Genomic DNA, 41,074 nt, shown 5'->3' on the forward strand with positions numbered 1-41,074 from the left:
CGGTACCGGTGCGCACTTGCGAGACGATGCGCACCAGGCTCTCGTTCATGTCTTTCAATGCTTGCAGCAATTGGCCGGTTTCATCCTTGCTGGCAACAACGATGTTGCCGGTCAGGTCGCCTGCGGCTACCTTCTCCGCTAGACCAACGGCTTCGTTCAACGGACGTGTGATGCTCCGCGTGGCTAGGAAGCCAAACAAGATGCTCAACAGCACGGCGGCGATCGACAAGCCGATCAACATTTGCTTGGCGCGTGCTGCTTCGGCATGCGCTTCTTCACCCGCCTTATGCATCAGGGTGCTCTGAATCTCGATCATCTTGTCGAGATTCTCCATGTAGAGAAGTTGCGCCGGACGCAATTCGTCGAACATGATTTGTGCCGCTTCCTCTGTACGACCATCCTGCACGGCTGCAATGAAGCGATCTTTCAAAGGCAGAAACTTCGCTCGCGACTCCAGCAAGGCATTCATGTAGGTACGCGCCTGAGGATTGGCAATCGTCTTGTCGAGCGCCTCGAGTGTTGAACTGATGATGCCCGACAATCGATTGACGTTATCAAGTTCAGCCTGTATCTGTTTTTTGTTAGTCATGAGCAACGCGTTGCGCGTGCTCCGTGCGGTTTCGTTCAGCGAATCCTTGATCGTATGCGCCTGAACCGTCTTGGGGTATCGGTTATCAATGAGCATCGAAATGCCGTCATCCAGCAAAGCAATACGAGTAAAGGCGATTACAGCAAGCGCAACTAGAATGGCAACGACACAACCGAAGCTGAGTGCCAATCGGTGACCGATTTTGAGATTTTTCATGATGCCTGGGCGGTGAAGAAGATGTGAAGGTAAACGTAAATGTTAAAAAAAACTTTACCCCGCGAAACACTTTTTTTGTAATTCTTACCTAAGAGAAACTAGGTTATGCATCGTAGGCGGGGCCACCCCATATAAACATCCCATGGATATGGGATGTTTAATCGATATACGCCTAACGTGTCAGATCGCATGCAGGGATTAGTCGATCATGGTTTTCACGTTATGCTTGCATCCTTGCTTCTTCCATAGAAATCTTCCCCCTTCATGTATCAGTTGGCCCACCTCGTTTCGAACGAGATAGAAATCAAGAAAAGCCGCTTCATCGGCCAACTGTATCCCGTCACCTCACGTGCGCAAGCGATGGCGCAACTAGCCGCGTTGCGTGCTGCACATCCTGGTGCCGTGCATTTTTGCTGGGTGCTGATCTGTGATGGTGATTCGGGGCTTGACGATGACGGTGAACCATCGGGCACGGCGGCGCGGCCGATGTACAACGTACTCGTGCACAAGCAGCTGTTCAATGTACTGGCAGTGGTGGTGCGCTACTGGGGCGGCATCAAGCTCGGCGCTGGCGGACTGACACGCGCTTACGGGCAAGCGATTTCGGAAGCCAGCAAGGAAGCGGTGCTCTTTCCCGTAGAGCCGATGTGCGAACGGCAATTGATCGTGCCATTTGCCGATGAATCGACCTTGCGTCACTACGTCGAGCGAGAAGGTGCGGAGATCGTGCAGGCGGATTATGCCGATGCCGTGCGCCTGACGATCAGAATCAAGGTCAGTCGCGTCACGGCATTTTGCGAAGAGGCGAACGATCTGCTGCGCGGCGGCTTGCAGATCGTCGAGTAATGAATAACGAGGAAGGCCTGAACAGGCATGTCCTCATCAAATCATTTCAAGCGGTTCCGGGCCATCCGGTGGTGGGAAAGCGGCATCGAGTTCGTCCAGATCTTCCTGCGTCAACACGAGATCGAGCGCCGCGCGATTTTCGCGTACATGCTCGACGGAAGAGGCTTTCGGAATCGCAATCACACCTTCCTGTCGCAGCACCCATGCCAAGGCGACCTGCGCAGGTGTCGCATAGTGTCGATCGGCGATGTCCTGCAATTCCGGATAATGCGCAAGGCTGCCCTGCTCGATCGGCGAATAGGCCATCAGCGGCAACTTGCGCTTCTGCGCCTGAGGCAATAAATCGAATTCGATGCCACGCCGCGTCAGGTTGTACAGCACCTGATTGGTGGCAATCGCCTCGCCCCCGGCTGCACGATCGATTTCCTGCATGTCGCGTACATCCATATTGCTGACGCCCCAGTGCTTGATCTTGCCCGCATCCTGCAATTGCTCGAAGGCAGCGATCGTCTCGGCAAACGGCGTACGGCCGCGCCAGTGCAATAAATACAGATCGATGCAATCGGTACCCAGACGACGCAAGCTGCGTTCGCAAGCGGCGATCGTGCCGTTGCGCGAGGCATTGCTCGGCAATACCTTGCTGACGAGGAAGACGTCGTCGCGTCGTCCCTTGATCGCTTCACCGACCAGTTCTTCCGATAAACCGTCGCCATACATCTCGGCCGTATCGACCAATGTCATGCCGAGATCGAGTCCCTCACGCAGCGTGGCAATCTCGGCCGCACGACGACTTGGATGATCGCCCATGTACCAGGTGCCCTGACCAAGAACGGGAACGGATACACCCGAAGGCAGTTTGGTGGTGCGCATGATGTCCTTTCTTGTAACATGCCCGCAACCGATTGCGGACAGGAGGGTCGCGCGGCAATCTGCAAAATAAGGCATGCCTTACAATACGGCACGGCCCCGCGACCGCGGATGTCCGATTATACGTAATTGCACTTTTGCTCACGCTCGACCGTTCGTCATGACTTCCGCTCCTCTTTCCGCACCGCGTGTGCCTGATTCCGGCACCCTGCATACCTGTCATCCCGGCGACATGGAATGGCTGCCCTGGGCCATGCCCGGCGCCTATTTCAAACTGTTGCATGCCGATGCGGCAAGCGGCCGCTTCACGTTGATGATCAAGTTCGAACCCGGTGCGCAGGCACCGATCCATCGGCATATCGGCGCCGTCGAAGGCTACATGCTGGAAGGCGGCTTTCATTACCGCGACGACCCCGAGCATCCCTTCAATGCCGGCACCTATCTGTGGGAAAGCGATGGTGCCGTGCACCAACCAGTCAGCCCGAACGGCGCCATGATGTTCGCGATTTTCCACGGCCCGGTAGAAGGGCTGGACGAAGGCGGGAACCTGACCGGCCGTGTCGGCTGGAAATGGCACGTCGACAAATGGAATGCCGCCGGCAACAACTATGTGCCGACCAATCTGGATGCCACTGCACCAAGCGAATCGCGCTGAATGTGCTGAAGCAATACATGCCAAAACATTGCAGCGACGCCGCTATAATGCGGCCATCAATGCGCCTCGAACAACCGCACCACGCCCGCTGCCTGCAATGGCCATTCGCGTCGGCTGCCCTTATTGACTGAGCAATGCGCCGCCTCTCTTCGGAAAAATATCGTCTGCTTGGCTGGATCTGCGGCTTGCTGATCATCGGCTTCCTGACCACCATCACCGGCAGCTACATCGTTTCGCGCGATACGATCCGCCAGAACGTCGTCGAGCAATCGCTGCCACTGACCAGCGACAACATCTATTCCGAAATCCAAAAAGACCTGCTGCGCCCCGCCTTCATCTCTTCCCTGATGTCCAGCGATACTTTCCTGCGCGACTGGATTCTGAACGGCGAAGCCGAACAGACACAGATCGTGCGCTATCTGAAGGAGGTCAAACAGAAGTACGGGATGATTACCGCCTTCCTCGTTTCCGATCGCACGCATCACTACTACTACGCCGATGGCATGCTCAAAACTGTCGATCCGAATGAACATCGCGACGTCTGGTATTTCCGCGTACGCGAGATGAAGAACGAGTACGAGATCAATGTCGATATCGACATGGCCAATCGTGACGCAATGACCATCTTCCTCAATCATCGTGTACTCGACTATCGTGGCAATTTCATCGGTGCGGCTGGTGTCGGCTTGACGCTGGATACCATGGCCGAGTTTCTCGACAGCTATCAAACGCGCTTTCATCGTACCGTCTACTTTATTGACCGCGAAGGTCAGATCATGTTGTCGGGTAGAGCGATGCGCAATGTACGCGGACACATCGGCGACCTGCCGGGCATTTCTGCCGTCGCACGCGACATTCTGAACCACGACGTCAAGCCAACCAGCCTCGAATACACACGCAACGGTGAAACCGTGCTGCTGAGTTCGCGGTTCATTCCCGAACTCGACTGGTATCTGCTGGTCGAGCAAACCATTGCCGAAGATGTCCAACCCGTGCGTCGCATGCTGGCTATCAGTATCGCCATCAGTGCCATCGTCTCGATTCTGATCCTGGTTCTCACGCTGTTCGCCGTGAATCGCTATCAGACGCGCTTGCAGCAAATCGCCGGCACCGATGCGCTGACGGGTTTGTTGAACCGCCAGGCATTCGAACTCGTGTTTCGCCAAGCGGTACTGGATAGCGAGCGTCGCAGCACGCCGATGTGCGCCATTCTGTTCGACATCGATTTCTTCAAGACCGTCAACGACAATCATGGTCATCTGGTCGGCGACCACGTGCTGCAGCAGATCGCCGAACTGGCACGCAAAGCCCTGCGCGAAAGCGATATCATCACGCGTTGGGGGGGCGAGGAATTCCTGATCCTGCTCAAGGACTGTCCGCTCGAACAGGCACATACGCTGGCTGAAAAACTGCGGCAGACAATTGCCGCACATCGTTTCGTCGTCGATGGCCAGCCAGTTTCAGTCAGCATCAGCCTCGGCGTAACGCAATACAGTGCGCGCGAACAGCTGCAAACCTTCTTCGCACGTGCCGACAAGGCACTGTATGAAGCCAAGCGAGAAGGTCGCAACCGCGTCAATGTTTCGCTCAACACCCACAAGCAAAACGACGCATAACGTCGACTAGGAAGCCCTGCAGACCAAACAGCGATACACTTGATTCTTTGGGCACAGCCCTGCCGATTGCCATGTCTACCTACCCCGCCGCCACGCCCGCTGCGGCGCTCTCTGCCGAAGAGATCGCCCGTTTCGAACGCGATGGTTTCCTTGTCTTCCGCGCCATGCTGGACCCGGCAGCCTGCACGCACATGCTGGAAGTCGCGTCGCGTCAGTTGCAACAAGCTGTACCACCACTCGAGTATGAAGCAGAGCTAGGCTACGAAGGCGCGCCCGCCTCACTCGAGGCCGAAGGCGGCAAAACGGTGCGCCGCCTGCGTGGCGCCTACGATCGGGATGATTGCTTTCGTGAATGGGCTGAGGATCCACGCATCGTCGATAAGGTACGTCAACTCGTGAACGAGCCCGTGTGCCTGACGCTCGCGCATCACAACTGTGTGATGACCAAACATCCCCGTTACGGCACCGCCACAGGCTGGCATCGTGACATTCGCTACTGGTCGTTTACGCACCCCGACTTGGTGTGTGTGTGGCTGGCATTGGGCGAAGAAACCAGCGCCAATGGTGGTTTACGCTTCATCCCTGGCTCGCATCGGCTGGCCATACCCCGTGAGCAACTCGACGACCTGCTCTTCCTGCGGCCGGATCACCCAGCCAATGCCAAACTGTTCGCACAAGGCGTGCCAGTCCAATTGCAGCAAGGCGATGTGGTGTTCTTTCACAGCCACCTGTTCCACGCTGCCGGCGTCAATACGTCGAACGTCGTGAAAACCTCGGTGGCATTCGTGTACCACGGCTGCAGCAACCAACCGGTCGCGGGAACACGCTCGGCAGCATTGGCGGACATACGACTGTCGGATTGAGTTGGAATTTAAACCTAGGTGATCGGACAACTCACACGTTAAGCCGGGATGACGAAATTTCACATATCCAGTCACGTTTTACCAAGGCTGGCGCATCCAACGCCAGCCTTTCCTGACTAAAACCAACTCACCACAAGGAGTGAATTCAGCATCAGTCCTTGGGCGTGCTCGATGGCTTACGCGCCGACTCCGGCAAGGCTTTCTGTGTTGCATCATGATCATCGCGATGCACTTCTTCCACCCCAGGCATGCCACGGCGATCGGTGTCGATTTGACCGCTTTCGATATCGGCGTGCGCCTGTCGAATGTCATCGCGCGGACCGCTTTTCTGGCTATCGAAGGATTCATCATGTTCATGCGGCAGACGTGGCGAGGAGTCATGACTGTCCCCGCGGCTACTTACTCCTTGCCGATCATCATGTCGTTTCGTGGTGGAAACCTGCGTTTCAGGCATGGTGGTTTGCTGGTTTGCGGCATTCTTTTCTTTTGCGCTCATTGCGTCCTCCTGAATGAATAGGGCAAGAGGTTTTCACTCCTGCATAAAGAATAGAACCGCCATACCCGCATTAAATTCCCCCCCATTTGCCACACCTGCGGGATAAGGTGAGATGCCGCACAAAGCTGCGATGTCACGAAACCTTCACACTTGCCGCGACGAAGTCTGTTAAGATGCGGCCTGAACTTTGGGGAGTAGCCGTTTCCTGTCCCCCAGGAAAATCTGTATCAACACATTTGGCCCACATGGCCATGGTGCAGATGGTCGAAAGACTTGGCGAGACCATGGATCAAATTGCGACCGGAAGTGGCCGGGGTCGCCGTTTGATCCTGGTATTCGTCATCCGGCCCGGAAAGTTATTCACCATGGAAGCATTTCTCGTTTCAACCGGCGTCGTTGCCCTCGCAGAAATCGGCGACAAGACCCAACTCCTCGCGTTTCTCCTCGCCGCAAAATTTCGCAAGCCCTTGCCCATCGTTGCCGCCATTCTGGCCGCCACGCTGTTCAATCACGCCTTTGCGGCAGCCATTGGCACCTGGCTGACCAGCATGCTGGGGCCGGAAACCATGCGCTGGATACTGGGCATTTCCTTCATCGCGATGGCGGGGTGGATCCTGATTCCCGACAAGATCGATGAAAACGAAGATGAAAAATTCGCGAAATTCGGCGTTTTCCTGACGACCTTCATCGCCTTCTTCCTCGCCGAAATGGGCGACAAGACGCAGATCGCCACCGTAGCGCTAGCGGCAAAATTCGATTCCTTCCTGTGGGTCGTAGCAGGTACCACTTTCGGCATGATGCTGGCGAATGCACCTGCCGTGTATCTGGGTGATCGCATTGCCGGCAAGATGCCGGTCAAGCTGGTACATCGCATCGCTGCAGCGATCTTTGCGATTCTGGGCGTAGCGACGCTGCTCGGCGCCGGTGCACGTTTCGGCTTCTAAGCCGAATTCCCAAGTTTACTTTCCAGGCTAGGCTGCTTAGATCAGCCTAGCCATTTGGTCCCAAAGCTTTGATGCAACACAGGCCGCGCCGGCAACGGACGCGACCTGGGCGCATGTCAACTGCATCCGCAATCATGCTCAGAGTTGCAAACGCGCCCTTGCCGCCGCGTATTCCCGCTTGAAACGCTCGACAATATCGGCCACCGGCTCGATGGCATCGATTAATCCCACGCCCTGCCCCGCGCCCCAGATATCGCGCCATGCCTTGGCACCCGTGTTGCCGCCCGAACCGAAATCGAGTTTCGACTTGTCCGCGCTCGGCAGATTGTCGGGATCGAGCCCCGCATTGAGAATTGACTGGCGCAGGTAATTACCGTGCACGCCGGTGAACAGATTGCTGTAGATCACATCGGCCGCCGCTGCATCGAGCAAACCCTGCCGATAGGCATCACCGATATTCGCTTCCGGTGTCGCCAGCCAGCGCGAGCCGATGTAGGCCAGGTCCGCACCCATTGCCTGCACTGCAAGAATTGCATCGCCACTGGCAATCGCGCCTGAAAGAATCAGTGGGCCGTCGTAGCGCTTGCGCACTTCGCCGACCAGCGCGAACGGCGACAGCGTACCTGCATGGCCGCCTGCGCCGGCTGCAACCAGAATCAGGCCATCCACACCGGCTTCCAGCGCCTTCTCCGCATGCCGCAACGAGATCACATCATGCAGCACGATACCGCCATAACTATGAATCGCATCCAGCATTTCAGTAGGCGGTGCGCGCAAGGAAGAGATGATGATTGGCACACGGTGACGCACACAGACTTCCACATCATGCGCAAGGCGCGCATTCGACTGATGCACGATCTGGTTCACCGCAATCGGCCCGACGGCCGCATCAGGATGCGCTGCGCGATGAGCAGCCAGCTCGGTCTGGATATACGTCAGCCAGGTATCGAGCATCTCGGCCGGACGTGCATTAAGCGCGGGAAAGGAACCGACGATGCCCGCCTTGCATTGCGCCAGCACGAGTTGCGGGCCGCTGGCGATGAACATCGGCGCTGCAATCACGGGCAGCGCCAGATTTTGTAAAGCAGCAGGAAGGGGTCGCGACATCAATGGTCTCCTCGGCGCGTTGTCAATCGTCACGCCGGGACAACATCGACGGTGACGATGGTTACAGGAAGCGGTCGAGCATCTTGCGGCTCGGTTTATCCAGCTTGTGCAGATCGCGAATCAAGTATTGCACACCATGCGCGTCGGCGATCAGCAGCGAGACATCGCCGATGCGACGAATGTCTTCTTCGCCCTTTAGGATCAGAGTCGCATCGCCTCGATCGGTGGCGACCTGCCAGGTGCTCGGCGTGGCGAATGCCGACACGTGCTTGATGCGGCTGATTTCCGGCAGGAATTCGCGACTGGCGAGTTCTTCGCGAATCAGTTGCTGCGCGTCGAGCGAGACTTCTTCCAGCCGTTCGAGCCAGACCAGCTCATGCCCTTCGGCACCAACCAGTGCGATGCCTTCTTCGGGGGCGGCAATCGGGAAAGCGCGTACCGGCACCACGCCTTCGTGCACCTGTCCGTCGATCTCGCAAATGAGTTTGCCGAATGCATCACGGCGCAAGATGAACGGCATCATGCTTCGTCTCCTTTGGGAATGCCGAGCATTTCTGCTTCGGCAGCCTGACGCTGTTGCGCCTGATACAGCGTGTAGTACGCGCCCTGACGTTCGAGCAGTTCGTCATGCGAACCGATTTCGACGATATGGCCGCGATCCATGACGACGATGCGATCGGCACGGCGCAAGGTGGACAAGCGGTGCGCAATCGCGATCGTGGTACGGCCCTTGACGAGATTGTCGAGCGCTTTCTGGATTTCGCGTTCGGTGGTGGTATCCACTGCCGACGTCGCTTCGTCCATGATCAGGATGTGCGGATTGATCAGCAGCGCACGCGCAATCGAAATACGCTGGCGCTCGCCGCCCGACAAGGTTTGCCCGCGTTCACCTACCATCGAATCGTAACCATGTGGCAAACGCAGGATGAATTCATGCGCATTTGCCGCACGCGCCGCCGCGATGATTTCGGTACGCGTCGCATCCGGCTTGCCATAGGCGATGTTGTCGGCAATCGTGCCGAAGAACAGGAATGGCTCCTGCAGCACGAGACCGATATTGCGACGATATTCAGGAATAGAAATGGCGCGAATATCGACGCCATCGACCATGATGCTGCCCTGCGAAATATCGTAGAAGCGGCAGATCAGATTGACCAGCGTACTCTTGCCCGAACCGCTGTGGCCGACCAAGCCGATCATTTCGCCCGGTTTGATATCGAGATCAAGACCGCGAATCACTGCACGATTGCCATAACGGAAACCGATATCGCGAATCGTGATGCGTCCTTCGACCTTTTTCATTGGCACCGGATTCGCCGGCTCCGGCACCGACGAGACGTGGTCGAGAATATCGAAAATGCGCTTGGCGCCGGTCGCTGCTTTTTGCGTGACGGAAACGATCCGGCTCATCGAATCGAGACGCGTATAGAACCGGCTGATGTAGGCAAGAAACGCCGTCAGGACACCGACCGTGATGCTGCCACGCGAGACTTGCCAAATGCCGAATGCCCAGACCACCAGCAAACCGATTTCGGTCAGGAAGGTGACAGTCGGTGTGAACAGCGACCACACTTTGTTGACACGGTCATTGACCAGCAGGTTGTGCTGGTTCGCATCTCGGAAACGCGCGGCTTCGCGCTTTTCCTGCGCGAACGCCTTGACCACGCGAATACCCGGAATCGTATCAGCCAGCACGTTGGTCACTTGCGACCAGATGCGATCGATTTTTTCAAAGCCGTTGCGCAACTTGTCGCGCACCACATGGATCATCCAGGCGATGAATGGCAAGGGCAGCAAGGTCACCAGCGCCAACCATGGATTGATCGACACCAGAATCGCAGCCGTCATCGCGATCATCAGGATATCGGTGAAAAAATCCAGCAGATGCAGCGAGAGGAAGACGCAGATACGGTCGGTTTCGGAACCAATACGCGTCATCAGATCGCCGGTGCGCTTGCCGCCGAAATACTGCAACGACAGACGCAGCAGATGTTCGTACGTCGTCGTGCGCAGATCGGCACCGATGCGTTCGGACACCAGCGCCAGGATGTAGGTCTTGGCCCAACCCAAGCCCCATGCCACCAGCGCCGCGAGGAACAGCCCGCCCAGGTACAGCGTGACCAGTTGCATGTCGAGCGGCGTGCCGTTCTGGTACGGAATCAGCACGTTATCCATCAAGGGCATCGTCATGTACGGCGGCACCAGCGTAGCGGCGGTCGAAGCGAGCGTCAGCAGGAAGCCCAGCAACAATTGCCCGCGATACGGTTTGGCGAAACGCCAGAGGCGAAACAGCGAAGCGGTGGAAGGCGATTTTTCCTCGACATTGCCGCCGATGAGATCACCGTCTTCATCATCCTTGTCTGCCGGTTCTTCGTGTTCCGGCTCAGCGCCGGCCAGTGCGGCCTGACGTTTTTCGAACTGTGTGATCAGTTGCAGGGCTTCAGGATTGCGGCCCAGCGTGTAACGCCACGCAGCCAATCGTCCCGACTGATCGTGCAACTCGAGCGTACCGACACCCGCATGATCGTGGTGGCGCATGGTCAACTCGGCCCGCAACGGCCATTCCTGCCACCCACCCGCCTCGCCGGCACGCGCCAGCAGGCGTTGCGTGGTCAGGATGACATCCCCACGCACGAATTGCAGATTGGCATCGAGATCCAGCGTCAGGCGCGCCAGCACGGCTTCGCCGGACGCCGGCACGAATCCATGAAGGGACGATAACGGCACAGGAGCAGTATTCATTGGAAAGTGTGTTTTCCCTGAGGCAAAAATGCCCGTTCTAGCAAAAAAGGCGGCCAGTATAGCCCCTGCATTTCCTCTTGTTGCAGCCATTTCGCCACAGTCGAAAATATTCCGTAAACATGTAAACCAAAGCAGCGTCTGTGCGTTATTGCACCCTTGAGAAGCCGTATTTTCTGCAGTCTCACCTTTTAACGTTAAAAAATGAACAATAAAACCATCGATATTCTCGATGTCCTGCATCTGCGGGGACCCAATATCTGGACCTACCGTCCGGCATTGGAGGCATGGGTAGACATCAACGATCTGGAAGACTTTCCTTCCAACACCATTCCCGGTTTTTATGAACGCCTGACGGCGTTCCTGCCAACGCTGATCGAGCATCATTGCGGTGTCGGCGAGCGCGGCGGCTTCCTGATGCGCCTGCGCGAAGGCACCTGGCCCGGTCACATCATGGAACACGTGATGATCGAGCTGCAAAATCTTGCCGGCATGCAAAGTGGTTTCGGCAAGGCACGCGAAACCTGCAAGCGCGGTGTCTACAAGGTGGTCGTGCGCGCCCGTCACGAAGAAGTCAGCCGCGCCGCGCTGGTCGCCGCGCGCGACCTCGTGATGGCCGCCATCGAAGACAAGCCGTTCGACGTGCAAGGCACGGTCGATCATTTGCGTGACATTCTGGAATCGGTTGCCCTCGGCCCGAGCACCGCAGCTATCGTCGAAGCTGCGGCAGAACGCAAGATTCCGTCGATCCGCCTGTCTTCCGGCAACCTCGTACAATTGGGTTATGGCGCCAGCCAGCGCCGCATCTGGACCGCCGAAACCGATGAAACCAGCGCCATCGCCGAAACCATCTCGCGCGATAAGGAACTGACCAAGACGCTGCTGGAGTCCTGCGGCGTCCCGGTTCCGGAAGGCAGCATCGTCGATTCCGCTGAAGCAGCTTGGGAAGCCGCCGAGAGCATTGGCCTGCCCGTCGTCGTCAAACCGCTCGACGGCAACCACGGCCGTGGCGTGTCGACCAATCTGAACACCGAAGCCGAAGTCCGCGCCGCCTACGCGCTGGCCGAACAGGAAAGCAGCGACGTCATCGTCGAGCGCTTCATCCGCGGGCAGGAACATCGCCTGCTGATCGTCGGTGGCAAGCTGGTCGCCGCAGCGCGTGGCGAAGAAGCCTGGATTACCGGCGACGGCCAATCCACGGTCATGCAACTGATCAACAGCCAGCTCAACAGCGATCCGCGCCGTGGCAGCAGCGAAGCGCATCCGCTGAACCTGATCCTGACCGATCCCGCCGACGATCCACGTCCGGTGCTGCTGCAACTCGAACGCCAGGGCTACACGACCGAATCCGTGCCAGCCGATGGCGTACGCGTGCTGGTGCAGCGCAACGGCAACGTCTCGTGCGATGTGACCGATCTGGTGCATCCAAACGTGGCTGAAATGGCATCGCTGGCAGCACAGATCGTCGGTCTGGATATCGCTGGCATCGACCTCGTGGTTGAAGACATTTCGCGTCCGCTGGCCGAACAGGGCGGCGCGATTGTCGAAGTGAACGCCGGCCCCGGCCTCAACATGCATCTGAAACCGGCCGATGGCGAAGCCCGCCCGGTCGGCAAGGCGATCGTCGATCATCTGTTCAAGGAAGACAAGAACGGCCGCATCCCGATCGTCGGCATCACCGGCTCCAACGGCACCACGCTGACGGCGCGTCTGGTTGCGTGGCTGCTGCACCTGCAAGGCAACTATGTGGGCCTGGCGTGCCGCGATGGCCTGTTCTTCCGCCAGCGCCAAGTCAACAACCGCCCTTCCGACAACTGGGAGCGCAAGCGCCAGGTCTTGCTCAACCGCATGGTCGAAGCCGCGGTTTTCGAAAACGGCGCAAAGACCATTCTGTCCGAAGGGCTCGCTTACGACTGGTGCGACGTTGGTGTCGTCACCGACATCGCCGAAGACGATGTCTTGCCAACCTTCTACGTCAACGATGCCGACCAGATGACGCGCGTGATCCGCACGCAGGTCGATGTGGTGCTGCCAAGCGGCACGGCGATCCTGAATGCCGATGACCCACGCGTGGCTGAACTGGCACCGCTGTGCGATGGCGCGGTCACGTTCGTCGCCACATCGGCACAATCGCCGGTTATCGTCGCGCATCGCGGCACCGGCGGTCGCGCTGTGTATCTGGATGGCGATGAAGTCGTGCTGGCGGATGCGACGGAATCCCGCATCCTGCTGCCGGAAGCCGACCGCACAGCGGCCGAGCAACTGGCAGTTCTGTCCGCGGTCGCCACGGCCTGGGCACTCGGCATCGGCAACGACCTGATCCGCGCCGGTCTAGAAAGTTTTGCAAAACAAGCCGAGCACTCGCCGGCCTGAACCATACAACAACGATAAAAGAGACAACGAGCCGGACGGCTCAAGACAAGGACCAAGGAAAATGGAAATCTCTCGCGTCCGCGCGCTGCGCGGCCCCAATCTGTGGAGTCGTCATACCTCCATCGAAGCCATCGTGACCTGCACGCCGGAAGAGCAGAACATCGCCCTGCTGCCAGGTTTCGAAGAAAGGCTGCGCGCCCGCTTCCCGGAAATCAAATTTCTGGAAACCGCTCGTCCGGGTCCGCAATTTTCGATGGCCGATGCACTGGAATCCGCTGCGCTGTGCCTGCAATTGCAGGCTGGCTGCCCGGTCACCTTCAGCCGTACCGTGCAGACGGTGGAGACCGGCACCTATCAGGTGATCGTCGCCTACACCGAAGAAGCCGTCGGCCGCCGCGCACTCGAACTGGCGTTCGAACTGTGCCAGGCTGCGCTCAACGATACGCTGTTCAATCTGGCAACCGCACTGGCATCGCTGCGCGAACTCGATGAAGATGTACGCCTTGGCCCATCGACCGGCTCGATCGTCGATGCCGCCATCGCACGTGGCATTCCCTTCCGCCGCCTGACCGAAGGCAGCATGGTGCAGTTTGGCTGGGGCAGCAAACAGCGCCGCATTCAGGCTGCCGAAACCGGCTTCACCAGCGCGATTTCAGAATCGCTGGCGCAGGACAAGGAAATGACCAAAACCCTGCTGGCCGCCGCTGGCGTGCCGGTACCGGATGGCCGTTCGGTTTCCACTGCCGACGACGCGTGGGCGGCAGCGCAAGAAATCGGCGCACCGGTCGTCATCAAGCCACGTGACGGCAATCAGGGCAAGGGCGTCGCCGTCAACATGAAGACGGAAGATGAAGTGCGCACCGCCTTTGCCGAAGCGTTCGCGATTTGCGAAGACGTGGTGATCGAGCGCTTCCTGCCAGGCCAGGATTACCGTCTGCTGGTGGTCGGCAAGCAACTCGTCGCTGCCGCACGCCGCACGCCGCCGGAAGTCATCGGCGATGGCGAACACACGATTGCAGAACTGGTTGCCATCGTCAATCAGGATCCATTGCGCGGCGACGGCCATGCCACGCCGCTGACCAAGATTCGCCTCGACAGCATCGGCGTTGCCACGGTTGAAAAACAAGGCTACACGATCAACAGCGTGCCGGCCAAGGGCACGCCGGTACTGCTGCGCAACAACGCCAACCTGTCCACCGGCGGTACCGCCACCGATGTGACCGACGACGTGCATCCTGAACTGGCGGCACGCGCCGTCGAAGCAGCACAAATGATCGGCCTCGATATTTGCGGCGTCGATATCGTCTGTGAAACCGTGTTGAAGACGATGGAAGAGCAAGGCGGTGGCGTAGTGGAAGTCAACGCCGCACCCGGCTTGCGCATGCACATCAAGCCATCGTTCGGCAAAGGCCGTCAGGTCGGCGAAGCCATTATCTCGACCATGTTCAAGGAAGGCGACGATGGTCGCATTCCAACCGTGGCCGTCGCCGGCACCAACGGCAAGACCACGACCACGCGCCTGATCGGCCACATCCTGACGTGCAACAAATACCGCGTCGGCATGACCTCGACCGATGGTGTCTATATCGAGAACCAGCGTATCGATACCGGCGATTGCAGCGGCCCACACAGCGCACGCAACGTACTCATGCATCCACGCGTCGATGCGGCAGTTTTTGAAACCGCACGCGGCGGCATCTTGCGTGAAGGTTTGGGTTTCGACCGTTGTGATGTAGCGGTTGTTACCAATATCGGCGTCGGCGATCACCTTGGCCTGAACTTCATCACCACCGTCGAAGACCTCGCCATCGTCAAGCGCGTGATCGTGCAAAACGTCTCGACCGCCGGCATGGCAGTGCTCAATGCTGCCGATGCGATGGTTGCCAACATGGCCTCCAGCAGCCCAGGCCGCGTGACCTTCTTTGCACAAGACGTCAAGCAACCGGTGCTGGCGCTGCATCGTGCACAAGGCAACCGTGTCCTATTCATCGAGAACGGTCACATCGTTGCCGCCGAAGGTAGCTTTGAACATCGCATCCGTCTGGCCGACATTCCAATCACGCTCAACGGCCTGATCGGCTTCCAGATCGAAAACGCAATGGCTGCCATTGGTGCCGTCTGGGGTCTGGGCATCGACTGGGAAATTGTGCTCGAAGGTCTGCGCACGTTCAGCAACGGTGCCGACACCACGCCGGGCCGCTTCAATGTCTTCACCCACATGGGCGCAACCGTGATTGCCGATTACGGCCACAACCCGGATGCCATCGAAGCGCTGACACGCGCGGTCGAATCGCTGCCGTCGAAACGCCGCTCGGTCGTCATCAGCGGTGCCGGCGATCGTCGCGATGACGACATTCGCCGCCAGACCGAAATCCTCGGCGATGCATTCGATGACGTGATCCTGTACGAAGATCAATGTCAGCGTGGCCGTGCCGATGGCGAAGTCGTCAAGCTGCTGCGCGAAGGACTGGCCAAGGCCAAGCGCACGCAGTCGATCGATGAAATTCGCGGCGAGTTCCTCGCCATCGATACCGCACTGTCAAAGCTAAAGTCTGGTGACCTGTGCCTGATTCTGGTCGATCAGGTGGAAGAAGCCCTGGCTCACATTGCCTCGCGTGTGGCGGCTTAACGAATCACCGTCGCCTTTTTGATCAATCGGCGTGTCCTGTTTCAGACAGACACGCCGATTTCGCTTTGTGGACGGCACGTTTTACACCATTTAACGATTCAGCGATCGGCAAACCAATGTCGCTTGGGTAGAATTCCTTGATAGGCGGCGTCCGACCGCTGAGCAGGGGCATTGCCGCATTCAACGCTTCCGAGGAGAGATCATGAAGAGCAAAAAACATCGTTTGTTCGCGCGCCGCCTTCTTTTGTCCGCCTGTCTCAGTGCAAGCATGGCGGGCACCAGCCTGGCCCAGACCACCTTACCCGCACGCCCTGCCTTGCCGGCGTCGGTGTGGGCTGTCACCGAGTCTAATGAACTGATTCAGTTCAATGCCGCCGCGCCCAATCGTATCCTGCAACGCAAGGCACTCAAGGGACTCGCAGCCAACGATGCCCTCGTCGGCATTGATTACCGTGTCTCACGCGGCGTTCTCTTCGGCCTGACTCAAAGTGGCCGCCTGGTGACCATCAATACGGCGACAGGGGAACTGCAGGCCGTCGGTACCGGTGCCCTTGCCCTGCCAGGACGCGTCATGGGCTTCGACTTCAATCCGGCGGCGGATCGCATCCGCGTCGTTTCCCCGGCGGGGCAGAATCTGCGTTTGCATCCCGACACCGGGGTACTGGTCGATTTCGATCCGGCCATGGAAGGGATACAGACTGATCCGGTGCTGCAATACGTCCCTAACGATATCAACGCAGGCAAGAAGCCCGACATCGTTGCCGCAGGCTATACGTACAATCAGCAGAATCCCAAGGTGACCACGAACTACGCGATCGATCGCACCCAAGGTACGCTCGTCATGCAGGGCTCGCTGGAAAACGCGCAGCCCGTGGTGTCTCCGAATCTGGGGCTGCTAACGACCGTCGGCATGCTTGGTATCGGCCAGGTGCAGGATGCCTCGTTCGATATCTCTGACATCGACAATATCCCGCTCGCCGCGATCCGTACCGACGCCATCCCGCAAACCCGCCTGTATCGCCTCAACCTGCAAACCGGCCAGGCCACGGTACTGGGGATCATTGGTCGCGGCGAAGTGCTGACCGGACTTGCCATCGAACCATGATGCGCCTGCTTTCCCGTCTGATGGCTCTGTTCTGCAGCCTGACGGCGGGAGCGACACTGGCTGGCTCACTCGATGTCACTGTGCTGGATGACAGCGGCAAGCCCTTGCCGGATGCCGTGGTTTTTCTCGACTCGGCTCCGGCAAAGCGGATGGTCAAACCGCTCACGGGCGTGCAGGTGGCGCAAAAGGACCTCCGCTTTGTGCCTGCGCTGCTGGTCGTCACCACCGGTACCGCCGTGTCCTTCCCCAACATGGATAGCGTGCGTCACCACGTCTATTCGTTTTCATCTGCCAAACGGTTCGAACTCAAGCTTTACGTGGGCACGCCGCTTGAGCCCGTCGTTTTCGATCAGCCCGGTGCGGTAGTCCTGGGTTGCAATATTCACGACCAGATGATTGGCTATCTCCTCGTGGTCGATACCCCTTTTTACGGCCTCACGAATGAGGAAGGAAAAGTCAGCCTGCATGATCTGCCGACCGCCGCCAGCACCTTGCGCGTGTGGCACAGCCGGTTGATCAACAGCGCGCAACCCCAGTCACAGGCAATCCAGGTCGATGGCAACAACAAGACCCAGACCGTCTCTCTGAAAAAGCTGCGGAAATGAGACTGGCCCGGCAAATGAACCATGTGAGCCTGGCGACCCGCATTGTCGCGGTCATGCTGCTCATCCTGTTAGTGGTGCAGGCGACCAGCTACTGGGCGGTCCGCGTGGCCATCGAACGCCAGGTACGCAATCAGATTCAGTCCGATCTCATGGTGGCAGAACGTGTCTGGCTGCAATTGCTGACCGAGAACGCGCGCCGCCTGCGCGAAGCGTCGATCGTGCTGGCTGCAGATTACGGTTTCCGCGAGGCCGTCACCACCGAAGACAAAACGACCATTGCGTCCGCGCTGGAGAACGGTGGTGATCGTATCGGTGCCACCCTTGCCATCCTGCTCGATCCCGAATTCAGCGTCGTCACTGGCAACCGGACGGTGGATACGCAGTCGACTGCCGCCTTGCGGCGTATCAGCTTATCTCTGTCACATAGTGAAGACATGGGGATGATTGCGGCTCTGCACGGCAATCTCTATCAGTTCGTGATGGTGCCGGTGCATGCACCACATATCGTCGGCTGGGTGTTAATGGGCTTTCCTGTGGCGCAGCCCTTGCTGGACGCGCTGCACCGCCTGTCCGGTTCGCATGCCTTCCTGCTCTCCCCTGCCAGTGATGCGGATCGCTACCAGGATATCGGTACCTTGCCGGATCCGGATCGGACGTTGCGACAGGCGCTGCAACTTGGTGCGCCCGAAATCGATACAGACGAGGGCATGCTGGTGACGCACTATGTGCGTCTCGGCGACGATAGTGATGCAGAAACGCCCCGACTCGTTCTGCTCAAATCCATTGCCGAGGCATCCGCGCCCTTCTTCAAGCTGCAGTGGATGCTGGGGTTGATCACCTTGCTGGGCGTCGTGCTGTTTGCATTCGGTAGCCAGCGCGCCGCGAGCTGGGTCACACGCCCGATCAAGGAACTCACCAGCCTGGCACAAGCGCTCGAAAAGGGCCGGTTCAACGTTTCGGTCGCAGGAACCACACGCGGCGATGAAGTGGGCTCTCTGGCCCGCGCATTCGACAGCATGCGCAGCAGTATCGCCACGCAGCAGGAAGAGATTCGTCGCCTTGCTTACTGGGATCGCCTGACAGGCTTGCCCAACCGCGAGCAATTCCGGCTAGCGCTGGAGCAGGCCATCTTGGCAAACCTGGCCAGTGCCACGCCCTTGGTGGTCCTGACCTTGAATCTCGATCGCTTCAAGCATGTCAACGACGTCATGGGATATGACTTTGGCGACGAGTTGCTACGCGCCGTCGCCAATCGGTTGCAACAACAGATCCATTCGGCTCAAGACATGGTTGCGCGCGTCGGGGGAGACGAGTTTGCGCTCCTGCTGACGAATGCCGATGCGCTCGTCGCGACCGAAGTTGCCAGAAACATTGGCATGGCGTTCGAGACGCCCCTGGCGCTCAATGGACAAACCGTCGATCTGCATGCGCGGATGGGCGGGGCTTGCTGGCCACAGGATGCTGCCGAGGCAGAGCTGTTGCGTAGCCGTTCCGAGATCGCCTTGCGCGCGGCCAAGAACAAGATCGTGGATGTACTGTTTTATACGCCATCGCTGGATTCGACGAGCGCACAAACCCTGTCGCTGCTTGGTAATTTGCGCCACGCCCTGCTCAACAATGAACTGCGCCTCTTTCTGCAACCCAAGATCGACACGATGACCGGCGAAGTGGTGGCGGCCGAAGCACTCATCCGCTGGGAACATCCGCAACGTGGCATGGTGCCGCCCATGGAGTTCATCCCGTTTGCCGAGCAAACCGGCTTCGTCAGGGAGCTTACGATCTGGATGTTTGAAACGGCGGCCGAACTCTGGCACGACCTGCAACCGGCAACCGGCAGCTTCCGCATCGCCATCAATCTCTCGACCCGTGATCTGATGGATATCAATCTGCCGGAACGCCTGCTCGCCATCATGCAAAGCAAGAACGTCACAGCCGATGCGTTTTCACTCGAAATCACGGAAAGCGCCATCATGGATGATGTGCAACGTGCCGAAGCCACACTGGAACGATTGGCGAAACAGGGCTTCAAGCTTTCGATCGACGACTTTGGTACCGGCTTCTCCTCCCTAGCCTACCTGAAGCGCCTGCCAGTGCATGAACTGAAGATCGACAAGTCATTTGTCATGGGAATGGAAACCGATGCCAGCGATGCCAAAATCGTTCGCTCGACCATTGATCTCGCACACAATCTGGGACTGTCGGTCGTTGCTGAAGGTGTGGAAAGTCGCAGCTTGCTGGACCGACTGGCCGAGCTGCGCTGCGACGAGGCGCAGGGATACTTCATTTCCAGACCGATTCCCGCCGCACAGTTCAATACATGGCGGGAAAACTGGGCGACCACCTACCGCACCTTTGCGAACACCCATTCGGCCTGAGCGAATCAAACCGGGCTGACACATTCATACAGATCGATGCTTCTTGATCAGAGGCTTGCAAGAATCAACACGACTGCCGGAACCAGCGCAAACAAACCTGCCTGTATCGTTCGCTGTGGCCAAGCATTCACGCATGCCACGAAGACATTGCCAATCACCATCCATGCCAGACAAAGCAGTAGCGGGCCGATAGCTACACCCAAGAGTGGCACCGACAAGCCCAATTGCAAGACCGCTAGCATCACTGCCAGTCGGCGACCATGTACGCGTAACCATGTTGGTAGATTCGCGTGATCACCGGCTCGCGTTTCGCTGCCTGCGAACCAGCAAGCGACACCGCTGCATGCCAACAAAATAAAACCCAGCGCAGCATTCATTGCGGCAACTCGCTTTTGTCGGTGTCTTGCCGTACCGCAAACCACAGCAGGCTCGCACACATTGCCACTAGCACAGTCCCACCAGCACTGCTGATGTTTGATGAGGTCCATGCAACACCTGCCAAGAATACCGCCGATAACAGCCAGCAGGCCGATGCCAGACGCGGATACCAGGTCGAAACCGACAGGGATGGCAGCATTACGAAGAACGCAATCAGCATGCCTAGGCAACCGATGGCCTTTTGCTGATCCCCAATACCGAGATGCGAAAGCCGGAACGCTTCGAGCATGCAGAGCGCAAGCACCCACCATGACAGACGGCGCGGCCAATCGGTCGCCGTTCTTGCGACCGTAACGGCGGCTTGCGGACGATTGATCTTCTTCAGCACCCGTGCCTGCAAACGACTTGCGGCAAATAGCAGCAATGCCGCCAGTACGATCAGCGAAACGCTCATTTCCACCGCGAGCGGCACGTCCTGCCGCAAGCCGGCCAGCGCCGTCACAACCAAGGCGATTGCCGTGATGCGAAGGCCGGCTTTCCATCGCACGATCGCCTCGGGTAGAACGGCAATCATCGCACTCAACAATAGCCATGCCGCGATGAACCACCATGCGCCCATGCCGCCGGTTGCCGCAAGCAATTCGAAACCACGCCCCAGCATGACCGCTGCCGTTGCCAGCACGGCGAAGGCGGCAACCAGCGATGCGTGCAAACCCGTCATGAGCCGTTCAAACATGCTGCGCTCCGGCTGCAACCGCGCGATTACGCTGCTTGAGCTTGCGGCGCTCCATCCACAACAGGGTACCGCTCAATGAAAGCAGTGCCGGACTCAAACCGATCAGAAAATACAGCCACTTCATCACGATGCCGCCGTAATCGCCGAAATGCAGCGGTTCCATCAAGCCGTTGAACTGGCTCCAGAAACCATTCTGCCGTGGATCGTTTTTCTCCTTGAGCTTGCCGCCCTGATACGTGACGCGCGCATTGCTGAACCACAAATCATCGACCGGACCGAGCAGGATCACGCTGGCATTCGGCTTGCCGGTATCGCGCAAGGCAATCCGATTCGGCTGCAAACCGGGCATGTCCTGCTGCGCCTGCTGCAACAATGCGTTGATCGACACGGCACGCGCTGGCTGCTCCGCCATCTTGTCACGCATCTTCATCGCTGCCGGCCGTGCACCGCCACTGCCGCTGACGTAACTGTAGGCACGCTCGAACACCGGCGTCAGCCCCAGCCATGCACCGGTAAACGCAATCATTAGATGAAACACCAGTCCCCAGATGCCCAGACTCTTGTGCAAATCGGAACCCGTCACGCGCAAGCTCTTGCGCCAACGCACGGTGAACAGTTCCTTGAGAATCTTGCGGTGAATGACGAAGCCCGACACGATCAGGAAGAACATCGCCACGCCGAGAAAACCGACGATCCAGCGCGGCCCGAAGAACAGGAACACATGAATCATGCGGAAGAATTGCCCGAGCTCGCTATCGACCGGACCGATGACCTCACCCGTATCGGCGCGCACCGCAATCTTCATCCGCTCCGGCTTGTCGGCCGGCTTGATGAATGCCATCCATGCCGGATTGATGGTATCGGGATACCACAAACTTTCTGGCTTGCTACCCGGATACCGCTCAGCCAGATTTTTGAGTACCAGATCGGGGCCAACCAGTTGCGCAACATGCGGTAAGGCCCGCAAGGAAGGATTGGCCCAGAGATCGATTTCGTTCTTGAACACGACCACCGAACCGGAGAAACACACGATAAAGAGCAACAACCCGGTCACAATCCCCGCCCATGAATGCAAGGCGTAGAGAATGACTAGGGTACGACGCGATGCAGCCATCAGAAATCGAAGACAGTTTTCAGCATAATGGTTCGTGGGTCGCCGAGGGGAACGACATTGGCATTGAACACACCAGCATAGTATTCCTTGTCGAACAGGTTCTTGACGTTCAACTGAATCCGATAGCCCTGACCTTGATAGCTGATATTGGCATCGGCAACGGTGTAGCCGGGGACCGTGTAGTTGATGCCCAAAGCAGACTTTCTGCTTTCATGACGCAACCCTGCACCTGCGCCCCAGCCTTGCATGGCGCCGCTGAAACGATAATTTGCAAGGATGCTGGCTGAACGGCGCGGGACGTTGGACAAGTTTTGACCGACGTAGCTGCTGTTGACGTCTTTTGTAACCTTACCATCCAGTATCGATAGCGTTCCAAGCAAATTCCAACCATTATTCAAATCTGCATTAAATTCAGCCTCGTAACCTTTTGTTCGCTGCTCGCCAATTTCAACTTGATAGCCTGTATTAACGGCATCTGCCTGTGAAACATTTCTACGCGTCAGGTCGTAGTAGGCGAGTGCTGCATTCAAGCGCTTGTCATCCGATTGAAATTTGACACCGATCTCGGATTGTTCGCCTTTTTCAGGATTGATAAGCGCACCAGCAATCGTCGCGCCAGCTTGTGGTAAAAACGAGGTCGCATAGCTGACATAAGGAGCGACATTCGACGTTGCCTGATACATCGCACCAATGCTGCCTGTCGTCGCATTGTTTTTCTGATCGCGTGTGGTGTTATTTAATGGCGTAATCGTTTTCAATTCAGCACGATCATGGCGCAAGGCCAGATTCAAGCTCCATTTATCGCTCAATTGAATTTGATCCCGCGCATAAAAAGCAACGTACGAGATCGTGGTATCGATAATGCCTGCAGCAGCAGTCTGATAAGCGCAACCTGTAACAGCTCTATTATATTGAGGCCTATAAATATTTAATTGTGTAGCTGTCGTTGGATTAATGACGCAACGCTTAGTATCGCGATACAAGTGGTCTTCATTTGCATCGATACCAAGCATTACGCTGTGCTTGGTCTGACCAAGATCGAATTTCTTCTCGATATTGGTATCCACACCGATACCGTGCTCCCAAAAATCCTGCTTCAGAACATTACGCGCAATATTTCCATTCGTCACAGTCGTACCATTTGTGACGACAGCACCAGTCACATTCGCCAACGCTCCAGTCATCGTCATTTCCGTGTAACGCAGGTTCTGCTGCAAAGTCCAACCCGAATCGAAACGATGCGTCAATGCATAGCCGATCGATTTTTGCTCTGCATCGTAGGCACCGACGCTCGGGTCACTGGTAAAGAAACTGCGTGGCACGCTGATGCCATTGTTGACCAGCGAGCTTGCCAGATAAGGCGTACCTTGCTGACGCAAGTATTGACGTTGATTGATCGCCGCCAGAATCGTGAAATCGGTTCTCGAACCGAAGTCCAGACTGATCGATGGTGCAATGTAGCGATTCTTGAACCAGACATAATCGGTTTGGTCATCGCTATCTGACGCCATGCCCGTCACACGAAAGGCTGCCTTGCCATTTTCGGAGTTGAGCGGACGGCCAAAATCGAACGTGCCTTGGCGATATCCGTAACTGCCGAACGTGAAACCCACCTGATTGAATGCTTCGGCACGCGGACGTTTGCTGATGATATTGACGATGCCGCCGGGTTGCGTCTGGCCGAAGCTGATGGATGCTGGTCCTTTAAAAATCTCGATCTGCTCAGCACCGAAGATTTCCTGCGCGACCCAGTTTGCCTGACTAATCCGTATGCCGTCGAGATACATCGTGTTGGAAGCATCCTGACCACGAATCGTAAAGTCATCCCAGCCACGCCGCCCCAACCCACCGGCCGATACGCCTGCCGAAGTCTGCAGCGCTTCATTCAATGTAGTTACCTGCCGTGTATCCAGCAACTCACGCGTCAGTACCGATACCGACTGCGGCGTTTCAAACAAAGGCTTGTCAGATTTGGTGCTGGATGTCGCTTTTTGCGCAGTAAAGCGGGTGGGTGCCACTTCGCTTGTGACATTGATGGCGGGCAAAACATCGGCAGCTTGCGTATTTTCTTGCTGCTGCGCCGAGGCGGCTACAGAGATGACGCATAAACCGAGGAGCGCAAAACGAACAGCGACCACCGAGGGCCGCACCGAAAAAGAAACGGAGGACATGACTGGGAGAGAAGATGTTTTCTACTTGATAATGATTTGCATTATCACACCTCACCCTCCTCCCGTCAGCTTTGATCAATAAAACTGTTGTTTTCGCGACAGGAACCGTATCAGACATGCTCGGGTGCCGGCGGCACTTCGGGCGGCATACGATCAGGCGGGACTTCCGGTTGATCAGGGCCGGGCGGCGTGACTGGATCATGTTGCGGGGGCGGAATTTCCGGATCGTTGATGCGATGTGGATCGATTTCAGGTTGCGGATCGGGAATCACGGGAATTTCCGGTGGAATGGGTGTCGGCACGCTCATGTCTTGTCCTTTTTTCTTGATGGAATAAGTAGGCGTGGGATGCCGTTACCGGATCGAAGTTGCAGAGCACATGGCATGCACAAGTCAGATCCCGCACATAAACGCTTTTTAACCTTTTTTCTGACATCACTTCGCACAAGCATCCTACAGATACCAAAGAGTGCAATGCGTAGACTCAATGCCAATGGTCGACCCTGAGGGCCGACATTGTCCTAGGAGCGAGAATTATGGAAAAGAGCGATCGATTGCAGCAACGCGCTACGCGCCGTGCCCCACAGCGACAACAGGTCGTGCGCAATGCCTTGCCGCAAAAAGGAAATCGATTCCTGCATGCGCCCACAGGTATACGCCCGGCCGACGGCCCAGACTATCGCGATCCTGAACGGGTCTGGACGCACTCTGATCACCCACGTATCGCCGCCTGACCTTGCAACACCATTCACGCGACGGCTAAGACCGTCAACTTGAAGGAGATTGCCATGCCACAAGCAGCCTGGAGTGAAAAACGCGAACGCCAGTATCAGCACATCAAGGAAAGTGTGCAGAACCAAGGCGGCAACCGTGCCAAGCGCGCCGAGGAAATCGCCGCACGTACTGTCAACAAGGAACGTGCCCAGCATGGCGAAACCAAGTCGGCAAGCAAGACTACCCTGAACAGTACGCCAGCACCAAGTCGTGGTGGCTTGCGTGCGCATCGCGGCGATGCAGGTCGTACCCACGCACAGTTGTACAAGGATGCACAGGCACGCAACATTACCGGGCGCTCCACGATGAACAAGGCACAACTCGAACGTGCCTTGGGTACCAACATTAAGCGCACACGCTAATCGCTCATCGGCGAGCAGAAACCTACGACTCGCCTCTCCATAGAACGTCAATACTGCCTGACACGCCTTGCGGTGTGCACGGGCTTATTGCCTAATCTCATGTTTATTCAAGGAGTACGCCGTGTCCATGTTGAAGAACGTCATGAGTCCTCATGTAAAAGTAATTCATCCCGATGCCACCATTGCCGAAGCTGCCAAGCAAATGCGCGATGGCGGGTTTGGTATGTTGCCGGTCGGCGAAAACGATCGCATGATTGGCGCGATCTCAGATCGCGGTATTGCGATTCGCGGTGTTGCGGCAGGCAAGCCGGGGGAGACACCACTGCGCGAAATCATGTCTACAGGAATCGTTTGGGCCTACGAAAATGATTCGATCGAAGAAGGTGCCCGCATCATGTGCGAACACCAGATTCGACGGTTGCCGATCGTCAACCGGGACAAGCGTCTGGTCGGCATCGTTTCTCTCGGAGACTTCGCCGTGGAAACCAGCGATCTGCAAGCCGTAGGTGAAACACTCTCCGAAATATCGACGACGCTCTGAGCTTCAAAAGCTCAATACGTCTGGCGATAGCGCAAGACAGTCGCTCCATTCTTGTCTTGCATGATCAACGCGGCACCATCGAAACGCCATGTCTGCGCTGCACGTAAAGCGTCGCCATATTGCTGCGCCACTTGCATGCGTGGCGCAGCACAAGCCATGCGCGTGGCCATCCAGCCAGAGGCTGGATGGCGAACGGTGCCATCGCTTTCCAAGTGAAAACCACCGGCAATTCGATTACAGCCATCCGAACCTGCCACCTGTCCATTCGGATCAATCATGAGCGACGGTGGCGCATCAAGTCGCACAGCCTGTCCGCGTATTTCGGATACCAGCCATTGCGTTTCTTCCAGCCGTGCCGGCGGCAAGCCGCTGCCGCCGCAGCCACGATATTCACGCCCCTGCAATTGCATGAAGACGCGATGCTCGAAGGGCTGACCGCTCATGTCATCTTCACAGCGCTCACGCCATATCTGCATGCGAATGTCTTTGCCTTCCGCATACCATCCGCCGTGCGGCGCTTCATCTGTTTCGGCGATGCCCGTCACGCTGGTCAAGAACGGTGGGGAATCCGGCCGTTCTACCGTTATCGTTTGATCCTGCATACGCAGATGCCAGAACGGCTCATTACCCGCGGCACGGTACGTCGCCGGGAAATGCTCCGTCACTTTGGCCGTGGGCGCGGCGCAGCTCGCCAGCATCAAGACTACCGGAGCGATGAACCATTTTGCAGACATGTCACTCTCCTTCTAAATCGTCGCATGCATTGACTTCGATGTTAGCGAGAAGTGCCGGAAACAAAAAAGCCGGCTTGCGCCGGCTAAATGGGTACTACTTTGGTTTTTATTAGAAGCTGTAACGTGCACCCAGCGAGAAAGCGTGGGTTTTCAGGTGATCGCCATCAGATTTGAGCGTTTTACCGTAATTTTCGTATTCAGCAACGACAGACCAAGACTTGGAGAAATTGTATTTCGCACCCAAACCAAACATCGGCGAAGTGCGACTTTCCGAACCACTTCCTTGAAATACACCATTTTCAGTCCAGCTAACTTTTACACGGTTAGCGGACAAACCTGCTTTGGCGAAGAGAGCGAACTGTTCATTAATTGGCAACGTACCCACTGCAGCAAGGTAAATAGAACGTGCCTTGATTTTGAAATCATTGCGATTGCCACCAGAAATAAAGGTGGCATCCAACGTGCCCAGATGCGCATAACCGCCTTCGATACCAAAGTTATTGTTGAAATTGTAGCCACCATACAATTTGTAGCTGTTGAAATCGTCTTTAGCCGAACCGTCGCCTTCAACCGTAACTTTCTGCGTTGCTTTACCAGCGTTGAGGCCAATGTATGCACTCTGTGCCGAAGCAACCACCGGCAGCGCTACAACTGCACCAACCAATACTGCCAACATCTGTTTTTTCATCTTCGTTCCCAATTTAATTCGGCAAAGTTGCCCGGCAGCATGATAAATAGCGTGCGAAAACCTGCCCATCCCATAAATCCAGTATTTCATACGCCACTTTTTGTGTTTTCTGGAATGCGCTCTTTCGCCTAAAACATCTGCAATCCGAAACCTGAGTAGGGATTTCAGGTCTTATGCGATTCGGCATCGTGTCTTTTCCACAATGCGACAACCACAATAAGAGCAAAAATCATGAGCGTCCCGCCATTCTCCGCAAACTGTCCGCTGTTTTTCATCATGAATGCCGGTTCAGGCCATAACGACAAGGCGCAAACGCAGGAGACCATTGAAGAAGTCATGCGGGTGGCTGGGCGGCCTTATGAAATCTGTCTGGTCGATAAGCCCTCCATGCTGACAGATACCGCACGCAAGGCTGTCGAGAAGGCACTTGCCTGTGGCGGTGCCGTCGTTGCCGTGGGTGGGGATGGCACCTTGAACGCAGTGGCCAACGTTGTCGTCGGGAGTGGCTGCGTATTCGGCGCCCTACCGCAAGGCACCTTCAACTATTTCGGGCGCACGCATGGGCTGTCGCAGGATGGGCGTGAAGCAGCGGAGGCCTTGCTGCGCGCGACACCGCATCCGGTGCAGGTCGGCATGCTGAACGAACGCATCTTTCTGGTCAATGCTAGTCTTGGACTTTACCCTCAGGTACTCGAAGATCGCGAAGCCTACAAGCAGCACTACGGCCGCAGCCGGCTGGTGGCAGCATGGTCGGGGCTGGTTTCGGTATTTCAGGGACATCGGCAACTGCGCATTACGCTGGATAGTCAAGGACGGACCAGCACCTTGCGTACACCTACATTATTCGTGGGGAATAACCGCCTGCAACTCGAACAAATCGGCATTCCCGAATCCGAGGTAATTGAAGAAGGCCAACTGGCAGCGATCGCTGTCAAGCCCGTCGGCACGCTATCGCTCCTGTGGTTGATGCTATGCGGAGCATTTGGTCGATTGGGTGAAGCGGAAAACGTCATCAACTTCAGCTTCTCGCGTTTGACGGTCAAACCCTCGAAGCTCTATCGCACGCAGCGCGTAAAAGTGGCGATGGATGGGGAAATCAGCTGGATGAATACCCCCCTCAACTTTCGTGTATCGCCTGACCCGCTTTATCTTTTGAAGCCGCAAGCCACGACTCCGGACGGACGAGAGGCGACACCGTGAGCGTGATCCTGCAAATCTCCGATCCACACTTTGGCACGGAGCGCCCACCTGTGGTGGCAGCGCTCAAACGCTTATCTCAAGCGTTGCATCCGACCATGCTGATTGTATCGGGAGACATCACGCAACGCGCCAAAGCCACAGAGTTTGCTGCTGCACACCATTTCCTAGACAGCCTCGCCGTACCTAGCATGCTGGTGGTTCCCGGCAATCACGATATTCCATTGTTCGATTTGATAAGCCGCCTGTTTGCACCATATCGCAAATATCGGGCTGCATTCGGCGACGATCTTGCGCCGATTGTGAACACGCGGGATGTACTTGTCATCGGTGTGAACACTACTCGCCGCTATCGTCACATCCAAGGTGAAGTTTCGCCCGCGCAAATTGCCGCAGCGGCAAGCCACCTGCAACACGCTCGTCCGGAACAACTACGCATCGTCGTCACGCATCAGCCCGTTCATGTGGTGTGCGATGAAGATCGAGAAGACTTGCTGCGCGGGCACCGCGAAGCGATCAAGGCGTGGTCTGCCGCTGGCGCCGACCTCATTCTGGGCGGCCACATTCACCGCCCGTCATTCAGTGCGCTGCACGAAGTATTCGACGACTTGCCGCAACCAATCTGGGGCCTGCAGGCAGGCACATCGTTGTCGGCTCGCATTCGTTTTGATGCGGGCAACTCGGTCAATGTGATTCGCCATGACGACAGCGACCTGAATTGCGTGATCGAACGTTGGGATTATGTGGACGATGCCGATGCGTTTTTATTGCACACGACCCACACCATGCAACGAAATATGGCGCGTACTTCTAATTAATTGGAAAGTCCGCTTTTTTTATTTTGATATTGAGTTAATCAATATTGTTTTGGTGGCTAGACATTTAGAGCTAAACCGAAAAATTGACATACTAAGCCCGCCGCGCAAGCATGCCTTCGAAGGGTTTAAAGGACGTTCTCAATAAAATCGCCAGAACATGGCGCGGAATGGCGGACTTACATGGTGCGGCTGGCTGGAATCGAACCAGCGACCCTTGGCTTCGGAGGCCAATACTCTATCCACTGAGCTACAGCCGCATGGGAGAACCTGCAGAGGGCTGAAGGATACCGTTTTTCTGTCGGGGCGTCCATGACAGGCGCATTTGCAGCGTTTCCAGATCGAATAGTTTGTGTCTATAATCGGGTGGTTTGGCGAAGTCTTTGCAGTCGGTACACCTCCGCGCGGCACGGTCTCCTTCCGTTTTCCCGCGCGCTTATTTTGATTTCAAAATTACATAGAGGGAATGATGAGCGACGCACACCACGAAGAATCCGCAATCAAGACGCCGAAACAACTCCTCCTTGCCGTCATCGCCGGCTTTCTCGTCCCCATTGTCTGTATCGTGCTGCTGGTAGCTTTCGTGACCAACGACAAGCAGCTTGGTGCCGGCTCCGATAACTCTCCCGAAGCGGTAGAGAAACGCATCCGTCCAGTGGCCGACGATGGCTTTACGGTCAAGGATGGCGCAACGCCGCAGGCATTGAAATCCGGCGACGAGGTGTACAAGATGGCCTGCGCCATGTGTCATGCCAGTGGCGTGGCCGGTGCCCCCAAACTGGGTGATGCGGCTGCCTGGAAGCAGCGCCTGGCGCAGGGTTACGACACGCTGGTCAAGCATGCTGTCGAAGGTATTCGGATGATGCCGGCCAAGGGCGGCCATCCGGAACTCGACAATGTGGAAGTCGCGCGGGCCGTGGTCGTGCTGGCAAACAGCGCAGGCGGCAACTTTACGGTACCCGAACCCAAACCGGTGGAAGCAGCTGCAGCACCGGCCGAGCCCGTCAAACAATAAGTCGGCAATAAATAACTCAAGTCGCATGAAAAACAAAAAGCCGACCAATGGTCGGCTTTTTTGATCGCGGCAGAGAAAATCACTCTTCTATTTGCGGTGGTGTTTTCCTGTTGCGTGCAAACAGGTACAAGCCCGCACCAACTGCACCTACCAACGCGGCACCGCGCAGAATCGGTCTGATCACCGAGCGCTTCGAGAGGATCGAAATCCCGCTCAAGACAAACGGTGCCAGACGCTGGATTTTGGCCAGCGAAATGCCACCACTCATATTGACCAAATCGGTGACATTGGCCAGCGCGGACTGCGCCCGCGAACCCAATATGCCGAATGCTGCACGCGTGAGACCTTCTCGACCCAGATGCGCTCGCACCAGATTGCGTGACTGGCCCATGCCGGAACGATAGGCGCGGCATTGCAGAATCAAGCGTTCCTTTTGCTGCGCCAAGGTTTCGACCGGTTCGCTGATTTCAGGTTTGGACATGCCGACCTCTTTCACGAAAGCGCATCATGATCGTTGCGCAGCTCTTCCATCGTTGCCGGCATGGAGAACAAGCCTTGCTTGATCTGCGCTTGGATATACAGGAAGATCCCGATTGTCACGACAGTGGCAACCAGCGCCATGATCAGCAGGATTTTCCAGCCCAGCGACGGCCAACTCAGATAAACGATGAGCGCCGACCAGTAGGCCACCGCAAACCAGGCAACGATGACGGCCAGTGCAAACAGCACGGCAAGGCGCGCGGCATTGGCGCGGATTTCAGCCAGTTCCAGCGCGGCCAGCTCAATCCGGCTCATCAACAGCCCGAAGGCGTTGCGGATCAGGCCCGCCACGCCACCCATCAAGCCGGAATCGGCATTCTGAGAACGTGTGGTTTGGCGTTCCATGAATGGCTCCCGCTTACTTGCGCGAGATCAGGAAACCGAACAGCACACCGATGCCGGCAGCCACAGTGACAGCACGCCATGGATTTTCATGTACGTAGTCGTCAGTCTTGACGGCGATTTCCTTGCCGGTTTCGATGGCGGCAACTTGCACTTCGTGCGCCTTGGCAGAAGCGGTGTCCAGCAGTTGCAGACCGCGGGCACGCAGTTCTTCGGCACGTTCGCCGGTAGAACTGGTGGCTTCACGGAACAGATCCTGTGCATCCTTGATCAGGCTTTTCATATCGCTACGGGTGGTTTTCAAGGTAGATGCTTTCATTGGTTGGCCCCTTTTTTTATGAGAGACAGCCTGCGCTGCGAGTGCTGCGACGAAGCTGGCGGTTGAAATAGCGGTTGTCGGTCAGCCTTGACCGAGGCATTACGACATCTTTTCTGATCCGGTTACAGCACTTTGCTGCCATTGCAGCTTGGATCAGTCACGTATTTAAGAACCTCCATAACGCGTTTGTTAAGTGTTTTACCATATCTGGTTGACGATTGAACAGGCGGTAGCGCACACAAGGCGGAAATAATCATTTTTAAATTCAAATACCGGGCGTGCAATCCGCGCAGTGCGCCAGATCGTCAACCTGACGCGCCAAATTCTCCTGCAATGCACGCAGCGCCGTACGCACACCTTCCTCGATGACGGGATGATAGAACGGCATTTCCAGCATCTGCTGCACCGTCATGCCGCTCTGACAGGCCCAAGCCAATAGATGCGCAAGATGCTCGGCGCGCGGCCCGACCATCTCGGCTCCCAGCAGACGTTGCGTGCCACGCTCGCCGTAAAGCCGCAGCAGGCCGCGGTTCTGTCGCATCACACGGCTGCGCCCCTGATTCTCGAACGAGACTTCACCCGTCATGAAACGTTTATCTTCAAGATCGCGCGGCGTCTGCCCCAGCGAGGCGATCTGCGGATCAGTGAATGCGATATTCAATGGCAGACGCCGCAAACCAGCTGCGACATCGGGAAAGCGCCCGGCATTGTCGCCAGCAATACGCCCCTCATCGGTGGCCTCATGCAGCAAGGGACGCTCGTTGTCGACATCACCGGCGATGAAGATCGGACTCTCGCCACACTGCATGGTCAGCGTATCGAAAACGGGAATGCCTTTGTCATCAAGTTGCAAACCCGTTGATTCCAGCCCGAGCCCTTGTACATTCGGCTTGCGCCCCGTCGCCGCCAGCACATAACGAAAACGCTCGGTACGTGTCTTGCCATCGGCATGGCGCGATTGCAGTTCCACTTCCTCGCCGACGACATGCGCCGAGACGATCTCGGTTTGCATGCGCAGATCGACTTCGGCACCGATCGCGGCCAGTGCAGCCTGATTGACCTTGTCGTCGGCAATCTGCGCCAGACGATCAGCGCGACCGAATACGACCACGCGCACACCTAGGCGATGCAGCGCCTGACCAAGCTCAAGACCGATCACCCCTGCACCGACCACCGCAATCGAATCCGGCAGGTCATCCCAATCGAATATATCGTCACTGACGATGACGCGTTTGTCCAACGCTCGCAAATTATCAGGAATGACAGGATGTGAACCTGTGGCGATCACGATGCTTTTCGCATGGACTTCGGTATCGTCGCCAACCTGCAAGCGAGTCGGCGCGAGGAAATGCGCATGACCCCACAGGCGCTCATGCGCCTCGATACGTGCAATACCTTCCTCTACAAAGCCGACAAAACGATCGCGCTCGCTACGCACGCGCTGCATCACGGCCTTGCCATCGATGCGCGACTGCGTGACCTCGATACCGAAACCATTGGCAGTAGCAACCACATGGGCCGCTTCAGCCGCTGCAATGAGCAGCTTGCTGGGCATGCAGCCGACGCGCGCGCACGTAGTGCCGTAGGCGGTGCCTTCAATCAGTACAACATGCTTGTCGTGCGTCTTGGCGGCACGCCATGCCGACATGCCGGCACTGCCAGCGCCGATCACGGCCACATCGCATTCGATCTTTTTCATGAATCCAGTCTCCCACCGCGAGGTTCGTCCAACACCAGATCATCATGCGGGACCGAAGTTCCGCCAGCGTGTGTCAGTCGTTCAACGCACGCAGTTCGGCAATGTCGGCAATGCTGCCGAGCTGAATCACGACCGGATTGGCCGCGCCCCGTGCCTGCATCGGCCGCCATGCAAAGCGCCATTCACTTTCAGCCGCGTGCACGCGCTCCTTGGAAAACAGTTTGCCCAATGGGCTTGGCTTGCCGTAGGACATGGCAGCATCAATACCGGCCCAGTTGGGCAAGGTACGCTGGGCGGCGCGATGCACGCGTTCGCCAAAGGCTTCGGTATCGTGAATCACGAGGCAGGCGCCATGCGCAGACTTGCCTTCGAACAGTGCGCCATCCGGCTTTTGCACCAGACTCAGAGCCAGAAAATGCGGATCCGTTGCGGACAGGACGGGAAATTGCGGAGGAGCGAGACGAAACTCGCCGTGGCTGAGTGCGCGCTCCAGCTTGTCGCGCTCGGCAAAGTAATACAGCTTGGGCGGGCGATTATTATCGATGTTGGTCATAAAGCGATCCAGAAAATGAGCATGATCAAGTGACCAGGTTGCTCATTTAAGCAGAATCCGTCAGAGGCGGCAAACTGCGGAATGCCAGACCACACAATGCAAAATGGCCGTGCTCCTGTAATGGGAACACGACCAACCATATCGTCATGCGGCAGCATCTCGCTGCAACACATGCATTACATGCCGCGACGATGTGCGTTAGCGACCAATTGTGGTATTGGCACGCGAGCGCTGTTCAAGTTCGATACGCTGTTGATCGATGCGATCGGCATTGCCACGATTCTGGGCATCGATGCTGCCATTGGCACCAACGTTACTGCGGCTCTTGACGCCAGAGGAGGTCGATGAGGTGCCGCTGTTCGACGAACGCACCGAACCTTGGGACGACGTATCCACACCCGTGGAAACACCCGAATTCACGCCGGTATTGCCCACCTTGCCACCTATACCGACATTTGCGCCGACACCAGTGGAAGTGGAACCGGAGGCATCACCGGCACCTGCACCCATGCTGGTCCCGGCACCAGCCCCCACACCGACACCTACGCCTGCTTGCGCCAATGCCAATGAGGAGGCCGAAGCCACAGCAACGAAACACAGCGAACGAATCGTTTTGCCTAACGTCATGATGAATCTCCTTTTGTTTAATAGGTGGTGTTTGGAGACTGCATCCCGACCAGCGTTCACATTGATTGCGTAACAGTGTGCGACAAACCACGCAAATTGCAACAAAGCACCACTATCTGTCGGACAAGGTCTACGGAATGCAATTTGCACTACCCGTTCAAACCGTTGTGGTTTCTATTGCCGAAATTCATTGGCTCAGGACTTGCCGCGCTAATTCTGCATGAGCATGCAAACCCATTGCGCGGCGACTTCAAGCTATTGTGGAGAGACAATGTCGCGATGAATCATGAAAGAAAACGTGACAGGCAAACAAAGGAACCTAGAGTTGCCTTCAACGCTCGCCACGATGGCGCAGCCAGTACCAGAAGATGCCGATCCACTCGTGCATGGCATAGCTGCTTTGATGCAACCATGCAGCGCGCGGAATGTAATCGGCAGGGATCGCAGGTGCCGTAGACACAAAAGCGGTCGGTGCCGGCGTAATGCGCAAGCCGGTACGCGCAAAGACACCGACCGCACGCGGCATGTGCATGGCATCGGTAATCAGCAACACGTCGCGTACGCCTTCTTGCGTCAACATCTGCGCGGTCAGACGGGCATTTTCTGCCGTGTTGTCGGATGCGCCCTCTTCCCACTGTACCGGCACACTGAATTCATCACGCAAGACACGCGCCATGATTGCCGCTTCGGATTCGGCCGCACCTTCCGGACTACCGCCAGTCACCAGCAAGGGCAAGCCGGTGGCGCGCTGCAACTTGGCAGCATAGCGCAAGCGCCTCAGGGTGGCAGCACTCGGCCCATCCTGATCGGCGAATTCGGGCGCATTGGCAAGGCGACCGCCGCCCAGAACCACGATTGCCTGTGCAGAACCAACATAGGGCAGCATCAGCGCCGGGTAACGTTGTTCCAGTGGCTGTGCGAGCAGCAAGGCACCGGGTCGCGTCGAGAGCAATCCCAGCAGCAACAAGGCCGACACTGCCAGCCATGCACCAACACGCGGCCATCGCTTGCGCAAGAGCATGCCCATTGCGCACAACAGGAGCAGGTTAAGCGGCGGCAACAGCACTGCGCCAAGCAAGGTATTGAGAAGCCAGCCCGTGCTCATGCGGTCATACCACCTTGTGCAGCACCGTTCATTCTTTCATCTGCGGTTCGGCAATGGTGCGCAACTGAAAACGGCCATCGGTATTGAACAACCATGTTTCAATCACTTCGACACGACCGCCACGCAACAGGGCCGGTGCCGGCTTGGGAAACGGCGCGGTCTGCTTCAATGAAGTCAGTGCAGTGGCTTCCGTCGTGCGATCACGATTCGACCGCATGATTTCGCTGCGTACCAGACTGCCGTTGGCATCGACCACATACTTGACCACGACGACCGAACGCAGCAATGCCTGTGGTCGGCCGATGAAGACCTTGGTGGAATTGACCGCCGCGATACGTTGCGCCAGTGCTGCCTTGTAATCGCTCAGAGTATGGGCAGTCGATGTACCGTCGGCAGTGGTTTCCACCGCAGCACGTTCATCAATGCGCGTACCGGTGCAGGCAGTCAATGCCAAGGCGCACAGCCCCAGCGTGATGGGGCGGAATCGTATTTTTTTCATGCTATCTCGCTCTTGTCTCGTTGTCGAATTCTCGCGGTCGTTCTTGCTTATCCGGATTGCGTCGTTGCCATGATGACGATGCGCCAGTGTATGCCCGCATTCGGCAGGCACTCAACACGGCACTTCAATCAAATTTTCCTTGCTGGCGAAACTGCTCTGTTGCCGCAATCAATGCCTGTGCCGTCCCCGGCTCCATCGCCGCATGCCCGGCATCGGCGATCAGTTGCAAGCGTGAACCCGGCCAAGCCTGATGCAAGCGCCAGGCAGACACGGGCGGGCACACTGCGTCGTAACGTCCCTGCACGATCATCGCCGGCAATTGTGCAATGCGATCGATCTGCCGGATCAACTGATCTTCCTCCATGAAACCGCGATGTAGGAAGTAATGCGCTTCGAGCCGCCCGACACCAAGCGCTACCGCATCTTCCTCGAAGGTCGCAATGATCTCGGCCTGTGGCTGCAGGAACAGGCAGCGGCCTTCATAACCGCTCCACTGGCGCGCAGCCGCGACCGACAGTACCTCGTCCTTGCCGAACAGCCGTCGCGCATAGGCTTGTAGTAGATCGCCGCGCTCTTCTTCGGGAATCGGTGCGACGAATTCCGCATGGGCTTCCGGGAAAAACTGGCGCATGCCATACATAAACCAGTCTATCTCGGCCTTGGTACAGAGAAAGATGCCGCGCAGAATGAAGCCGAGGCAGCGTTGCGGATGCGCCTCGCCATAGGCCAATGCCAGGGTCGAACCCCAGGAACCGCCGAAGAGCAGCCATTGATCGATGTCCAGATGGCGTCGCAGTGCTTCGATGTCGTCGATCAATAGCGGTGTCGTGTTGTCTTGCCATGCGCCGAGCGGCGTGGACTTGCCGGCACCACGCTGATCGAACAGGACGATGCGGTAATGCGCAGGATCAAAGAAGCGTCGATGCGTAGGCGAAATGCCGCCGCCGGGGCCGCCATGCAGAAACAGCACGGGCATGCCCTGCGGGTTACCGCATTCCTCCCAGTACAGTGTATGGCGCGCATCGACCGCCAGCATACCGTGGCGATACGGCTCGATTGATGGAAACAGGAAAGATTCGGCAGTACGCATGGAAAGCCCTCGAACGCATGCGGCATTGTATCCATTCCGTGCAGGATTGCTGCGTGAAGCAGCGCACGCGAACTTATCGTTTTTCGCCGCCTCTACCTTGTTCATCGAACTCGTCTCGCCGGCAGGCAAGACCGCGTACAGGAGAGGAATATGCATTTGTTGAACGACTGGTTGCTGGCTGGCATTCCGCTCGCCAACTGGCTCAATGCCCTGATCGTTGCGATCGTGGCCTTCGTGATGATGGATCTGGTCACCCGCTTTGTCACCAACCGATTGCAGGCGTTATCAACACGTACGACGGGACGCGCCGATAACATCCTCGCCGACGCCCTTGCACAGACGAAGCGCTGGCTGCTCCTGCTGCTGGCGATTGTGATCGGGCTCGGCACGATGGACTTGCCGGTGCGCATTGGCATCCGTCTGGAACAACTGGGCACCATCCTGATCGGCGTACAGATCGCGATCTGGTTCAACAGCGGCATTTCGGCGTGGATGCGTCGCGTCGTCAACCCCGAAACCACGCCCGATCTGCGTAACCGCGCCACCACCACGACTATTGCCTTCCTCGTGCGCCTGCTGGTGCTGGTCACCATCGTGCTGGCGGTATTGGCCAATCTGGGCGTCAACATTACAGCCTTCGTTGCCAGTCTCGGCATTGGCGGTGTCGCTGTCGCACTGGCCTTGCAGACGATTCTGAGCGATCTGTTCGCGTCACTTTCGATCGCATTCGACAAACCCTTCGAGGTGGGCGACTTCATCATCGTTGACGAAGTCATGCTGGGAACGGTCGAATACATCGGCATCAAGACCACGCGTCTGCGCAGCCTCAGCGGCGAGCAGCTGGTGCGCTCGAACGCCGAACTGTTGAAATCCGTCATCCGCAATTACAAGCGTATGTCCGAACGCCGCGTGGTGTTCAGCTTCGGCATTCGCTACGAAACCCCTGTCGATGACGTCGGTGCACTCGGCAGCGTAGTCAGGGACATCATCAACGGCATCGACAACACGCGCTTTGATCGTGCGCATTTTCAGAAATTTGGCGCCAGCAGTCTCGATTTCGAGGTGGTGTATTACGTACTGAGCAGCGACTTCAACGTCTACATGGATATCCAGCAACGCATCAATCTCGAACTGATGCGTGCCTGCGCCGAACGCGACATTCACTTTGCCCGGCCGACAACCATCATGCACATGGGGTCGGAAATCCAGGTCGCGACACAAGAGAAACAAGAACAGGCCGCAGGCGGCATGCGCTTGGTCTGAGGCGAACGATCAGCGGTTGGTTGCCATGCGCGCCGCCAGCCGCTGACGCGCAATATCGAACACCCAATTGAAGCAGAATGCGTAAAGCATGAAGAAAATGGAGAAGGTCACATCCAGCAACAAGGCGTCTAGCACGGAAATTGCGAGCCACCAGGCGGTCAACGGCAAGGCGATGGCCATGAAAAACGCTTCGAAACCCAGCGTATGCACGACACGCATGCGCACACTACGACGCCAGGCATAACGCCGCTCAACCATTTCATAGAAATGGTTGTAGAGCATGTTGGAAATCATGGCGGCCACAGCCAGCATCAATGCCAAGGCACCGAAATGGAACATGTCCATGCCAAAGCCGATCGACATCAACGGCACCAGAATCACCAGTGCGCCAACCTCGAACAACACGGCATGCAGAACGCGACGTAACAGCGTATTGATAAAAAACTCACATGAAAAAACGGCACAGCCCGTGATTATAGGCGTCCTGCACCTATCCCACAGAGCGCCTCGTCCCGCGACGCACGATGCCAAAAATGCACGCGGCACAAAAATTTCCCAAACAACCGTGACTTTTCCAAAAAACTACTCTATACTCCTCCCTCTTCAGACATGTCGGACAGTGACGCCGGCAGTTTGACTGGGTTGGCTAACCTGAACGGGTGCTTAGCTCAGTTGGTAGAGCGGCGCCCTTACAAGGCGTAGGTCGGGAGTTCGAGCCTCTCAGCACCCACCACCGGTCAAACAGATATCTGAAAAAGTTACGTAGTTAGGAGTGGTAGTTCAGTTGGTTAGAATACCGGCCTGTCACGCCGGGGGTCGCGGGTTCGAGCCCCGTCCACTCCGCCAAATACAAAACGCCCGCACATGCGGGCGTTTTTCTTTTGTGCGCGACCGCACATCTTCGCAACGGTGCGTTGCCCATGCTCGAATTGGGATCGTCGCCTAGTCTGCCAAGCAGTAGACAGCAGCACAACTGCCCAATCACCGTTATTCCCGCAAACGTTTTCTGTAACAGCGCCTTACAGGCGCTATACCAATGTGCCGCACGCAGTAGCTGCCATCCATAATATGGAACGCTCACAGCAAATCTAAAGGAATTTTTAAATAACGCACGCCGTTGTCTTCCGGGGGTGGCAACAGGCCGGCGCGTATATTGAGTTGCACTGCAGGCAACATGAGGACCGGCAAAGCCAGCGTCGCATCGCGTGCACGACGCTTGGCAACAAATTCGCTTTCCGCAATGCGGTCATGCACATGCAGATTGTGCGCACGTTGCTCGACTACCGAGCAAGACCATGCAGGCTGGCGCGATGCCGGTGGGTAGTCATGGCATAGATAAAGCCGCGTCTCGTCAGGCAACGACAAGATGCGTTTGATCGAGCGATATAAGGTCGCCGCATCGCCACCGGGAAAATCGCAACGCGCGGTGCCCACATCCGGCATGAACAAGGTATCGCCGACAAACACCTTATCGTCAATCAGGTATGCCGTATCAGCGGGTGTGTGGCCTGGTACATGCCACGCCTGTGCTTCCAGCTCGCCAATCAGGAACGTTTCATCGGCCTCGAACAAATGATCGAAATCACGCGCGATCCCGAAAGGCGTTTTGTCCAGATTGTAGACATGCCGAAACAGCTGCTGCACATCACGTATGCGCGACCCGATGGCGATGCGACCGCCGAGACGACTGCGTAAATATGGTGCTGCCGAAACATGATCGGCATGGGCATGCGTTTCGAGCAGCCATTCCACCCGCAGTTGCTGCGCCTCGACAAAGGCGATGATACGATCGGCCGAACACGTGCTGGTTCGGCCGCTGCGATTATCGTAGTCGAGCACCGGATCAACGATGGCGCAAGCAGAGCCTGCACCAGCGTGAATCACATGACTGACGGTGAAGGTTTCAGGATCGAAAAAGGAAGCGACCTGTGCTGCCATCGTCTTTGACGAATCAATACGTCTTGTACGCCAGATACTTGCCGCTCATGACGATCTGCACGCGGTCGCCATTCGAATCAGGCAGGCGGCTCATGTCCATCTTGAAATCGATCGCGCTCATGATGCCGTCGCCGAATTCTTCGTGGATCAGTTCTTTCCACGTCGTGCCGTAGACCTGCACGAGTTCATAGAAGCGATAGATGGTCGGATCGGTCGGCACCGAAGTCGGCAGCGAACCACGATATGGCACGACCATCAGCCATTTCTTCTCTTCTTCGGTCAAGCCGAAAATGCTGGCGATGATGTCGGCCGCATTCGGATCGAAAGTCATCTGACCGAGGCAGCCAGCCGTGACCCATTCCTTGCTGAGGCCGACCTTGGCGGCGACATCCGACCATTTGAGGCCCTTGGCGACTTTGGTGGAAATGATTTTTTCGGTGACTTCGAGGCGACTCATTTGGTAACTCCTTGGTTGAATACGGAAAAGAAAATCAGGCAATGCGATGCAACGGCACGGCCGTGGCAGTTGACATCACAGGTTGGGAAACAG

General features: G+C 57.0%; 42 protein-coding genes, 3 tRNA genes and 1 riboswitch. Of the genes, 19 read left to right on the forward strand and 26 right to left on the reverse strand.

Annotation, left to right across the window (positions count from 1 at the left end):
- The coding region (locus QZ725_RS00815) for an MCP four helix bundle domain-containing protein (RefSeq protein WP_293775582.1) at nt 1-805 on the reverse strand (805 nt) is incomplete at its 3' end.
- Nucleotides 806-1,069: 264 nt separating this feature from the next.
- Here QZ725_RS00815 and QZ725_RS00820 point away from each other — a divergent pair.
- Nucleotides 1,070-1,651, forward strand: a complete 582-nt coding sequence (locus QZ725_RS00820; RefSeq protein ID WP_293775583.1) for a YigZ family protein — start codon at nt 1,070-1,072, stop codon at nt 1,649-1,651.
- A gap of 36 nt (nt 1,652-1,687) precedes the next feature.
- On the opposite strand, the gene QZ725_RS00825 is transcribed toward QZ725_RS00820, so the two are convergent.
- A complete protein-coding gene (locus tag QZ725_RS00825; RefSeq protein WP_293775584.1) occupies nt 1,688-2,521 on the reverse strand; it encodes an aldo/keto reductase in 834 nt (277 codons plus the stop codon).
- Nucleotides 2,522-2,678: 157 nt separating this feature from the next.
- On the opposite strand from QZ725_RS00825, the gene QZ725_RS00830 reads away from it, so the two are divergent.
- From QZ725_RS00830 to QZ725_RS00840, 3 genes are all read left to right on the forward strand, one after another.
- On the forward strand, nt 2,679-3,173 hold the full coding sequence (locus tag QZ725_RS00830) for a 2,4'-dihydroxyacetophenone dioxygenase family protein (RefSeq protein WP_293775586.1): 495 nt from the start codon (nt 2,679-2,681) through the stop codon (nt 3,171-3,173).
- Between the two features lie 134 nt (nt 3,174-3,307).
- Nucleotides 3,308-4,789, forward strand: coding sequence for a diguanylate cyclase (locus QZ725_RS00835; protein WP_293775588.1), 1,482 nt, complete (start codon nt 3,308-3,310; stop codon nt 4,787-4,789).
- A 71-nt stretch (nt 4,790-4,860) separates the two neighbouring features.
- On the forward strand, nt 4,861-5,652 hold the full coding sequence (locus QZ725_RS00840) for a phytanoyl-CoA dioxygenase family protein (RefSeq protein ID WP_293775589.1): 792 nt from the start codon (nt 4,861-4,863) through the stop codon (nt 5,650-5,652).
- Nucleotides 5,653-5,803: 151 nt separating this feature from the next.
- On the opposite strand, the gene QZ725_RS00845 is transcribed toward QZ725_RS00840, so the two are convergent.
- Nucleotides 5,804-6,148 (reverse strand): hypothetical protein, encoded by a 345-nt coding sequence (locus QZ725_RS00845; protein WP_293775590.1) that lies wholly within the window; start codon nt 6,146-6,148, stop codon nt 5,804-5,806.
- 170 nt (nt 6,149-6,318) lie between these two features.
- Nucleotides 6,319-6,497, forward strand: a riboswitch (yybP-ykoY riboswitch).
- Nucleotides 6,498-6,513: 16 nt separating this feature from the next.
- Here QZ725_RS00845 and QZ725_RS00850 point away from each other — a divergent pair.
- Complete coding sequence (locus tag QZ725_RS00850) at nt 6,514-7,092, forward strand: TMEM165/GDT1 family protein (RefSeq protein ID WP_293775591.1); 579 nt, start codon at nt 6,514-6,516, stop codon at nt 7,090-7,092.
- Between the two features lie 138 nt (nt 7,093-7,230).
- On the opposite strand, the gene QZ725_RS00855 is transcribed toward QZ725_RS00850, so the two are convergent.
- The 3 genes from QZ725_RS00855 to QZ725_RS00865 all read right to left on the reverse strand — a co-directional run bounded on the left by QZ725_RS00855 (nt 7,231) and on the right by QZ725_RS00865 (nt 10,941).
- Entirely contained in the window at nt 7,231-8,199 is a 969-nt protein-coding gene (locus QZ725_RS00855) for a nitronate monooxygenase family protein (RefSeq protein WP_293775593.1), read from the reverse strand.
- A gap of 61 nt (nt 8,200-8,260) precedes the next feature.
- Nucleotides 8,261-8,722, reverse strand: a complete 462-nt coding sequence (locus QZ725_RS00860; RefSeq protein ID WP_293775595.1) for a DUF1854 domain-containing protein — start codon at nt 8,720-8,722, stop codon at nt 8,261-8,263.
- Entirely contained in the window at nt 8,719-10,941 is a 2,223-nt protein-coding gene (locus QZ725_RS00865; protein ID WP_293775596.1) for an ABC transporter ATP-binding protein, read from the reverse strand. The genes QZ725_RS00860 and QZ725_RS00865 overlap by 4 nt, the downstream gene beginning before the upstream one ends.
- Nucleotides 10,942-11,142: 201 nt before the next feature.
- Here QZ725_RS00865 and cphA (QZ725_RS00870) point away from each other — a divergent pair, with 201 nt between their 5' ends.
- The 5 genes from cphA (QZ725_RS00870) to QZ725_RS00890 all read left to right on the forward strand — a co-directional run bounded on the left by cphA (QZ725_RS00870) (nt 11,143) and on the right by QZ725_RS00890 (nt 20,025).
- The gene (gene cphA / locus QZ725_RS00870) at nt 11,143-13,311 is read left to right on the forward strand and encodes a cyanophycin synthetase (RefSeq protein WP_293775598.1); all 2,169 of its coding nucleotides are present in this window, start codon (nt 11,143-11,145) and stop codon (nt 13,309-13,311) included.
- A gap of 61 nt (nt 13,312-13,372) precedes the next feature.
- Complete coding sequence (gene cphA, locus QZ725_RS00875) at nt 13,373-15,940, forward strand: cyanophycin synthetase (protein WP_293775600.1); 2,568 nt, start codon at nt 13,373-13,375, stop codon at nt 15,938-15,940.
- Between the two features lie 202 nt (nt 15,941-16,142).
- Nucleotides 16,143-17,045, forward strand: coding sequence for a DUF4394 domain-containing protein (locus QZ725_RS00880; protein ID WP_293775601.1), 903 nt, complete (start codon nt 16,143-16,145; stop codon nt 17,043-17,045).
- A complete protein-coding gene (locus QZ725_RS00885) occupies nt 17,045-17,650 on the forward strand; it encodes a methylamine utilization protein (protein WP_293775602.1) in 606 nt (201 codons plus the stop codon). Before QZ725_RS00880 ends, QZ725_RS00885 begins: the two co-directional genes overlap by 1 nt.
- Before the next feature lie 14 nt (nt 17,651-17,664).
- Nucleotides 17,665-20,025, forward strand: coding sequence for an EAL domain-containing protein (locus QZ725_RS00890; protein WP_293775603.1), 2,361 nt, complete (start codon nt 17,665-17,667; stop codon nt 20,023-20,025).
- Between the two features lie 47 nt (nt 20,026-20,072).
- Here QZ725_RS00890 and QZ725_RS00895 read toward each other — a convergent pair whose 3' ends face one another.
- From QZ725_RS00895 to QZ725_RS00915, 5 genes are all read right to left on the reverse strand, one after another.
- On the reverse strand, nt 20,073-20,402 hold the full coding sequence (locus QZ725_RS00895) for a hypothetical protein (protein WP_293775604.1): 330 nt from the start codon (nt 20,400-20,402) through the stop codon (nt 20,073-20,075).
- Nucleotides 20,399-21,139, reverse strand: a complete 741-nt coding sequence (locus QZ725_RS00900) for a hypothetical protein (protein ID WP_293775605.1) — start codon at nt 21,137-21,139, stop codon at nt 20,399-20,401. Before QZ725_RS00900 ends, QZ725_RS00895 begins: the two co-directional genes overlap by 4 nt.
- Nucleotides 21,132-22,253, reverse strand: coding sequence for a PepSY-associated TM helix domain-containing protein (locus tag QZ725_RS00905; protein WP_293775606.1), 1,122 nt, complete (start codon nt 22,251-22,253; stop codon nt 21,132-21,134). Before QZ725_RS00905 ends, QZ725_RS00900 begins: the two co-directional genes overlap by 8 nt.
- On the reverse strand, nt 22,253-24,424 hold the full coding sequence (locus tag QZ725_RS00910; protein WP_293775608.1) for a TonB-dependent siderophore receptor: 2,172 nt from the start codon (nt 24,422-24,424) through the stop codon (nt 22,253-22,255). The genes QZ725_RS00905 and QZ725_RS00910 overlap by 1 nt, the downstream gene beginning before the upstream one ends.
- A gap of 110 nt (nt 24,425-24,534) precedes the next feature.
- Nucleotides 24,535-24,732, reverse strand: coding sequence for a hypothetical protein (locus QZ725_RS00915; RefSeq protein ID WP_293775609.1), 198 nt, complete (start codon nt 24,730-24,732; stop codon nt 24,535-24,537).
- 227 nt (nt 24,733-24,959) lie between these two features.
- On the opposite strand from QZ725_RS00915, the gene QZ725_RS00920 reads away from it, so the two are divergent.
- The 3 genes from QZ725_RS00920 to QZ725_RS00930 all read left to right on the forward strand — a co-directional run bounded on the left by QZ725_RS00920 (nt 24,960) and on the right by QZ725_RS00930 (nt 26,100).
- The gene (locus QZ725_RS00920) at nt 24,960-25,157 is read left to right on the forward strand and encodes a hypothetical protein (protein WP_293775610.1); all 198 of its coding nucleotides are present in this window, start codon (nt 24,960-24,962) and stop codon (nt 25,155-25,157) included.
- A gap of 54 nt (nt 25,158-25,211) precedes the next feature.
- Entirely contained in the window at nt 25,212-25,559 is a 348-nt protein-coding gene (locus QZ725_RS00925; protein ID WP_293775611.1) for a plasmid stabilization protein, read from the forward strand.
- 127 nt (nt 25,560-25,686) lie between these two features.
- Entirely contained in the window at nt 25,687-26,100 is a 414-nt protein-coding gene (locus tag QZ725_RS00930) for a CBS domain-containing protein (RefSeq protein ID WP_293775636.1), read from the forward strand.
- Between the two features lie 11 nt (nt 26,101-26,111).
- Here QZ725_RS00930 and QZ725_RS00935 read toward each other — a convergent pair whose 3' ends face one another.
- Nucleotides 26,112-26,834 carry an META domain-containing protein gene (locus QZ725_RS00935; RefSeq protein ID WP_293775612.1) on the reverse strand — a complete coding sequence of 241 codons (723 nt, stop codon included), beginning with the start codon at nt 26,832-26,834 and terminating at the stop codon, nt 26,112-26,114.
- Between the two features lie 109 nt (nt 26,835-26,943).
- Nucleotides 26,944-27,612, reverse strand: coding sequence for a porin family protein (locus QZ725_RS00940; protein ID WP_293775613.1), 669 nt, complete (start codon nt 27,610-27,612; stop codon nt 26,944-26,946).
- Nucleotides 27,613-27,753: 141 nt separating this feature from the next.
- Between QZ725_RS00940 and QZ725_RS00945 the strand changes: the two genes are divergently transcribed.
- A complete protein-coding gene (locus tag QZ725_RS00945) occupies nt 27,754-28,722 on the forward strand; it encodes a diacylglycerol kinase family protein (protein WP_293775615.1) in 969 nt (322 codons plus the stop codon).
- Nucleotides 28,719-29,537 carry a metallophosphoesterase gene (locus QZ725_RS00950; RefSeq protein WP_293775616.1) on the forward strand — a complete coding sequence of 273 codons (819 nt, stop codon included), beginning with the start codon at nt 28,719-28,721 and terminating at the stop codon, nt 29,535-29,537. Before QZ725_RS00945 ends, QZ725_RS00950 begins: the two co-directional genes overlap by 4 nt.
- 181 nt (nt 29,538-29,718) lie before the next feature.
- On the opposite strand, the gene QZ725_RS00955 is transcribed toward QZ725_RS00950, so the two are convergent.
- A tRNA-Arg gene (locus QZ725_RS00955) sits at nt 29,719-29,794 on the reverse strand.
- 209 nt (nt 29,795-30,003) lie between these two features.
- On the opposite strand from QZ725_RS00955, the gene QZ725_RS00960 reads away from it, so the two are divergent.
- Nucleotides 30,004-30,549 carry a c-type cytochrome gene (locus QZ725_RS00960; protein ID WP_293775618.1) on the forward strand — a complete coding sequence of 182 codons (546 nt, stop codon included), beginning with the start codon at nt 30,004-30,006 and terminating at the stop codon, nt 30,547-30,549.
- Nucleotides 30,550-30,628: 79 nt separating this feature from the next.
- On the opposite strand, the gene QZ725_RS00965 is transcribed toward QZ725_RS00960, so the two are convergent.
- The 9 genes from QZ725_RS00965 to pip form a co-directional block, all read right to left on the reverse strand.
- Complete coding sequence (locus tag QZ725_RS00965) at nt 30,629-31,030, reverse strand: hypothetical protein (RefSeq protein WP_293775620.1); 402 nt, start codon at nt 31,028-31,030, stop codon at nt 30,629-30,631.
- An 11-nt stretch (nt 31,031-31,041) separates the two neighbouring features.
- Nucleotides 31,042-31,434 (reverse strand): phage holin family protein, encoded by a 393-nt coding sequence (locus QZ725_RS00970; RefSeq protein ID WP_293775621.1) that lies wholly within the window; start codon nt 31,432-31,434, stop codon nt 31,042-31,044.
- A 13-nt stretch (nt 31,435-31,447) separates the two neighbouring features.
- Entirely contained in the window at nt 31,448-31,750 is a 303-nt protein-coding gene (locus QZ725_RS00975) for a DUF883 family protein (protein ID WP_293775622.1), read from the reverse strand.
- A gap of 265 nt (nt 31,751-32,015) precedes the next feature.
- Nucleotides 32,016-33,449 (reverse strand): dihydrolipoyl dehydrogenase, encoded by a 1,434-nt coding sequence (locus QZ725_RS00980; protein WP_293775624.1) that lies wholly within the window; start codon nt 33,447-33,449, stop codon nt 32,016-32,018.
- A gap of 73 nt (nt 33,450-33,522) precedes the next feature.
- A complete protein-coding gene (locus QZ725_RS00985; protein ID WP_293775626.1) occupies nt 33,523-34,002 on the reverse strand; it encodes a hypothetical protein in 480 nt (159 codons plus the stop codon).
- Between the two features lie 198 nt (nt 34,003-34,200).
- Entirely contained in the window at nt 34,201-34,629 is a 429-nt protein-coding gene (locus tag QZ725_RS00990; RefSeq protein ID WP_293775627.1) for a hypothetical protein, read from the reverse strand.
- A gap of 331 nt (nt 34,630-34,960) precedes the next feature.
- A complete protein-coding gene (locus tag QZ725_RS00995) occupies nt 34,961-35,734 on the reverse strand; it encodes a YdcF family protein (protein ID WP_293775628.1) in 774 nt (257 codons plus the stop codon).
- 28 nt (nt 35,735-35,762) lie between these two features.
- On the reverse strand, nt 35,763-36,233 hold the full coding sequence (locus tag QZ725_RS01000) for a hypothetical protein (protein WP_293775629.1): 471 nt from the start codon (nt 36,231-36,233) through the stop codon (nt 35,763-35,765).
- Between the two features lie 124 nt (nt 36,234-36,357).
- Complete coding sequence (gene pip / locus QZ725_RS01005; protein WP_293775630.1) at nt 36,358-37,323, reverse strand: prolyl aminopeptidase; 966 nt, start codon at nt 37,321-37,323, stop codon at nt 36,358-36,360.
- 150 nt (nt 37,324-37,473) lie between these two features.
- Between pip and QZ725_RS01010 the strand changes: the two genes are divergently transcribed.
- Nucleotides 37,474-38,586: a mechanosensitive ion channel family protein gene (locus QZ725_RS01010; protein WP_293775631.1), complete on the forward strand. Its 1,113-nt coding sequence runs from the start codon at nt 37,474-37,476 to the stop codon at nt 38,584-38,586.
- A 9-nt stretch (nt 38,587-38,595) separates the two neighbouring features.
- Here the strand turns inward: QZ725_RS01010 and QZ725_RS01015 are convergent, their stop codons facing one another.
- Nucleotides 38,596-39,063, reverse strand: a complete 468-nt coding sequence (locus QZ725_RS01015; protein ID WP_366773438.1) for a PACE efflux transporter — start codon at nt 39,061-39,063, stop codon at nt 38,596-38,598.
- Nucleotides 39,064-39,243: 180 nt separating this feature from the next.
- Between QZ725_RS01015 and QZ725_RS01020 the strand changes: the two genes are divergently transcribed.
- Nucleotides 39,244-39,319 (forward strand) — tRNA-Val (locus tag QZ725_RS01020).
- A 36-nt stretch (nt 39,320-39,355) separates the two neighbouring features.
- Nucleotides 39,356-39,432 (forward strand) — tRNA-Asp (locus tag QZ725_RS01025).
- Nucleotides 39,433-39,663: 231 nt separating this feature from the next.
- Here the strand turns inward: QZ725_RS01025 and QZ725_RS01030 are convergent.
- Together QZ725_RS01030 and cynS are read right to left on the reverse strand one after the other, a co-directional pair.
- Complete coding sequence (locus tag QZ725_RS01030) at nt 39,664-40,524, reverse strand: MBL fold metallo-hydrolase (RefSeq protein WP_293775633.1); 861 nt, start codon at nt 40,522-40,524, stop codon at nt 39,664-39,666.
- 13 nt (nt 40,525-40,537) lie between these two features.
- Nucleotides 40,538-40,981: a cyanase gene (gene cynS, locus QZ725_RS01035; protein ID WP_293775634.1), complete on the reverse strand. Its 444-nt coding sequence runs from the start codon at nt 40,979-40,981 to the stop codon at nt 40,538-40,540.
- Nucleotides 40,982-41,074: the final 93 nt, after the last annotated feature.

It is taken from the genome of uncultured Oxalicibacterium sp. (assembly GCF_913776015.1).
Lineage (GTDB): Bacteria > Pseudomonadota > Gammaproteobacteria > Burkholderiales > Burkholderiaceae_D > Oxalicibacterium.

Excerpts from the sequence above, each read along its gene's own strand:
- QZ725_RS00820 (WP_293775583.1), top strand. The coding sequence starts at position 1,070 with ATGTATCAGTTGGCCCACCTCGTTTCGAACGAGATAGAAATCAAGAAA.
- QZ725_RS00825 (WP_293775584.1), bottom strand. The coding sequence starts at position 2,521 with ATGCGCACCACCAAACTGCCTTCGGGTGTATCCGTTCCCGTTCTTGGT.
- QZ725_RS00830 (WP_293775586.1), top strand. The coding sequence starts at position 2,679 with ATGACTTCCGCTCCTCTTTCCGCACCGCGTGTGCCTGATTCCGGCACC.
- QZ725_RS00835 (WP_293775588.1), top strand. The coding sequence starts at position 3,308 with ATGCGCCGCCTCTCTTCGGAAAAATATCGTCTGCTTGGCTGGATCTGC.
- QZ725_RS00840 (WP_293775589.1), top strand. The coding sequence starts at position 4,861 with ATGTCTACCTACCCCGCCGCCACGCCCGCTGCGGCGCTCTCTGCCGAA.
- QZ725_RS00845 (WP_293775590.1), bottom strand. The coding sequence starts at position 6,148 with ATGAGCGCAAAAGAAAAGAATGCCGCAAACCAGCAAACCACCATGCCT.
- QZ725_RS00850 (WP_293775591.1), top strand. The coding sequence starts at position 6,514 with ATGGAAGCATTTCTCGTTTCAACCGGCGTCGTTGCCCTCGCAGAAATC.
- QZ725_RS00855 (WP_293775593.1), bottom strand. The coding sequence starts at position 8,199 with ATGTCGCGACCCCTTCCTGCTGCTTTACAAAATCTGGCGCTGCCCGTG.
- QZ725_RS00860 (WP_293775595.1), bottom strand. The coding sequence starts at position 8,722 with ATGATGCCGTTCATCTTGCGCCGTGATGCATTCGGCAAACTCATTTGC.
- QZ725_RS00865 (WP_293775596.1), bottom strand. The coding sequence starts at position 10,941 with ATGAATACTGCTCCTGTGCCGTTATCGTCCCTTCATGGATTCGTGCCG.
- cphA (WP_293775598.1), top strand. The coding sequence starts at position 11,143 with ATGAACAATAAAACCATCGATATTCTCGATGTCCTGCATCTGCGGGGA.
- cphA (WP_293775600.1), top strand. The coding sequence starts at position 13,373 with ATGGAAATCTCTCGCGTCCGCGCGCTGCGCGGCCCCAATCTGTGGAGT.
- QZ725_RS00880 (WP_293775601.1), top strand. The coding sequence starts at position 16,143 with ATGAAGAGCAAAAAACATCGTTTGTTCGCGCGCCGCCTTCTTTTGTCC.
- QZ725_RS00885 (WP_293775602.1), top strand. The coding sequence starts at position 17,045 with ATGCGCCTGCTTTCCCGTCTGATGGCTCTGTTCTGCAGCCTGACGGCG.
- QZ725_RS00890 (WP_293775603.1), top strand. The coding sequence starts at position 17,665 with ATGAACCATGTGAGCCTGGCGACCCGCATTGTCGCGGTCATGCTGCTC.
- QZ725_RS00895 (WP_293775604.1), bottom strand. The coding sequence starts at position 20,402 with ATGAATGCTGCGCTGGGTTTTATTTTGTTGGCATGCAGCGGTGTCGCT.
- QZ725_RS00900 (WP_293775605.1), bottom strand. The coding sequence starts at position 21,139 with ATGTTTGAACGGCTCATGACGGGTTTGCACGCATCGCTGGTTGCCGCC.
- QZ725_RS00905 (WP_293775606.1), bottom strand. The coding sequence starts at position 22,253 with ATGGCTGCATCGCGTCGTACCCTAGTCATTCTCTACGCCTTGCATTCA.
- QZ725_RS00910 (WP_293775608.1), bottom strand. The coding sequence starts at position 24,424 with ATGTCCTCCGTTTCTTTTTCGGTGCGGCCCTCGGTGGTCGCTGTTCGT.
- QZ725_RS00915 (WP_293775609.1), bottom strand. The coding sequence starts at position 24,732 with ATGAGCGTGCCGACACCCATTCCACCGGAAATTCCCGTGATTCCCGAT.
- QZ725_RS00920 (WP_293775610.1), top strand. The coding sequence starts at position 24,960 with ATGGAAAAGAGCGATCGATTGCAGCAACGCGCTACGCGCCGTGCCCCA.
- QZ725_RS00925 (WP_293775611.1), top strand. The coding sequence starts at position 25,212 with ATGCCACAAGCAGCCTGGAGTGAAAAACGCGAACGCCAGTATCAGCAC.
- QZ725_RS00930 (WP_293775636.1), top strand. The coding sequence starts at position 25,687 with ATGTTGAAGAACGTCATGAGTCCTCATGTAAAAGTAATTCATCCCGAT.
- QZ725_RS00935 (WP_293775612.1), bottom strand. The coding sequence starts at position 26,834 with ATGTCTGCAAAATGGTTCATCGCTCCGGTAGTCTTGATGCTGGCGAGC.
- QZ725_RS00940 (WP_293775613.1), bottom strand. The coding sequence starts at position 27,612 with ATGAAATACTGGATTTATGGGATGGGCAGGTTTTCGCACGCTATTTAT.
- QZ725_RS00945 (WP_293775615.1), top strand. The coding sequence starts at position 27,754 with ATGAGCGTCCCGCCATTCTCCGCAAACTGTCCGCTGTTTTTCATCATG.
- QZ725_RS00960 (WP_293775618.1), top strand. The coding sequence starts at position 30,004 with ATGAGCGACGCACACCACGAAGAATCCGCAATCAAGACGCCGAAACAA.
- QZ725_RS00965 (WP_293775620.1), bottom strand. The coding sequence starts at position 31,030 with ATGTCCAAACCTGAAATCAGCGAACCGGTCGAAACCTTGGCGCAGCAA.
- QZ725_RS00970 (WP_293775621.1), bottom strand. The coding sequence starts at position 31,434 with ATGGAACGCCAAACCACACGTTCTCAGAATGCCGATTCCGGCTTGATG.
- QZ725_RS00975 (WP_293775622.1), bottom strand. The coding sequence starts at position 31,750 with ATGAAAGCATCTACCTTGAAAACCACCCGTAGCGATATGAAAAGCCTG.
- QZ725_RS00980 (WP_293775624.1), bottom strand. The coding sequence starts at position 33,449 with ATGAAAAAGATCGAATGCGATGTGGCCGTGATCGGCGCTGGCAGTGCC.
- QZ725_RS00985 (WP_293775626.1), bottom strand. The coding sequence starts at position 34,002 with ATGACCAACATCGATAATAATCGCCCGCCCAAGCTGTATTACTTTGCC.
- QZ725_RS00990 (WP_293775627.1), bottom strand. The coding sequence starts at position 34,629 with ATGACGTTAGGCAAAACGATTCGTTCGCTGTGTTTCGTTGCTGTGGCT.
- QZ725_RS00995 (WP_293775628.1), bottom strand. The coding sequence starts at position 35,734 with ATGAGCACGGGCTGGCTTCTCAATACCTTGCTTGGCGCAGTGCTGTTG.
- QZ725_RS01000 (WP_293775629.1), bottom strand. The coding sequence starts at position 36,233 with ATGAAAAAAATACGATTCCGCCCCATCACGCTGGGGCTGTGCGCCTTG.
- pip (WP_293775630.1), bottom strand. The coding sequence starts at position 37,323 with ATGCGTACTGCCGAATCTTTCCTGTTTCCATCAATCGAGCCGTATCGC.
- QZ725_RS01010 (WP_293775631.1), top strand. The coding sequence starts at position 37,474 with ATGCATTTGTTGAACGACTGGTTGCTGGCTGGCATTCCGCTCGCCAAC.
- QZ725_RS01030 (WP_293775633.1), bottom strand. The coding sequence starts at position 40,524 with ATGGCAGCACAGGTCGCTTCCTTTTTCGATCCTGAAACCTTCACCGTC.
- cynS (WP_293775634.1), bottom strand. The coding sequence starts at position 40,981 with ATGAGTCGCCTCGAAGTCACCGAAAAAATCATTTCCACCAAAGTCGCC.